53 protein-coding genes, 1 tRNA gene and 3 pseudogenes (2 of these 57 running past the window's edge) are annotated in these 55,038 nt (G+C 68.6%); 31 read left to right on the top strand and 26 right to left on the bottom strand.

Features of this window, described 5'->3' with window-relative positions; genetic code table 11:
* From BLS85_RS09470 to BLS85_RS09480, 4 genes and pseudogenes are all read left to right on the top strand, one after another.
* A pseudogene (locus BLS85_RS09470) lies at positions 1–1,735 on the top strand (UPF0149 family protein) (its annotated part extends 995 nt beyond the left edge of the window); the annotation flags it as partial.
* 174 nt (positions 1,736–1,909) lie between these two features.
* A pseudogene (locus BLS85_RS19715) lies at positions 1,910–1,990 on the top strand (SEC-C metal-binding domain-containing protein); the annotation flags it as partial.
* Between the two features lie 37 nt (positions 1,991–2,027).
* Complete coding sequence (gene cobW / locus BLS85_RS09475) at positions 2,028–3,101, top strand: cobalamin biosynthesis protein CobW (RefSeq protein WP_092785602.1); 1,074 nt, start codon at positions 2,028–2,030, stop codon at positions 3,099–3,101.
* A 714-nt stretch (positions 3,102–3,815) separates the two neighbouring features.
* Positions 3,816–5,864 carry a cache domain-containing protein gene (locus BLS85_RS09480; RefSeq protein ID WP_092785604.1) on the top strand — a complete coding sequence of 683 codons (2,049 nt, stop codon included), beginning with the start codon at positions 3,816–3,818 and terminating at the stop codon, positions 5,862–5,864.
* A gap of 19 nt (positions 5,865–5,883) precedes the next feature.
* Here the strand turns inward: BLS85_RS09480 and BLS85_RS09485 are convergent, their stop codons facing one another.
* Together BLS85_RS09485 and moaC are read right to left on the bottom strand one after the other, a co-directional pair.
* The gene (locus BLS85_RS09485; protein WP_092785606.1) at positions 5,884–8,289 is read right to left on the bottom strand and encodes a sensor domain-containing diguanylate cyclase; all 2,406 of its coding nucleotides are present in this window, start codon (positions 8,287–8,289) and stop codon (positions 5,884–5,886) included.
* A gap of 279 nt (positions 8,290–8,568) precedes the next feature.
* Complete coding sequence (moaC, locus tag BLS85_RS09490) at positions 8,569–9,042, bottom strand: cyclic pyranopterin monophosphate synthase MoaC (protein WP_092785608.1); 474 nt, start codon at positions 9,040–9,042, stop codon at positions 8,569–8,571.
* 197 nt (positions 9,043–9,239) lie between these two features.
* Between moaC and BLS85_RS09495 the strand changes: the two genes are divergently transcribed.
* The 4 genes from BLS85_RS09495 (at position 9,240) to BLS85_RS09510 (ending at position 13,790) form a co-directional block, all read left to right on the top strand.
* On the top strand, positions 9,240–10,418 hold the full coding sequence (locus tag BLS85_RS09495) for an ABC transporter substrate-binding protein (protein WP_092785610.1): 1,179 nt from the start codon (positions 9,240–9,242) through the stop codon (positions 10,416–10,418).
* Between the two features lie 29 nt (positions 10,419–10,447).
* Entirely contained in the window at positions 10,448–11,086 is a 639-nt protein-coding gene (gene cobO / locus BLS85_RS09500) for a cob(I)yrinic acid a,c-diamide adenosyltransferase (RefSeq protein WP_092785612.1), read from the top strand.
* Positions 11,087–11,232: 146 nt separating this feature from the next.
* Positions 11,233–12,291, top strand: a complete 1,059-nt coding sequence (locus BLS85_RS09505) for a lipid-binding SYLF domain-containing protein (protein ID WP_176793550.1) — start codon at positions 11,233–11,235, stop codon at positions 12,289–12,291.
* 53 nt (positions 12,292–12,344) lie between these two features.
* Entirely contained in the window at positions 12,345–13,790 is a 1,446-nt protein-coding gene (locus BLS85_RS09510; protein ID WP_092785888.1) for a cobyric acid synthase, read from the top strand.
* A 346-nt stretch (positions 13,791–14,136) separates the two neighbouring features.
* On the opposite strand, the gene BLS85_RS09515 is transcribed toward BLS85_RS09510, so the two are convergent.
* The 4 genes from BLS85_RS09515 to fsa all read right to left on the bottom strand — a co-directional run bounded on the left by BLS85_RS09515 (position 14,137) and on the right by fsa (position 16,804).
* Entirely contained in the window at positions 14,137–14,679 is a 543-nt protein-coding gene (locus tag BLS85_RS09515; protein WP_092785615.1) for a hypothetical protein, read from the bottom strand.
* 267 nt (positions 14,680–14,946) lie between these two features.
* Positions 14,947–15,168, bottom strand: coding sequence for a hypothetical protein (locus BLS85_RS09520; protein ID WP_092785617.1), 222 nt, complete (start codon positions 15,166–15,168; stop codon positions 14,947–14,949).
* A gap of 340 nt (positions 15,169–15,508) precedes the next feature.
* Positions 15,509–16,057, bottom strand: a complete 549-nt coding sequence (locus BLS85_RS09525; protein WP_092785619.1) for a GNAT family N-acetyltransferase — start codon at positions 16,055–16,057, stop codon at positions 15,509–15,511.
* Positions 16,058–16,141: 84 nt separating this feature from the next.
* Positions 16,142–16,804 (bottom strand): fructose-6-phosphate aldolase, encoded by a 663-nt coding sequence (gene fsa, locus BLS85_RS09530; protein ID WP_092785621.1) that lies wholly within the window; start codon positions 16,802–16,804, stop codon positions 16,142–16,144.
* Positions 16,805–16,891: 87 nt separating this feature from the next.
* On the opposite strand from fsa, the gene BLS85_RS09535 reads away from it, so the two are divergent.
* The 6 genes from BLS85_RS09535 to BLS85_RS09560 all read left to right on the top strand — a co-directional run bounded on the left by BLS85_RS09535 (position 16,892) and on the right by BLS85_RS09560 (position 21,717).
* On the top strand, positions 16,892–19,159 hold the full coding sequence (locus BLS85_RS09535; protein WP_092785623.1) for a primosomal protein N': 2,268 nt from the start codon (positions 16,892–16,894) through the stop codon (positions 19,157–19,159).
* 67 nt (positions 19,160–19,226) lie between these two features.
* Entirely contained in the window at positions 19,227–19,520 is a 294-nt protein-coding gene (locus BLS85_RS09540; protein ID WP_092785625.1) for a nucleotidyltransferase family protein, read from the top strand.
* Positions 19,517–19,720, top strand: a complete 204-nt coding sequence (locus BLS85_RS09545; protein ID WP_092785627.1) for a ribonuclease HepT family protein — start codon at positions 19,517–19,519, stop codon at positions 19,718–19,720. Before BLS85_RS09540 ends, BLS85_RS09545 begins: the two co-directional genes overlap by 4 nt.
* Before the next feature lie 161 nt (positions 19,721–19,881).
* Positions 19,882–20,511: a class I SAM-dependent methyltransferase gene (locus tag BLS85_RS09550; RefSeq protein ID WP_092785629.1), complete on the top strand. Its 630-nt coding sequence runs from the start codon at positions 19,882–19,884 to the stop codon at positions 20,509–20,511.
* Positions 20,512–20,656: 145 nt separating this feature from the next.
* On the top strand, positions 20,657–21,349 hold the full coding sequence (locus tag BLS85_RS09555; RefSeq protein WP_092785631.1) for a YggS family pyridoxal phosphate-dependent enzyme: 693 nt from the start codon (positions 20,657–20,659) through the stop codon (positions 21,347–21,349).
* Between the two features lie 23 nt (positions 21,350–21,372).
* On the top strand, positions 21,373–21,717 hold the full coding sequence (locus BLS85_RS09560; RefSeq protein WP_092785633.1) for a hypothetical protein: 345 nt from the start codon (positions 21,373–21,375) through the stop codon (positions 21,715–21,717).
* Here the strand turns inward: BLS85_RS09560 and BLS85_RS09565 are convergent.
* From BLS85_RS09565 to BLS85_RS09580, 4 genes and pseudogenes are all read right to left on the bottom strand, one after another.
* A complete protein-coding gene (locus tag BLS85_RS09565) occupies positions 21,711–22,289 on the bottom strand; it encodes a hypothetical protein (RefSeq protein WP_092785635.1) in 579 nt (192 codons plus the stop codon). The genes BLS85_RS09560 and BLS85_RS09565 overlap by 7 nt on opposite strands.
* A 74-nt stretch (positions 22,290–22,363) precedes the next feature.
* Positions 22,364–23,380, bottom strand: coding sequence for an adenosylcobinamide-phosphate synthase CbiB (cbiB, locus tag BLS85_RS09570; protein ID WP_092785637.1), 1,017 nt, complete (start codon positions 23,378–23,380; stop codon positions 22,364–22,366).
* Positions 23,381–23,664: 284 nt separating this feature from the next.
* Positions 23,665–23,928: pseudogene (locus BLS85_RS09575) on the bottom strand (esterase-like activity of phytase family protein); the annotation flags it as partial.
* 105 nt (positions 23,929–24,033) lie between these two features.
* Positions 24,034–25,032: a lipid A deacylase LpxR family protein gene (locus BLS85_RS09580; RefSeq protein ID WP_176793552.1), complete on the bottom strand. Its 999-nt coding sequence runs from the start codon at positions 25,030–25,032 to the stop codon at positions 24,034–24,036.
* A gap of 295 nt (positions 25,033–25,327) precedes the next feature.
* On the opposite strand from BLS85_RS09580, the gene BLS85_RS09585 reads away from it, so the two are divergent.
* The 4 genes from BLS85_RS09585 to modD all read left to right on the top strand — a co-directional run bounded on the left by BLS85_RS09585 (position 25,328) and on the right by modD (position 31,240).
* On the top strand, positions 25,328–25,570 hold the full coding sequence (locus BLS85_RS09585) for a hypothetical protein (protein ID WP_092785643.1): 243 nt from the start codon (positions 25,328–25,330) through the stop codon (positions 25,568–25,570).
* Between the two features lie 133 nt (positions 25,571–25,703).
* Positions 25,704–27,836 (top strand): methylmalonyl-CoA mutase family protein, encoded by a 2,133-nt coding sequence (locus BLS85_RS09590; RefSeq protein ID WP_092785645.1) that lies wholly within the window; start codon positions 25,704–25,706, stop codon positions 27,834–27,836.
* Entirely contained in the window at positions 27,833–30,028 is a 2,196-nt protein-coding gene (gene scpA / locus BLS85_RS09595) for a methylmalonyl-CoA mutase (RefSeq protein WP_092785647.1), read from the top strand. Before BLS85_RS09590 ends, scpA begins: the two co-directional genes overlap by 4 nt.
* A 369-nt stretch (positions 30,029–30,397) precedes the next feature.
* A complete protein-coding gene (gene modD, locus BLS85_RS09600) occupies positions 30,398–31,240 on the top strand; it encodes a ModD protein (RefSeq protein ID WP_092785649.1) in 843 nt (280 codons plus the stop codon).
* On the opposite strand, the gene thyX is transcribed toward modD, so the two are convergent.
* Complete coding sequence (gene thyX / locus BLS85_RS09605; RefSeq protein ID WP_092785651.1) at positions 31,227–32,180, bottom strand: FAD-dependent thymidylate synthase; 954 nt, start codon at positions 32,178–32,180, stop codon at positions 31,227–31,229. The genes modD and thyX overlap by 14 nt on opposite strands.
* A gap of 112 nt (positions 32,181–32,292) precedes the next feature.
* On the opposite strand from thyX, the gene BLS85_RS09610 reads away from it, so the two are divergent.
* The gene (locus BLS85_RS09610; RefSeq protein ID WP_176793554.1) at positions 32,293–33,246 is read left to right on the top strand and encodes an Rpn family recombination-promoting nuclease/putative transposase; all 954 of its coding nucleotides are present in this window, start codon (positions 32,293–32,295) and stop codon (positions 33,244–33,246) included.
* Between the two features lie 288 nt (positions 33,247–33,534).
* On the opposite strand, the gene BLS85_RS09615 is transcribed toward BLS85_RS09610, so the two are convergent.
* The 4 genes from BLS85_RS09615 to BLS85_RS09630 all read right to left on the bottom strand — a co-directional run bounded on the left by BLS85_RS09615 (position 33,535) and on the right by BLS85_RS09630 (position 35,178).
* Positions 33,535–33,610: transfer RNA gene (locus BLS85_RS09615), tRNA-Phe, on the bottom strand.
* A 157-nt stretch (positions 33,611–33,767) separates the two neighbouring features.
* A complete protein-coding gene (locus BLS85_RS09620) occupies positions 33,768–34,205 on the bottom strand; it encodes a PGPGW domain-containing protein (protein WP_092785655.1) in 438 nt (145 codons plus the stop codon).
* A 46-nt stretch (positions 34,206–34,251) separates the two neighbouring features.
* Positions 34,252–34,830 carry a YqaA family protein gene (locus BLS85_RS09625; RefSeq protein WP_092785657.1) on the bottom strand — a complete coding sequence of 193 codons (579 nt, stop codon included), beginning with the start codon at positions 34,828–34,830 and terminating at the stop codon, positions 34,252–34,254.
* A 60-nt stretch (positions 34,831–34,890) separates the two neighbouring features.
* Entirely contained in the window at positions 34,891–35,178 is a 288-nt protein-coding gene (locus tag BLS85_RS09630; protein WP_092785659.1) for a sulfurtransferase TusA family protein, read from the bottom strand.
* 218 nt (positions 35,179–35,396) lie between these two features.
* Between BLS85_RS09630 and BLS85_RS09635 the strand changes: the two genes are divergently transcribed.
* Both BLS85_RS09635 and BLS85_RS09640 read left to right on the top strand, forming a co-directional pair.
* Complete coding sequence (locus BLS85_RS09635; RefSeq protein ID WP_092785661.1) at positions 35,397–35,774, top strand: rhodanese-like domain-containing protein; 378 nt, start codon at positions 35,397–35,399, stop codon at positions 35,772–35,774.
* Between the two features lie 324 nt (positions 35,775–36,098).
* A complete protein-coding gene (locus BLS85_RS09640) occupies positions 36,099–36,620 on the top strand; it encodes a universal stress protein (protein WP_092785663.1) in 522 nt (173 codons plus the stop codon).
* A gap of 184 nt (positions 36,621–36,804) precedes the next feature.
* Here BLS85_RS09640 and BLS85_RS09645 read toward each other — a convergent pair whose 3' ends face one another.
* The 6 genes from BLS85_RS09645 to BLS85_RS09670 all read right to left on the bottom strand — a co-directional run bounded on the left by BLS85_RS09645 (position 36,805) and on the right by BLS85_RS09670 (position 42,035).
* Positions 36,805–38,106, bottom strand: a complete 1,302-nt coding sequence (locus tag BLS85_RS09645) for an FAD-dependent monooxygenase (RefSeq protein ID WP_092785665.1) — start codon at positions 38,104–38,106, stop codon at positions 36,805–36,807.
* Positions 38,107–38,196: 90 nt separating this feature from the next.
* Complete coding sequence (locus BLS85_RS09650) at positions 38,197–39,288, bottom strand: electron transfer flavoprotein subunit alpha/FixB family protein (protein ID WP_092785667.1); 1,092 nt, start codon at positions 39,286–39,288, stop codon at positions 38,197–38,199.
* A gap of 30 nt (positions 39,289–39,318) precedes the next feature.
* Positions 39,319–40,182 carry an electron transfer flavoprotein subunit beta/FixA family protein gene (locus BLS85_RS09655; RefSeq protein WP_092785669.1) on the bottom strand — a complete coding sequence of 288 codons (864 nt, stop codon included), beginning with the start codon at positions 40,180–40,182 and terminating at the stop codon, positions 39,319–39,321.
* Between the two features lie 5 nt (positions 40,183–40,187).
* Entirely contained in the window at positions 40,188–40,514 is a 327-nt protein-coding gene (gene nifW, locus BLS85_RS09660) for a nitrogenase-stabilizing/protective protein NifW (protein ID WP_092785671.1), read from the bottom strand.
* Positions 40,511–41,692: a homocitrate synthase gene (gene nifV / locus BLS85_RS09665; protein WP_092785673.1), complete on the bottom strand. Its 1,182-nt coding sequence runs from the start codon at positions 41,690–41,692 to the stop codon at positions 40,511–40,513. The genes nifW and nifV overlap by 4 nt, the downstream gene beginning before the upstream one ends.
* 28 nt (positions 41,693–41,720) lie before the next feature.
* On the bottom strand, positions 41,721–42,035 hold the full coding sequence (locus BLS85_RS09670) for a HesB/IscA family protein (RefSeq protein ID WP_092785675.1): 315 nt from the start codon (positions 42,033–42,035) through the stop codon (positions 41,721–41,723).
* A gap of 274 nt (positions 42,036–42,309) precedes the next feature.
* Here BLS85_RS09670 and nifB point away from each other — a divergent pair, with 274 nt between their 5' ends.
* From nifB to nifT, 4 genes are read left to right on the top strand one after another with little or no spacing between them, the layout of a single operon-like run.
* Positions 42,310–43,839, top strand: coding sequence for a nitrogenase cofactor biosynthesis protein NifB (nifB, locus tag BLS85_RS09675; RefSeq protein ID WP_245699164.1), 1,530 nt, complete (start codon positions 42,310–42,312; stop codon positions 43,837–43,839).
* A gap of 34 nt (positions 43,840–43,873) precedes the next feature.
* Positions 43,874–44,068, top strand: coding sequence for a 4Fe-4S dicluster domain-containing protein (locus BLS85_RS09680; protein WP_092785677.1), 195 nt, complete (start codon positions 43,874–43,876; stop codon positions 44,066–44,068).
* Positions 44,069–44,085: 17 nt separating this feature from the next.
* Positions 44,086–44,409, top strand: a complete 324-nt coding sequence (locus BLS85_RS09685; protein WP_092785680.1) for a nitrogen fixation protein NifZ — start codon at positions 44,086–44,088, stop codon at positions 44,407–44,409.
* Positions 44,406–44,618: a putative nitrogen fixation protein NifT gene (nifT, locus tag BLS85_RS09690; protein WP_092785682.1), complete on the top strand. Its 213-nt coding sequence runs from the start codon at positions 44,406–44,408 to the stop codon at positions 44,616–44,618. The genes BLS85_RS09685 and nifT overlap by 4 nt, the downstream gene beginning before the upstream one ends.
* 73 nt (positions 44,619–44,691) lie before the next feature.
* Here nifT and BLS85_RS09695 read toward each other — a convergent pair whose 3' ends face one another.
* Both BLS85_RS09695 and BLS85_RS09700 read right to left on the bottom strand, forming a co-directional pair.
* Positions 44,692–45,039: a BolA family protein gene (locus BLS85_RS09695; RefSeq protein WP_092785684.1), complete on the bottom strand. Its 348-nt coding sequence runs from the start codon at positions 45,037–45,039 to the stop codon at positions 44,692–44,694.
* A gap of 249 nt (positions 45,040–45,288) precedes the next feature.
* Positions 45,289–45,720 (bottom strand): thioredoxin fold domain-containing protein, encoded by a 432-nt coding sequence (locus BLS85_RS09700; RefSeq protein WP_245699165.1) that lies wholly within the window; start codon positions 45,718–45,720, stop codon positions 45,289–45,291.
* Positions 45,721–46,318: 598 nt separating this feature from the next.
* Between BLS85_RS09700 and soxY the strand changes: the two genes are divergently transcribed.
* The 5 genes from soxY to cysS all read left to right on the top strand — a co-directional run bounded on the left by soxY (position 46,319) and on the right by cysS (position 51,488).
* On the top strand, positions 46,319–46,807 hold the full coding sequence (gene soxY, locus BLS85_RS09705; RefSeq protein ID WP_092785686.1) for a thiosulfate oxidation carrier protein SoxY: 489 nt from the start codon (positions 46,319–46,321) through the stop codon (positions 46,805–46,807).
* A gap of 73 nt (positions 46,808–46,880) precedes the next feature.
* Complete coding sequence (soxZ, locus tag BLS85_RS09710) at positions 46,881–47,207, top strand: thiosulfate oxidation carrier complex protein SoxZ (RefSeq protein ID WP_092785688.1); 327 nt, start codon at positions 46,881–46,883, stop codon at positions 47,205–47,207.
* A gap of 209 nt (positions 47,208–47,416) precedes the next feature.
* Positions 47,417–49,105, top strand: coding sequence for a thiosulfohydrolase SoxB (soxB, locus tag BLS85_RS09715; RefSeq protein ID WP_092785690.1), 1,689 nt, complete (start codon positions 47,417–47,419; stop codon positions 49,103–49,105).
* A 151-nt stretch (positions 49,106–49,256) separates the two neighbouring features.
* Positions 49,257–50,009: a cytochrome c biogenesis CcdA family protein gene (locus tag BLS85_RS09720; protein ID WP_092785692.1), complete on the top strand. Its 753-nt coding sequence runs from the start codon at positions 49,257–49,259 to the stop codon at positions 50,007–50,009.
* 93 nt (positions 50,010–50,102) lie between these two features.
* Positions 50,103–51,488, top strand: coding sequence for a cysteine--tRNA ligase (gene cysS / locus BLS85_RS09725; RefSeq protein ID WP_092785693.1), 1,386 nt, complete (start codon positions 50,103–50,105; stop codon positions 51,486–51,488).
* A 130-nt stretch (positions 51,489–51,618) separates the two neighbouring features.
* Here the strand turns inward: cysS and BLS85_RS09730 are convergent, their stop codons facing one another.
* The 3 genes from BLS85_RS09730 to BLS85_RS09740 all read right to left on the bottom strand — a co-directional run bounded on the left by BLS85_RS09730 (position 51,619) and on the right by BLS85_RS09740 (position 53,970).
* Positions 51,619–52,668, bottom strand: coding sequence for a GGDEF domain-containing protein (locus BLS85_RS09730; RefSeq protein WP_092785695.1), 1,050 nt, complete (start codon positions 52,666–52,668; stop codon positions 51,619–51,621).
* A gap of 223 nt (positions 52,669–52,891) precedes the next feature.
* A complete protein-coding gene (locus tag BLS85_RS09735) occupies positions 52,892–53,419 on the bottom strand; it encodes a pentapeptide repeat-containing protein (protein WP_245699167.1) in 528 nt (175 codons plus the stop codon).
* A 62-nt stretch (positions 53,420–53,481) separates the two neighbouring features.
* Positions 53,482–53,970 (bottom strand): thioesterase family protein, encoded by a 489-nt coding sequence (locus BLS85_RS09740; RefSeq protein WP_092785697.1) that lies wholly within the window; start codon positions 53,968–53,970, stop codon positions 53,482–53,484.
* A gap of 209 nt (positions 53,971–54,179) precedes the next feature.
* Between BLS85_RS09740 and BLS85_RS09745 the strand changes: the two genes are divergently transcribed.
* On the top strand, positions 54,180–55,038 hold the 5' portion of the coding sequence (locus tag BLS85_RS09745; protein ID WP_092785699.1) for a tetratricopeptide repeat protein. It continues 32 nt past the right edge of the window; 859 of the gene's 891 nt are visible here — the first part of the coding sequence; its start codon is at positions 54,180–54,182; its stop codon lies beyond the right edge, outside the window.

Below are 55,038 nucleotides of genomic sequence, written 5' to 3' on the forward strand. Positions count from 1 at the left end.
CGTTCACAGCCTCGCGGTGGCCTACGTCCGCGCCGGCCTGACCGCGCCGGAGGCGCTGAGCGCCCTGGGGGTGGCGGGCGATCTTGGCGGCCTGACCGATCTGGCCGAGTTGGGCGATCCGGAGGACCTGGAGAAAGTCCTGGACCAGGACCTTGGCGACGCGCTGAGCGAGTTGGACGACCCCTATCAGCTCTATTGCGCGTTTCAGGAAATGCTGGCCGGCCTGCCCAACCCGGCCAAGGGACATATGGCGGGCCTGATCGCCCGGCGATCCGAGGCCATGATTCCCCGGCTGTGCCTGTACTGGCTGCTCGATCCGGTGGCCGAGATCCGGCTGGCGGCGGCCGAGGCCCTCGCCGAGCGCCTGTCCAACGCCCCGCTCGAGCGGTCGTTGATGGCCCTTCTGGTCACCGCGCGCCGCTGGATGCCGCCGGACGCGGCGCGGGACGCGCTCGACCGCGCGGTTGCGAATGCTCGCGCCGGGCTCACCACGGTCGATGCCGGCATGGGACCCGAGGAGGTCTCTGTCGTCGAGGGCATCGCCACGTCGATCCCCGATGGCTCCGGCGCCCAGCAGTTCGGCGCCCTGGTCCGGCGGGGAGAGCGGGTTGGGTTGGCGATGGTGTTGCTGAAGACCGGCCATGGGGTGAAGGACGCCTTCGTGCTCGAGGAGAGCCCGGAGGAGATCCGCGACATGTTCGAAAGGATGCAGGACGCGGCGGACAGGCGGACGAACCTGGACGCCCTGGGCGTCGCGGTGGGCGCCGCGCTGGGCGAGGGGGGGGGCTTGGGCCGCCCGCCCGCGCCGGGCCTGCTGGATGTGCTCGACCTGCTGCCCCTCGACAGTTTCGATCCGCTGCCGGCCACGCCCGAAGCCTGGGCGGAGCGGGTCGATCCGGACGGCGCGGTGGCCCAGGCCAGCGCGCAGAAGCGCGGCCGGTTGGTCAACGAAAGCGAAACCTGGCTGGACGAGTTCGCGATGATCGACAGTTGGTTCGAGACCGGCGGCGATCTGGAGACCGCCGTGATCGAGGCGACGTCGGAGACGGCGGCGCGGCGCGTGGTGTTCAACCATCTGGAGGAACGGCGTGCGTTCTGGGCCGAGCAGTGCTTCCGGGGTGCCCTTGTCCTGGCCAGCGATGAGCTTCCCCGCCATGCCCAGTCCTTCACGGCGGTCGGGCTGGCGCTCCTGGATGGCCGCCCGCTCAAGAAGATTCCCATCATGGACTGGATCGTCGAGGCGACGCTGGACGCCATCATTGATGACGGGCGATCCGACGGCTCGCCGGTCGACGACCCGGATCTCGGGCCGGGCGATTTTGATCTGGATGCGCTGGCGGCCCAGGCGCCCCCGCCCGACACGGACGCCATTGACCGCCTGGAGGATTTCCTGGAGCGCGAGGACACACCCGAGCACACCATGAACCTGTCAGGTCTTGATGGGTATCTGTTCTCGGTGGCCATTCCCGAGCCCGCCCCGCCCGTGCAGGAATGGCTGCCGATGATCTGGGATGGCCATCAGCCCCCGATGAGCGACCCGGAGGCGATGGGGGACGCGCTCAACACCATTCTCGGACGGTACACTCAGATCAGAACCGGCCTCGATACGCAGGATCGCGGTCTGGGCGCGATCATCTGGAGTGACGACGACGGACACCGGCATGTCACCGACTGGGTCCGGGGATTCGTCGAGGGCATGCAGATCTTCGAGGAGGAATGGGACCCGCTCGTCCGGCGCGCCCCCGAGCCGGTGGGACTGCTCGTGCTCGGTGTTGACGATCCGACCATGCCGCCACCGCCGGAGATCCCACCCCAGGAACTGGCCGCGATCAGGAAGGGGCTGCCCGACCAGGTGCTGTCCATCGCCCGCACCCTGTGGCACGCCGCCCATCATGACACGACGCCCGTCCGCGCGGGTCCCAAGGTCGGCCGCAACGATCCCTGCCCCTGCGGGTCCGGCAAGAAGTACAAGAAATGCTGCGGGCAGTGATCTGCGCGCAAACCCATCAGATGCAAAGGACTCCGTCATGTCCCTGGCCCGGGCCATTCCCACCACCATCATCACCGGCTTCCTGGGGGCCGGCAAGACCACGCTGATCCGCCACCTGATGGCCAACGCCGGCGGTCGTCGCATCGCCCTGGTTATCAACGAGTTCGGTGACGTGGGCATGGACCGCGAGATCCTGTCGGCCTGCGGCATCCAGGGCTGCGGCGATGACGACATCGTGGAACTGGCCAACGGCTGCCTGTGCTGCACGGTGGCCGACGAGTTCCTGCCCACCATGGAGGCGCTGATCCACCGCGCCGATCCGCCCGACCACATCGTGATCGAGACGTCGGGGCTGGCGCTGCCGAAGCCGCTGGTCCGGGCCTTCACTTGGCCGGAGGTGCGCTCCCGCGTGACCGTGGACGGTGTGGTGGCGGTGATTGACGGGCCGGCGGTGGCGGCCGGCCTGTTCGCCGAGGATCCGGCGGCGGTCCAGGCGTTGCGGGCGGCCGACGCCGCCGTCGACCACGAGAACCCGCTGGAGGAGGTCTACACCGACCAACTGCTGTGTGCCGACATGGTCCTGGTCAACAAGGCGGATCTGCTGGACGAGGCCACCTTGGCGGCAACGCTGGAAACCGCGAGGGCCGGCGCGCGCGACGGTGTGCCGGTGCTGGCCTGTCGCAACGGCACCGTCGATCCGGACGTTCTGCTCGGCCTAAACTTGGCGGTTGAGTCGGACCTGGAGGCGCGGCCGACTCATCACGACGGTCCCGAGGGCCACGACCACGACGACTTCGAAAGCTATGCCCTGCCCATGCCGCCCGTGGATTTGGGTCATGAGGGACCTCAGGCGGTGGCCGACGCGCTGGTTCCGGCGGTACGGGACGGCCGCGTGCTGCGCATCAAGGGCGCGCTCGACGTGCCGGGCAAGTCCATGCGGCTGTTGGTGCAGGGTGTGGGGCCGCGCGTCCAGGCGCACTACGACCGGCCCTGGCGGACCGGCGAGCCCCGGGCCGGAACACTGGTGGTCATCGGGTTGAAAGGGCTGGACGCCGAGGGCCTGAGCCGGTCCCTGGCCGCCGCTGTGGCCGGCGGAGGGGCCGGCCCTTGACACACAGCGCCGATCCATGTCGCCAAAGACGTGGCTCTGTTCATTCGAATGCCGAGCGCGGGGCGGCCGCAGTTCTCATTTTGGCTGGACGACCACGGACCGAACAGCGCCGCTCGGACTCCTCCCCCCGAAGGCTATCCGATTCACATATCTTCACTTATGCTCGTCATTGCGAGGAGTGAAGCCCAAATAGAATATCCGGCTTATCCCCCTGGGTCCGGTTGGCGCAGCCGGTGGTGGGTCCAGCTCGTACGTCCCCCACGTCAAGGGGATCCCGGAAACAGGGGGATAAGCCTTTAAAATATATGGGGCACTCCAGGGCGGATATCGCGCTTTTCGCCCTGGATGGCTTCACCCTCGTCTTGCGACGAGGGTTCGCCCTCAGGACTCCCCTCGTTTCTTGAATATGCAATTCAATCAACAGGGTATCGCGCAGGCCGATGTCGTGAAACCCATTGATTTTGCGGCCCTTTTCCGAAATGAGGGGGTCGCAATGGCGAGCCACAGTGTCGCGCGAGCGAAGAGCCGCCGCTTCGGCGGGAAGAAGAGTGAATATGATAGCCCCCGAAGGGGGGAGGAGAACAGGCCGGCACCGACCGCAACCGGTGTTCTCCCTCCATCCTGAGACTTGCTGCTGGGCGGCAGGTCCCTGTGCATTTGGGCGCGCGTTCGTTAAGATGCCGTACCACCTTGTTCCTTAGGTTGGGATGCTCGATGACCGCCTCGCCCCGACAGGTCCGTCCGACATCCGCTCGCCAGGAGTCAGGCGCCGACCCTGGAAAGAAGAAGCCCGGGCTTGTCCGCTCGGTGGCCATGCCGCTGTTTCTCGCCTCGTCACTGGCGCTTCTGGCGCTGTACGTTTATTGGGGCGTGGGCCTTTACCGCTCCATGAATGACGAGGTCCAGTATCGGGCCGAAACCCTGATGGAAGAGCGGCGCAGCTACATCCGCGCCCTGGTCGAGTCCGCCGTCCATGCCGCCGAACACCAAAGGCTGACCGTCGAGGCGCGGCTGCGCCGGGTCATCCGCGAGCGCGTCAAAGGGGCGTTGGCCATCGCCGACCACCTGTGGCGGGGGCGCCCCGCCGGTACCACGGACGCCGAGGTCGCCGCGACCCTGCGCGAAACGCTGCGGTCGATGCGCTTCGACGACGGGCGCGGCTATTTTTATGTGTTCGATGTCGAGACCGGCGAGGGCATTCTCCACGCCGCCATGCCCCAATTGGAAGGCAAAGACCTGCGCACCGTGCGCGACCCCAACGGGCGCCCCATCGTGCCCAGCATGATCGAGATGATCCGGGACCAGGGCGAAGGGTACTATGCCTATTCCTGGCACCACCCCAACAAGCCCGGAGACGCCCACCAAAAGGTCTCGTACGTCGGTTATTTCGAGCCCCTGGGCTGGGGCATCGCCAGCGGCGACTACATCGAGGATATGATCGCCGACACCAAGGCGGAGACACTCGCGCAACTGCGCGCCATCCATTTCGGGGACGATGGCTACATCTTCGCCGGCACCTGGGACGGGCTCAGCCTGCTCGGACCCCACGAGGGCGAGACCGTGTGGGATGTCACCGATCCAAATGGCGTCAATGTGGTCCAGGACCTGGTGTCCGCCTCCCGATCCGGCGGCGGCTTCGTCTCCTACCTGATTCCCTTCGCCGAAGACGAAACCGAGGCGGTTCACAAGCTCAGCTACGTGCTGCCGGTGCCGGAATGGGAATGGTACATCGGCGCCGGCGTGTCCATCGACGATATCGCCGCGTCAATCGACGCCATCCGCGCCGAAAGGCGGCGGAACGTGATCAAACACCTCACGCTGGGCAGCGGGCTCGTGCTGCTGCTGGCCACCGCCAGCTATGTCATCTCCGTCCGCGTGGCCCGCCTTGTTGGCCGGGACATGAAGAGCCTTCTGTCGTTTCTGGCGGATGACGGGCGCCATCCGGAGACCCTGGATCCGGAGGCCATGAATGGGGCCGAGGCTCACCGGCTCGCGGAGGCCGTGCGAGACATGGCGGCGCGACGCGACGCGGCGGAATCCGCACTGGAACGCCAGACCCGCAGCCTGGAGAAGTCGAACGCGGATCTGGAGCGGTTCGCCTACGTGGCTTCGCACGATCTTCGCGAACCCTTGCGCATCATTTCCAGCTATGTCGGCCTGCTGCGACGCCGCTATCACGGGCGCCTGGACGCCGATGCCGACACCTTCATCGACTACGCCAGTCAGGGTGCGCGGCGTATGCACGATATGATCGGCGATCTGCTGGAATACGCGCGGGTCAAGACCGTCGGGCTGCCCTTTGCCACCGTGCCGCTCGGCCCGGTCATCGACGAGGCCGTCTCCAACCTCGCCGAGCGCATTCGCGAAACGGGGGCCACCGTTGATTTGGTTCCCACGACGTGCGGCGTGCGCGGCAAGGAAACCCTTCTGGTGCGCCTGTTCCAGAACCTGCTGGAAAACGCGCTGAAGTACAGGCATCCCGAGCGCCGCCCGCATGTGCGCATTTCCGCTCGCGTCGAGGCCGGGCAGTGCATCGTGTCGGTGGCCGACAACGGCCTGGGCATCGATCCCGTGTTCCACGACCGCATTTTCGAGATCTTCCAGCGGCTGCATCCGGGCGATATGTACCCCGGAACCGGGGTCGGCCTGAGCATCTGCCAAAGCATCGTCGAGACCCACGACGGCCGCATCTGCCTGGACTCGGAACCGGGTCAGGGCACGACGTTCCATGTTGCCCTGCCGCTGGCGCCGCCGGACGGCTGACGGCGCGGCCGAACCCTGATCACGACGCGACGCGTACGGCGTTGCGGCCGGAGGCCTTGGCCGCGTACAGGGCTTGGTCGGCACGCGACACCCACTCCTCCACCGTCTCGCCCGGGCGGCGTTCGGCGGCGCCCAGGCTGATGGTGACGGCCCCGACCTCGGGCATTGGTGTTTCGGCGAGCGCCAGCCGCAGTGTCTCCGCCAGTTGTCCGGCACCGTCGCTGTCGGTGCCGGGCAGGATGACGAGGAACTCCTCGCCGCCCCAGCGCGCCAGCAGGTCGGTTTCGCGCACGCGCGCGTCCAGGCGCTCCACAACCTCGCGCAGCACCCGGTCCCCGACCGGATGGCCGAAGCGGTCGTTGACGGCCTTGAAGTGGTCCACGTCGGCCATGATGACCGAAACCGGCGTGTTCATGCGGTCGGCGCGGCGCGCCTCCTGCTCCAGGACCCGGTCGGCCTGCTGGCGGTTGTTGGCGCCGGTCAGCACATCATGGGTGGCCTTGTGCTCCAGTTCCGCCATCAGTTCTCGTTGGTGCGTGACGTCGACGATCATGGTCAGAAGGTAGTGAGTCGTGCCACTGTCGATCAGCTCCGCAGACAGTTCGCCGACGAACAGGCCGTCGTCTGACCGGATAAAGCGGTGTTCGATGGGTCTCCGCTTGGGAGACTCCATAAGAGCCTTGATCGTCGCGTCGCGGATGGCGTGGGTCGGAAACAGGCCGAGATCCACGGTGGTCTGGCCGATGACCGACGCGCGGTCCCGTCCAAAAACGCGCAGGAAGGCCGCATTGGCGTCGATCACGCGCCCGGTCTCGGGGTCGGTGATGGCCATCAGGGTGGCGTTGTTGGTGAAGGCCTTCTCGAACTTCTCCTTGGACAGCGCCAGTTCGGACAGGTCGCGGCTGGCGGTGAAGAACGCGGGCGCGTTGTTCCAGGTGCCCAACGCGATCCGGGTTTCGGTCGGAATCCGACACCCGTCGCGGGTGACAAGGGGCATGGTCAGCGTATCCACCATGCCGGCGAGCATGTCGTCCAGGTCCGAGTCCGCCTCTTTCCGGTGTTCGGCGGGATGCAGCACGACCATGGATTGGCCCAGCAGATCCTCGCGCGACCAGCCCAGGCGATCCAGCAGGGTGCCGTTTACCTCGACAATGCAGCCGTTCATGTCCACCACGGCCAGCAGGTCGCACGACAGTGAGAAATAGGCGTTCAGGTTGGCGAGACTGCGGCGCACGGCCTGATCCGACCGCTTTTGCAGAGAGATGTCGCGGCCCACCTCCACGACCCCGACAATCGCTCCGGCTTCGTCGATGCCCGGAGAGGCACGCAATGACCAGGTCCGTCCGTCCGGCGTGGTGTGCTCGGCCTCGGCCGGTTCGCCGGTCTCGAACACCTGCAGCACCGGGCAGTCGGGGCACGGCGCGTCGCGCTCCGCCCAGATGCGGAAGCAGTCGCGTCCGATCAGGTCGCCCGGAGGGGCGCCGACCGAGCGGGCGGCGGCGGCGTTGGTCCAGGTCACACGCAGATCGTCCTGTTCATAGTACGCGACCATGTCGGAGATACTGCCCAGGATCAGCGCCTTCTCGCGTTCGCTCTTTCGCAACGCTCGCTGCGCGTGTTCGCGCTCCGTAACGTCCACCAAGCCGACGATCAGTCCGTCGACGACGCCGGCGGCATCCAACACCGGCTGGACGCTGATATCCCAGTACGAGGTTCCTTCATCCTGGGTGTCGGCGGCCGGAAACGGTGTGGCGGTGGCGGCATAGGGCGCGCCGCTCGCCAACACGCGCCCGAACACGGCCAGGGCGTCCGGCCCCGGGGGCGCGGTGAACGGTTCCCGGCCTACGGCAGTGTTCACGGGGCTCCCGAAGCGTCGGGCGAAGGTGTCGTTGACGCGCAGGATCCGGAGGGACCGGTCCAGGTGGGCCACGGCGAACACGCTTTGTAGGAAAAACCGGTCCAGAAGGCTGCTGGTCTCGCGGAGGTTGCGTTCGGTCTCGACGCGGCCACCGATGTCGTGGATCACCGTAATGACGCCGACCCGATGGGCGCCGTCCATCACCGGATCCTTGCGAGCGCTGACCCAAACGAGCCCGTCGCGGGTGGTCAGCAACTGGTCGCGGACAACGGTACAGCCGGTGTCCAGAACGGTTCGGTCACCGTCCTCGAACGTCTCCGCCACCTCGGCCGTGAACAGATCGCCGTCGGTTCGGCCCAGGATGCGATCAACCGGACGGCCGATCATTCGCGCCATCGCCGCGTTGACGAAGCGCACCACCAGGGACTCGTCCTTGATGGCCACCATGTCGCCGGTGGCGTCGAGCGCGGCCGACAGTAGCGCGACCGAGCGCCAGAACGTCTTCTGGATCGGCTGGCCGGGAGCCCCCTCACCATCCCGGGGCCGACCGGTGTGGATCTCACCCATGGCCCGGTCTCCCTGAAACCCTTTCCGATCCGGCGCGACGCGCCGACAGGGGCGCCGCGCCGAAGTCTACACAATAATATAGCGCGACCGCGCGCCCATGTCATTCAAAATTGTAAAAGACGCGGTCATTTGTAAGAAATACAATCTTTTGATCCAAAGAAGGGGAGCAAAGAAGCGCTTTATTCAATTAAAATTCTCCGCGTTTATAATAGGGCCTGAAAATGCACTGCTTTTTCTGTTCGCACGTGGGGCGGGGCACGTTCTTTCGAAGGGGTCGTCTCACCTCTCCTGATAGGGCCCGGACTTCCCTCCTGTCTTTATCACAAGCCTGACATGCTCAATCCGCATGCCCTTGTCGACCGCCTTGCACATGTCGTAGACCGTCAGCGCCGCGACCGAGACGGCTGTCAGGGCCTCCATCTCGACCCCGGTGCGCCCGGTGATCCGGCAGGTGGCGGTGATCTCGACGGCGTGTTCGGCCTCGTTCAGGGCGAGGTCGACGGCGACCGACGTCAGCGCCAGCGGGTGGCACAGCGGGATCAGGTCGGCGGTGCGCTTGGCGGCCATGATGCCCGCCAGCCGCGCCACCGCCAGCACATCGCCCTTGCCGACCCGGTTGTCGCGGATCAGGGCGATGGTCTCGGGCGCCGCCGTCACACGGCCCGCCGCGACGGCCTCCCGCGCCGTCTCAGCCTTGGCGGAGACGTCCACCATGACGGCGTTGCCCTGTGCATCGAAGTGCGTGAAGCTCATGGTCTGCCTCTTTCCTGCCGCATGGGGAGGTATACCTTATAGCAGGGAATGGGCGCTGCCGACCCATGGGGTGACATCGCCCGCCCGGACCCCTGCGCCCTGAGCCCCGAGCCTTGGCGTGGACACGCGGGCGGCGGCGCGGCGCGTGGTCGCACCGAGCCCGCTGGCGGATTCATGAACCAAGGACCCCGACCCTCATGCGCAATGCCCGGTGCCGAACGGTCGCCTTCCTCTGCCTTGCCTGTCTGGCCGGTTTGTTCGTCCGTCCGGACGCGCTCGCCCAGGATGGCGGCGCGGATCCCGGCGTGGTGATCGGAGATACGACGACCATACAGCTCATCGGCGACCCCGCCACGTCCTACGGGCGGGGGCGGGACCTCGTTGCCGGCTACATCGACATGGCCGGCGGGGTGATGGGCAGCAAGCCGGTGCGCATCGTCGCCCAGGACTCCGGTGGCACGGCCGACGGCGCCACGCGGGCCATCGAGTCCCTGCGTGAACAGGGTGCCGTGCTTTTCATGGGCGGACTGGTGGCGGACGCCACCCTGGCGGCGGCCCGGGCAGCCGCGCCGGCGCCCTTTGTCGCCGTCGATGCCCGCCTGCCGGCGGCTCTGATCGCGGATCAGCCCAACCTGTTCCAGATCGGGCCGTCGGCGGAAGCCCTTGGGCGCGCCCTGGCGGCGGAGGCGGCGCGCACCGGCGCCACCCGCTGGGGTGTGGTGGCTCAGGACGACTATTTCGGCCGCGCCCTCGCCCATGCCTTCTGGCGCGCGCTGCGGGCCGCGCGGCCGGAGATCGAACTGGCCCTGGAATCGTACGTGCCCACGCTGTCGGGGTCGGTCGCGCCGGCCGTCGAGCAGGTCACGGCGGCGCGGCCGGAGGGTCTGCTGTTGGGGCTGCGGGACGTCGATCTGGTGGCCTTCGCGCGGGCGGCGCGGGGCGGCGCCCTGGACGGCGCGGTGGTCATGGCCCCCCACGTTGGTACGCCGGAGATGCTGGGCGCCCTGGGTGCCGAGATCGCTGAGGGGTGGGTGACCACCGGTGCTCCGTGCTGCGAGGTGGGCGGACAGCCGCACCGGGCCTTCGCCGAGGCCTACCGCGCCGCCCATCCCGATGGGGCGACGCCGACGGCCTCCGCGCTGTATGGCTATGTCGCCATGACTGCCCTGGCCACGGCCCTGGACGAGGCGTGGTCCGTCAAGCCGGATCGCCTCACCGTCGCGCTGGCGGGCCTGAGCCTGTCCACGCCCATCGGGCCGATGCGGTTCGACCCCGACACGCGCCAATCGACGCTGCCCTTCTGGGTGGGCCGGGTCAGCGGCGGGCGCTTCGTGGACGCCCGGCCCGTCGATCCGGCGGTGCTCCACGGCCAGTAATCCGCCCGCAAACAGGGAGCCCCTGCGTCATGACGACCACCACCCCAGAAACCATCGACGACACCGTCGACGACACCAACGACCGCCACAGCGCCAAGATGCGCAAGAAAAAGGCCGCACGGGATCGCCTGATGGCCGACAAGGCCGGCGAAAAGGGCCTGCTGATCGTTCACACCGGCCCCGGCAAGGGCAAAAGCTCGGCCGCCCTGGGCATGGTGCTGCGCTGCATCGGCCACGGCATGCCGGTGGGCATCGTTCAGTTCATCAAGGGGGCCATGGACACCGCAGAGCGGTCGGTCCTGGAAGGATTCCCGGATCTCGTGACCGTCCGCGCCCTGGGTGAGGGCTTCACCTGGGAAACCCAGGACCGGGCCCGCGACGTGGCGGCGGCCGAACGGGCCTGGGCGGTTGCCGCCGACATGATGGCCGACCCGAAAATTGCCATGGTGGTGCTTGATGAACTGAACGTCGTGCTGCGATATGGCTACCTGCCGGTGGCGTCGGTGCTGGAGGCCATCGCCGCGCGTCCCCCCCTGCAACACGTGGTGGTCACCGGCCGCAACGCCGACGACGCCCTGATCGAGGCCGCTGACCTGGTGACCGAGATGAAACTGATCAAGCATCCGTTCCGCGCCGGCGTGAAGGCGCAGAAGGGGGTTGAGTTCTGAAGCGAATCCCGAGCGATCCGGAACGAATCGCGACGATGATTTGCTGTGATACCAAATGGCCAGGGCACGATGGGGGACTCAAAATGAACGCAACGCTCCCGAGGCGCCCGAGCCGGTCCCATCCGCATCCAGAGGGAGAGAGCCCCGTGACCCGCCGCGTTGTCTCACACCGTCCGTTGGCCCAGGGCCTCGCGCTGACCGCCGCCCTGTGCCTTGCCGGCGCGAGCCCGGCCGTCGCCCAGGGAACGGGCGGCGCCGGAGCCGGCCAGCCGGTGCCACTGCTGCCGCCGTCGGTGGACAGCGGCACCCTGGATCCGACCCAGGGAGAGTTGGTGCGGCCGGGCACGCCGGGCTTCGATGCGCCCCCGTCGACCGCGGAGTCCATGTCGGGGCAGGCGTCCGATCTGGGACCACCGCGCGAGGTCGGGCCGCCCCCCGGCGCCTCGACCGTTCCGATGACCGGCGATCCGGCCCTGCCGCCACCAGAGGCGCCGCCGATGCCCGAGACCGGACCCGCCGTCATGACGTCCCAGGCCGGCTCCGGTGCCGTCTCCCACGGCAGCACCGCGCCCGCCGATGCCGAGGTGATGGCCCGGGCCCGGGGCGCGCTCGCCGACGCAACCACGGCGGTGTATGACCTGCGCTGGACCAGTGGCTTCACGGACGGACTGAACGACCTGCTGTCGCGGGCGCGGGCCGTCGTGGTGATCCCCAGCTTCTTCAAGGCCGGGTTCTTCGTCGGCGGGGCCTACGGCTCCGCCCTGCTCCTGGTTCGCGACGAGGCGGGCGCGTTCTCCGACCCGGCCTTCCTGACACTGACCGCCGGCAGCCTGGGCTTCCAGTTCGGGGCCCAGGACAACAGGGTGCTGCTGCTCATCATGACGGACGACGGACTGCGGGCCATCCTCGACGACGGGTTTAAGATGGAGGCCGGGGCCAGCGTGACCTTCGGCATCGGCGGCGGCGTGTCCACCGGCAGCACCACCGACGTCAACCATGACATCATCGCCTTTTCGCACAGCAAGGGCCTGTTCGGGGGCGGCGGGCTGGAAGGCTCGGTGTTCGAGCCGCGCCACGACTGGAACGCGGCGTTTTATACGACGCCGGGCATCACGCCCTCGCAGATCGTTCTGGAGCGCCGGGTCTCCAATCCGGAATCGCGGCCCCTGATCGAGTCCCTGACCGCCGCCGCGCCGCCCCAGTGAGGGAGGTTGATCGGCTCCATGCCGTGCGCGGCCGGCGGCCGGCGCGGGCGGTGATGCTCCAGGGCACGGGCTCCGACGTCGGCAAGTCCGTGCTGGCGGCGGGCCTGTGCCGCTGGCTGGTCCGCCAGGGGCTGAGCGTGCGTCCCTTCAAGCCGCAGAACATGTCCAACAACGCCGCCGTCACCCGGGAGGGCGGCGAGATCGGCCGCGCCCAGGCGCTCCAGGCGCGGGCCTGCGGCGTGGCGCCGTCGGTTCACATGAATCCGGTGCTGCTGAAGCCGCAGACCGACGTCGGCAGCCAGGTGGTGGTTCGGGGCGAGGTGTGGGGCAACGCGTCGGCGCGCGACTACACGGCCCTGAAACCGCGATTGATGGACGCGGTCCTGGACAGCTTCGCCCGCCTGCGCGCCGAGGCCGATGTTGTGGTCGTCGAGGGCGCCGGCAGCGCCAGCGAGGTCAACCTGCGCCCCGGCGACATCGCCAACATGGGCTTCGCCGTGGCCACCAACACGCCCGTGGTGCTGGTCGGCGACATCGACCGGGGCGGGGTGATCGCCTCCCTGGTCGGCACCTGGACGCTGTTGCCCGAGGCCGAGCGGGCCTTGCTGCGCGGCTATCTCATCAACAAGTTCCGGGGCGACCCCACCTTGTTCACCCCGGCCACGGACATCATCGCGGATCGAGCCGGCGGGCTGCCCTGTCTGGGCGTGGTGCCGTGGTTCGAGCGTGTTCGCGATCTGCCGGCGGAGGACGCCGTGGCGCTGGACGCGCCGCCGGCGGCACGGACGGACGCGCCGCTGAGGGTGGGTGTGTTGCGGCTGTCGCGCATCGCCAACTTCGACGACATCGACCCACTGACCGCCGAGCCCGACGTGTCGGTGGCGTTCATCCAGCCGGGGCAGGCGGTGCCGGGAGACCTGGATTTGTTGATCCTGCCCGGATCGAAGGCCACGCTGGCCGATCTGGCGTGTGTCCGTGCCCAGGGCTGGGATGGGGACGTGCTGGCTCATCACCGGCGCGGCGGGGCGGTGCTGGGCCTGTGCGCCGGCTATCAGATGCTGGGGCGGGCGGTGCGCGATCCCGACGGTATCGAGGGGCCGCCGGGGGAGGCCCCGGGCCTGGGCCTGCTCGACGTCGAGACCGTGATCGGCCCGAGCAAAACCCTGCGCGAGGGGCCATGGGGCTACGAGATGCACATGGGGGTGACCGACGGTCCCGACGCCGGGCGGCGCTGGCCCGGCGGCATGGCCGATCTGGAGGCGGTGGCCGCGCTGGGCGCCGCCAGCCCGGACGGCCGCGTCCTGGGGTGCTATCTGCACGGCCTGTTGCACCGGGACGCCACCCGCGCGGCGCTGCTGGCCGGACTGGCTCCGGGGCGGACGGCCGGTCCGGCCTTCGAGACCCGGGTCGAGGGCGCCCTGGAGGCGCTCGCCGATCATCTGGCCGCGCACGTCGACCTGCCGGTGCTGGTGCTGGGGGGCGACAGCGGGGGACCCTGACGTCGGACGGGTTCGCGCCGAAGGCTCAACCCGCCGTGTGCGGCGTTCCTCGCGGCGGGTTGCCCCGCTGCGCGGGGCGAATCCGCCCTACAGGGTTCAACTAGCGTGATCCGTCGGGCGGGTTCGCGCCCCAGGCGCAACCCGCCGCGTGCGGCGTTCCTCGTGGCGGATTGCCCCGCTTCGCGGGGCGAATCCGCCCTACAGGGTTCAACTGGCGTGATCCGTCGGACGGGTTCGCGCCGCCGGCACAACCCGCCGCGTGCGGCGCCGCCCGAACACCCAACCCCGAACGAAACAGGGCCGCACCCGAAGGCGCGGCCCCTGCAATCCGTTCGGTGTAGTCTGATCAGTCGGAAAGGTTGTCGCAGAACTCTTCCAGCCAAGCCTGTCCACGCTCGGCCTGGGCGATTTCCAGATCCAGCCAAGCCTGGAAGGGGCCGCCGACCTCGCCGTGGGCGCGGCGCAAGTCGAGCAGGCGGTTCAATTCGGTTTCGCGCGCGTCCAGCAGCAGGTCGGCCTGGGCGCGCTGATCCTCCGGCGGCAGCAGGTGCAGGAAGCGGAACTTCAGCGCGGTCACCAGTTTCGACAGATCGGACGACGCCCGCAGGTTGGCGGTCAACAGGCGGCGCAGTTCCTCGCGCCCGGCCTCGGTAATCTCCAGCCGCGCCGAATCGTCCAGCATGTCCCCGGCGGACGAGGACACCAGACCCTCCACCTGCAACAGTTCCATCGAACTGCCGAGAAGGTCCAGGGACGGGCCGGTGATGCGGGTGACGAAATCGCGCACCCGGCGGGCGACGTTGGCATACGAATCGGGAGAATCCGCAATGGTGCCCAGAGCGCACAGGCGCACGGATTCCCGCGGCGTTAGCGTCTTGTCAGCAAACATGGCGGCGCCTCCTGTTCATGGCCCGGGTCCCTAAATCGGTCCCGGCGGATTGATCGGCCTGTCCGCGCCGTCGCGGACACCGTCGCAGTGTACCGTATGCATCGTCTTACGACCGGCCAACCGACCCGGATCACCGATGATGCCAAAATAGGCTGGCACACCGACGATGCCCAAAATATAGCACCAATCACATAAGAACGCCATAGCGCAGGATCAAGGGCACGCGGTTCGGTGGGCGCGTGTCGTGCTGGCAACAGCGGTGGGGCCTCAGTCCTTCGCGGCGTCGTTCATCTGGTCGACGGATCGTCCGACATCGCGAACGCCGTTTTCGGTGCTCTCGATGGTGCTGGAGGTGCTGTCCGACTTGTACTTAAGGTCCGACAGCGTGTCGTCGAGCGAATCGGCGATGGCATTGGAGCCGGTCAGGTTGGTGACGGACCGCACCAGATTCTGGGCGCCGCCGAGCATTTCGGACATTTTGCGGAACATCGGGTGTCCTCCGGGGTGCGGGGGCAAACGGCCCGACGGGAAGCCGGACCCTGAGGTTTTCGGCAGGGACGGGCAGCGTACGTTGATCAGGCGACCCGGCGCAAGGCCGGTCGTTCCGCCCCCAGGGCAATCGGGTGAACGAGGATTCCCATCGCCGAGACGCAACACCAGGGCCAGAGGTCCGCGCAAAACCCGTCATCGTGAGGCGACGTCCTTGGACGCCGGCGAGGCAATGCAGGGCTTTTCATGATGTGTTCGCCCTGGGGTGCCCCCTTCTGGGGTGGGGAGTCCCCCCCCGCCCCACCAGAAGCGCGACCAACCCAGGCGGGCGGTGTTCGTCTCACGCCTGCGTCGGGCCGGCGCCCTTCTGTCTCTCGAAGCGTTGCTCCACGACGCCGCCGTTCCACTGATCGACCGACATCGTGGCCACCAGCCTGAAGCCCAGGCTTTCGTAAAGATGCCGGGCGGCGTGCAAGCCCTCGAACGTGGTCAGGTAGGTCAGCGCGTAACCGCGCGCGTCGCACGCCTCAAGGGCGTGTTCCAGCAGCGACCGGCCAAGCCCGCAGCCCCGCCCCGCGCCGCCGACGATGAACCAACGCAGATGGGCGGCCTCGTCGTCGCTGCCCGGCCCCGCGCGCGGCGCCTGAATCGTGATCGAGCCCAACAGGGCGCCCTCGCGATCACGGACGCTCAGGAGAAGGTCGCGATTCGGATCAAGGCGATCCAGGAACGCGGCCATGTCTCCGGCCACCTTGGCCTCGAAAGACCGGCCGAAGCTCCAGTGGCGGGCGTAGTATTCCATGTGGAGCGCCACCACCTCCGCCAAGATGCCGGGGCGGTATCCCTCGACGAGCGTCGCGCCCGTCGCGATGTCCTTGGGTCCACGCATGACACCGGTCCCCTTGCGGTTCGCCCCGGGCGATGCTGGCCGGGCTCGTTCCGCGTCCCGGACATCACGCCCCCGGGGCCGACGTCACTCTTCCGGGATCGTCTGCCCGGTCTTCTCCCAATCCGACAGGAACGCGGCCAGACCCTTGTCGGTCAGCGGGTGGGCGTACAACTGGCGCAACACCTTGGGCGGCAGCGTGACCACGTCGGCGCCCAGGCGGCCGGCCTCGACCACATGCATGGGGTGGCGCACGGAGGCGACCAGCACTTCCGTCTTGAACGCCGGATAGTTGCTGTAGATCGCCACGATGTCGCTGATCAGGTCCATGCCCTCGTGGCCGATGTCATCCAGTCGGCCGACGAACGGCGAAACGAATGCCGCGCCCGCCTTGGCCGCGAGAATGGCCTGGGCGGCGGAGAAGCACAGGGTGACGTTGACCATGGTGCCCTCGTCCGACAGCGTCTTGCAGGCGCGCAGGCCGTCCGGAGTCAGCGGCAGCTTGATGGTCACGTTGGGGGCGATCTTGCGCAGCGCGCGGCCCTGGCGCAGCATGCCGTCGGTTTCGGTCGCCACCACCTCGGCGCTCACCGGGCCGGGCACGATCTCGCAGATCTCCTTGACGATCTCGATGAAGTCGCGGCCGGTCTTGGCGGCGAGGCTGGGATTGGTGGTCACGCCGTCCACGAGGCCGGTGGCGGCGAGGTCCTGGATCTCGGCCACATCGGCCGTATCGACGAAGAACTTCATGGCGTGGGGAGGTCCCTTGACTGCTATCCGGGGCGCGGCCCGGCGAACGGCGGGTGATGGGCCGGCGCGCGGGCGGGAGTGTAGCGGATGACCCCACGGCCCGCCACAGCCTGCGGCGATGCACCCGGCGCAACCCTGTTCGGCGCGGCGCGCAGGGTGGCGGTGCTGCTGCCGGTGCCGGTGGACGCCCCCTATGACTACGCCGTGCCGCCGGAGATGGAGCCGGTGGCGCCGGGCGACCTCGTCCGCGTGCCGCTGGGCAAGCGGATCGAAACCGGCGTGGTGTGGGGCGAGGGTGCCGCCGACGTCCCCGAAACCAAACTGCGCCCGATCCTGGAACGCCTGGACGTGCCGCCGATGCCGGCGCCCTTGCGCGACCTGATCGATTGGTGCGCGGCCTATACGCTGGCGCCGCTTGGGCAAGTCTTGCGCATGGCGCTGTCGGTGCCGGAGGCGCTGGACCCGCCCAAGCCGCGCACCGGCTATACCGCGCGGGTCGCCGACCTGTCGGAGACCACGCTGCGCGCCACAGACGCCCGCCGAAAGGTGTTGGAGGCGGCGCGGGCGTGGCCGTCGTCCGAACCGCCGCCTGCCGCCGCCGACCTTGCCCGCCGCGCCGGGGTGGGGGCGACGGTGGTGCGCGGTTTGGCGGAGGGCGGCGCGCTGGCCCCGGTCCCGGTGGTCGAGGAGCCCGAGATCACGGCGCCCGACCCGCACCGCGCCGGCCCCGCCCTGTCGCCCGACCAGGCCCGCGCGGCCGATGTCTTGCGCGCGGCGGCGCGCGGCGGCTTTTCCGTCACCCTGCTGGAGGGCGTGACCGGCTCCGGCAAGACCGAGGTCTATTTCGAGGCCGTCGCCGAGACCCTGGCCCGGGGCCGGCAGGTCCTCGTGCTGCTGCCGGAGATCGCCCTGACCGCCCGCTGGCCGGAGCGCTTTCGCGACCGCTTCGGCGCCCCGCCCGCGCCGTGGCATTCCGACATGCCGCGCGCGCAGCGGCGCGACATCTGGCGGGCGGTGGCCTTCGGGCGGGTGAGCGTGGTGGTGGGTGCGCGCTCCGCCCTGTTCCTGCCGTTTCCCGACCTGGGCCTGATCATCATCGACGAAGAGCACGACGGCGCCTTCAAGCAGGAGGACGGCGTGCCCTACAACGCCCGGGACATGGCCGTGGTGCGGGGCCGCGCCGGCGCGCATGCGGTGGTTATGGCCTCCGCCACGCCGTCGCTGGAAACCGTGCTGAACGCGCGCGCCGGGCGTTATGCGTTTGTGCCCCTGCCCCGGCGCCACGGCGGCGCGGCGCTGCCGGCCATCGAGACCCTGGACCTGCGCGCCCACCCGCCCGAGAAGTGGCAGCGCCAAGGAATGCTGGCGCCGTCGTTTCTGGCGCCGCCCCTGCTGGACGCCATGGACGCCACTATCCGTCGGGGCGAGCAGGTGCTGCTGTTCCTGAACCGGCGGGGATACGCCCCGTTGACGCTGTGCCGGGCCTGCGGCCACCGAATGCAGTGCCCCAACTGCTCGGCCTGGCTGGTGGAGCACCGGCACCGGCGCCTGCTTCAGTGCCATCATTGCGACTACCGGATGCCGCTGCCCGAGACCTGCCCGGCGTGCGGAACGGCGGACGCGCTGGCCCCGTGCGGCCCCGGGGTCGAGCGGGTGGCGGAGGAGGTGGCGAGCCGCTTCCCCACCGCGCGGCTGGTGGTGGCGGCCTCGGACACCCTGCTGGGGCCGACGGCGGCGGCCGAACTGATGGAGCGCATCGAACAGGGCGCGGTGGACATCGTCATCGGTACCCAGGTGATGGCCAAGGGCCACCATTTCCCGCTGTTGACCCTGGTGGGGGTGGTGGACGCCGACCTGGGGCTGTCGGGGGGCGATCTGCGCGCGGCGGAGCGGACGTTTCAACTGCTGCACCAAGTCTCCGGCCGCGCCGGGCGGGCCGAGCGGCCGGGCCGCGTGCTGGTGCAGACGGCCGACCCGGAACATCCGGTGATGCGCGCCCTGGTCTCGGGCGACGCCGAGACCTTCCTGGCGGTGGAGGCGGAAACGCGGCAGGCGGTGATGATGCCGCCGTTCGGCCGGCTGGTGGCGCTGGTCGTCTCCGGGCTGGACGAGCGCGCGGTGATCGAGGCCGGCAAGGCCCTGGCCCGGAGCGCGCCCCGGGCCGCCGACGTCGAGGTGCTCGGCCCCGCTCCGGCGCCGCTGGCCGTGCTGCGCCGTCAGCACCGCCACCGCCTGCTGCTGAAGGCGGCGCGGTCGGTCCGCGTCCAGCCCCTGGTGCGCGACTGGCTGGCGGCGGTCAAACTGCCCCCGGGCGTGCGGGTGAAGGTGGACGTCGATCCGTATGGGTTTATGTGAGGGGGTGCGGTGTCGCTGCCGCAGGCGTAGGATGAGATCGGGAACGGTCTTGTCAGGGGAGCCGTCCATGAAGCCATCAGCCGCCTTTCGTCAGCATCGCGATGCCATCCTCAGCTTGTCCGCGCGGCACGGGCTCCGGAACGTCCGCGTGTTCGGATCGGCGGCGCGGGGCGAGGACCACGACGGCAGCGACCTTGATCTGCTCGTCGATCCGACGCCCGACGTGACCACATACTTCGATATCGTGGATTTCAAGGCCGAGGCGGAACGCCTTCTGGGCGTGCCGGTGGATGTCCGCACCCCCGGGGACCTGCACACCACCTTCAGGGAGAAGGCGGTCTCGGAGGCCGTCCTTCTATGACCGTGGGGAAGGGGCGGTTCGCGGCGGCGGAGTTGTTGCGGTTCATGCTGGACGCGGCCGAGGCGATCGAGGTGTACGTGGCGGATGTCAAGAAACAGGACTTTCTCGACGATACCGTAAATGGACGCATGATACGGGAGGCCGTCGTATACAATCTCGGCGTCCTTGGTGAAGTCGCCAATGATATCTGCCGGACATGACACGCTCCCTTCGCGCACTGGTGGATAAGGTTGAGGGGGCCGAGGGAACCTGAACGCGAAAGAAACCGGGATCGGTTTTGGGGCGGCCGGCCGAAGGACAATCCCCGAGCACCCCGGCCACATGAACGTCGATCTGCATGGGTTGCTGTCAGGGGAATGCCATGAACCGGCCGGAAGACCTGGCGGCGCTCGCCGCGCGCACGGCGGAGATCTACCAGCGCAACGCGGCCCGGTTCGATGCCGAGCGGGCGCGCGTGCTGTTCGAGCGGGACTGGCTGGAGCGGTTCGCGGCGCTGCTTCCGGCCGGCGGATCCGTCCTGGATGTCGGGTGCGGTGCCGGGGAGCCCCTGGCGGCCTTTATCATCGAGCGGGGCCATGCGGTGACCGGTGTGGATATCGCGCCGGCGATGATCGACCGGGCGCGCGCCCGGTTTCCGGCGGCCGTCTGGACCGTGGGCGACATGCGAACCCTGGATATGGGGCGGACGTTCGACGGAATCCTGGGCTGGCACAGCTTTTTTCACCTGAGGCCGGACGAGCAGCGCGCCACCCTGCCCCGGTTCGCCGCCCACCTGAACCCGGGGGGCGTTCTGATGATCACCGTCGGGCCGGCCGAAACGGAGGTGGTGGGCCGCGTCGGCGACGACCCGATCTATCACGCCAGTCTGGCGCCGGACGAGTACAGGCGCATCCTGGCGGCGCTCGGTCTTCGGATCGTCCGCTTCGTGCCCGAGGACCCGTCGTGCGACCAAGCGTCCGTGCTTCTGGCCCGGAAGCGGGACGGACCCTGAGGCCGCGTCGCGACGAGGACCCGCGCGACATGCGGATCGGCTCTGGGCGGATCGGCTCTGGGCGGATCGGCTCTGGACAGAAGGGGGCGGGACTGCGGTATAGGGTCATCCCTTCCGTCGGCCGGTATCAAACGGTGTTCGCATCATGACGACAGCCCGCCCCGACATCGTCGGCACTCTCGCCGCCGTTCAGAACTCCATCGCCGCCGCCGCGCGCGAGGCCGGCCGCGACCCGGCGGAGGTCACCCTGGTGGCCGTGGCCAAGACCCACGGCGCCGACCGCGCCGAGGCCGCGCTGGCCGCCGGGCACCGGGTGTTCGGCGAGAACCGCGTGCAGGAGGCCCAGGGCAAGTGGCCCGCCCTGCGGGAGCGCTACCCCGATCTGGAGTTGCACCTCATCGGCCCGTTGCAGTCGAACAAGGCCGCCGATGCCGTCGCCCTGTTCGACGTCATCGAGACCGTGGACCGCCCCAAGCTGGCCGCCGCGTTGGCGAAGGAGATGGACCGCCAGAACCGCCGGCCGTCCTGCCTGATCCAGGTCAACACCGGCGAGGAGCCGCAGAAGGCCGGCGTGCCGCCCGCCGAGGCCGATGCCTTCATCGCCCACTGCCGCGACGCGGTCGGGCTACCCGTCACGGGCGTGATGTGCATTCCGCCGTTCGAGGACGAACCGTCGCCGCACTTCGCCCTGCTGCGCGAAATCGCCCGGCGCAACGACCTGCCCATGGTCTCCATGGGCATGAGTGGAGACTACCCCATCGCCGTCCAGCAGGGCGCCACCCACGTCCGCGTCGGCAGCGCCATCTTCGGCGAGCGGCCCACTCCGCCGAAATCCTGATCCCCGCGACCGGAGCGCGCCCCATGCCGCCCAAGGCCAACCCCCTGAAGCTGAACAAGCTGCAACTGAAGACCCTGACGCTGTTGCAGGAGCTGGCGCGCGACCCGGCGGTGGCCAGCACCGACCCGGAGACGGGCACCGTGCACATCGGGGTCCTGCCACGTCCGCACGGCGACCATTTCCACGTTGGCCCCTATGTCGTGATGGCATCGGATGCCACGGGGATGGACAACACGGGCGTGTGGTTGGCGCTGATGCGCAAGCGGTTGGCTGAACTGCGGCCCGAGGGTGGCGCCTTCCTCATGCCGGAGGGGCTGGCCTACGACACCGGGATGCGAAAGGCGATCCTGCACGGCTCGGATCACTGATTCGCGTCGGCCGGGGCCTGTTGGCCGAAACACGCCCGCAGGGCCGCGTCCGTGGCGGCCGCGCTGTCGCGACCACGGGCGACGAGGGTCCGGAACCAGTCATCGCCGGACAGGGTGGTCCGCATGTGCGCGCGCAACGCCGGCCAGTCCGGATGGCCGTCCGACCGCCGGGTCAGCGCCTCGGCGCGGATCGACACGGTGGTGTAGCGGGCGTCGGCATCGCGCAACGCGGCCTCGTCCTCCCGCTCCCAGGCGAACGACCGCCACGGCGTGCCGTCGGCAGACAGCGGACGCAGCCGATCGGGGTCCGCCGCCGCAAGCCAGTCCAGACGGATCGTCCGGGCCTTGGCCAGCGTCACCTGACGGTCGCGGTTGAGCGACGCCAGCGCGCCCAAATCCGGTCGTTGGACGGCGATGAGATCCCGCAGGGCATCCTGGAACGCCACCTTGGCGGCGAGGTCATCGGCCAGGGGCGCGCGCAGGCAGTCGGCCAGGGGGTCGTCGGCCCGGGCGGCGTTCCCCGCCAACCCCAGCGATAGGCCGACAGCGAGGGCCAGACAGAAGCGGACCATGGCGGTGTCTCCCGATCAGTTTGGACACGCACGGAACAGATCCCGTCTCCGACGGGCGCGCCGGCCGGCGGTCTCTACCCCACCCCGACCAGCGCGATCTTGATCACCAGAACCAGCGCCACCAGCGCGCCGTTGAGAAAACAGGCCCGCACGTACAGGCGCAGGGCGCGGCGGATGTCCTTCGGCGTCACCCGGGCGCGGCCGTCGCCCACCCAGGGCTCGTTGGTGGCCTGCCCGTGGTACTGGCGCGGCCCCGACAGCGCTAGCCCCAGCGCCCCGGCGGTGGCCGCTTCCGGCCAGCCGGCGTTGGGCGAGCGGTGGCGGCGGGCGTCGCGGCGCAGGATGCGCACCGATTCGCGCCAGTCGGCGCGCGGCAGCGTGGCGGCGGCGGCCACGATCAGCAGCCCCGACAGGCGCGCCGGCAGCCAGTTCCAGGCGTCGTCCAGCCGCGCCGAGGCCCAGCCGAAGTCCCCGTGCCGCTCGGTGCGGTGCCCGATCATGGAATCGAGGGTGTTGATCATCTTGTAGGCCAGCAGGCCCGGCAGGCCGAAGACGACATACCAGAACACCGGCGCCACCACGCCGTCGGAGAAGTTCTCGGCCAGCGATTCGATCGCGGCGCGGCCGATGCCGCCGGCGTCCAGGCGCTCCGGGTCGCGGCCCACGAGGTGACGGATGGCCTTGCGCGCGGCCTCGACGCCGCCCGTCTCCAGCGCCCGGCCGACGTCGCGGACATGGTCGTACAGGCTCTTCTGCGCCAACAGGACCGCCACCAGGACCAGTTCGACCACCCAGCCGGCCAGGGCGGCGGTGGACAGCCATTGCACCAGAAACCCAAGGGCGGCGGCGGCGGCGGTCAGGCCCAGCGCCGCCACGACGCCGCGCAGGCGCCGGTCCAGGGCGGAGCGCTGGGGCCGGTTCAGGCGCCCGTCGGCCTCGCCGATCCAGTGGCCCATGACCACGACAGGATGCGGCAGCACGCGGAACACCGGGCCGAACTCGCCCAGATAGGCGTCGAGTACCAGCGCGCCGAGCAGCAGCACCAGCGGGTCGAACACATCGGTCGTGGCATAGTCGAACAGCAGGAACATGGTGGCCGCACCATGCCACCAGCGGCGCGGCGGGGGAAGGGTTTGGCGGACGGGCCGCAAGGCACTCGCATGTGAACGGCGGTGCCTGCCTGCGGCCCGCACCCTTTTTTCGGGTTGGTCGCCATTGCCTTCTGATCTGACCTGGAGGCCGGCGGATCGTCATTGCGAGCCCGCGTCTTTTTGATGCGGGCGAAGCAATCCAGGGCCGAAGACTGCATTCTTTGCCCTGGATTGCTTCGTCGCTGCGCTCCTCGCAATGACGAGTCTTCCGAAAGACCTCTGTCTTACTTCAGGTCGCCGGCCATGCCCGGGTACAGCACCTGGGTTTCGCCGGTGGCGTCGTCCACCCCGTCGTTGTCGGTGGCGGAGATCAGGGTGCCGTCGGCGGTGATGGCCAGGCTCTCGATCTTGTCCGGGGTCCAGCCGTTGCGGGCCGCCATCAGCGGCAGCAGGTCCAGGGCCACGGTCTTTTCAACCACCGGCAGGGATTCGCCGTGGGCCACCGGGGTGACGCCGTCCAGCGAGATCACCGTCACCTGCTTGATGGCCGCGTCCGGGCCCCCCTTAGGGCCGCGTCGCGGTTCGGGAGCGGGGCAGTCATGGAGGCCCGGTGCCCGGCCATGACGTTGGGATGGCGGAGACCGGCGCCGGCCCTAGAAACCGATCGCGATGCTTACGGCGCCGTGGTTGGTCAGGCCGTTCTGGGTGTCGAAGGTCTTGGTTCCCAAGACGTGGGTGTATCCGACACGGACATTGTTGAAGAAGAACTGGACGCCCGCGCGGACCTCGCCGACGAGGGGGTTCTTGTCCACGCGCGGGCTGCCGTCGCCAAAGGTGTTGCCGTCCAGGAAAATGTCCCGGGCCACGGCGCGGCCCTCAATCCCCGCGAACACGTACCAGCCGTCGTCCGCGCCGGGATCGAACACGGCCGTGCCGGGCCGGCTCGGCCCGATCAGCGGCGGTCCCGCGTCCACCCGCAGCGACTGACCAAGCCGCACCATGGCGCCCGCATTGGCGTGGATGTAGGCGTTGCCGAACGCGGCGCCCACATGGGGCGTCAGGTCCATCTCCAGGCCCAGGGGTTCGGCCCGGGCCGCGCCCGGCCAACTGCGCTTGTAGCCGAGATTCACCACGGGTTCGTTGTCGAGCTGGTTGTCCCAGCCGCGCGGCCGCGCCACGTGCATGATGTCGTGAACGATGGTCTGCGTGATGCCCGCCTGCGCGGCCGGTCCCACCATGCCCACCGTCAGCGACATCTGGTCCAGGTGGTGTTCGGCCTCGCTGAACAGTTCCATGGAGCCGAACAGAAACCCTGCCCAGGGGTGTTCGTCCGGCTGCGGCTCCCGGATCGTGATGTCGCTCGGCGTGAACATGGTCTGGCCCAGGCTGAACAGCACGCGCTCCCGTCCGTAGGCCGACATCAGCGGCAGAAACGCCGCCAGATCGTCCGCCCATGGGGTGTCCCGCATCGCCGGGCTGTAGCCGATGACGACGCCATTGGTGTAGTTGCGGTCGGTGTTCGCGAAGGAATCATTCTCAAGCTGGAACGTGACGATGGCGCCGTCGTCGCCCGCATCGGCGAACGCGGGCGCGGCCAAGCCCAGGCCCAGACCGATCAGGCTCAGAACACGAAGAGTCGAAAACCACGGCACGAGTCGAGGGTCTCCAGATGGGGCTCGGTTTTCATGGGTCTTGCGCGGTCTGTGGCGGCAACGCGCTCCCATCCGGCACCATAGCCGGCATTGCCCGGCATGGCGAGCCCCCGTCAACGGACGCGGGCGCGGCAATCCAGAGGCGGAGGTCACCACACCGTTAACCTGGACTGCTGTGTCGGCCAGTTCCTGGCAATGCCCTCGGAAAGAGAGAGTTGCGACACGGGCAGGCCATTGGCAGAACGCCGTTTCGCCCCCATAATGGGAGTAAGGTGAGACGGAGGCATGACCAGTCATGACCGATGATCCCGAGAACCTCGTATTGGTCTATCTGCGCCGCATGGACACCAAGCTGGATTCCATTGTCTCGGATTTGGCTGATGTCAAATTGCGGCTGAACGAAATGAACCACGGCTTCGCGGCGTGGCAGAGGATCGTGGTCGGGCACGGCGAAGCCAATGCGCGCGCTGACACGCGCATGGACCGCTTCGAGGATCGGTTGACGCGCATCGAACGCCGCCTCGATCTCGTCGAGTAGCGCCGCCCCTCTTGCAATTCCGATGCAGTCACGCAACGTTTGCCGACGCGGTGTGACATGCCGCGCCGCGTTGAAAGCGTGCGCGGACCTTTGCTAAGGTGTCGTGCTTCCCCACAGGATAGGGTCTCCGATTATGACGGATGCTCCGCAGCGGTTCGCCGAGGACTTTCCCGCCGCTTCCCACACCGACTGGATGGCGATGGTCGAAAAGGCGCTCGACGGCGCGCCGTTTGACAAGAAATTGGTGGCCCGGACGCTGGAGGGCTTTTCCATCCAGCCCCTGTATTCGCGCGAGCACTGGCCGGCCGAGGGCGATCCGTCGGGCATGCCCGGCGCCATGCCGTTCACGCGCGGGGCGCGTCCCCTGGGGATGTCGCAGAGCGGATGGGACATCCGCCAGCTTCACGCCAACCCGGATATCGCGGCCACCAAGGCGGCTATCGCCGATGATCTGGAAAACAGCGTGACCTCGCTGTTGATCCGCCTGGACGCCGCCGGTCGCGCCGGACTCGACGCCGACGCGCCGGAGGCCGCCGACCTGTTCGGGCAGGGCGGACTGTCGCTGTCAACCGTGGCCGAGTGGGACGCACTGCTGAGCGATGTCGACCTGACGAAGGTGCCCGTCGCGGTGCAGGCCGGCCCGCAGGCGCCCGTGGTCGCCGCCATGCTGACCGCGCTGTGGTGCCAGCGGGGTGTGACCGAGTTCGACGCCAAGGGCGCGTTCAACATCGATCCGCTGGGTGCGCTGGCGGAATTCGGACGGTTGCCGACGAGCCTTGAAACGGCGCTCGGCCACATGGCCTCCCTCGCCGACAAGACCGCGCGCACCTTCCCGGGCGGCGCCGTCACGGCGGTGGCGGTCGATTCGGCCGTCTACTACAACGCCGGTGCCAGCGAGGCCCAGGATCTGGCGTGCGCGATGGCCACGGGCGTGGCCTATCTGCGCGCCATGGAGGCCGCCGGCATGCCCATGGACGAGGCCTGCGGCCAGATCGCCTTTTCGTTCTCGCTGGGCACCGACCAATATCTGAACATCGCCAAGCTGCGCGCCGCCCGGCTGATGTGGGCGCGCATCGCCGAGGCCTGCGGCGCCGGCGAACCGGCCCGCGCTGCGCGCGTTCACGCCGTGACGGCGTCGCGAGTGCTGACCCGCCGCGACCCCTGGGTCAACATGCTGCGCTCCACCATGGTCTGCTTCTCGGCGGCCATCGGCGGCGCCAACAGCATCACGATTCTGCCGCACGACGCCGCGTTGGGCCAGCCGAGCCCGCTGTCCCGCCGCATCGCCCGCAATACCCAGTTGATCCTTCAGGAAGAAAGCCAGCTCAACCGGGTGATCGATCCCGCCGGTGGCTCCTGGGCGCTGGAATCCCTGACCGAGGAGTTGGCCGGCAGCGCCTGGGCGCTGTTCCAGGACATCGAGAAGGGCGGCGGCATGGCGGCGGCCCTGTCCTCCGGTCGCATCGCCGAGCAGATCGGCACGGTGCGCGAGACCCGGCGCAAGGACATCGCGAAGCGCAAGGCCCCCATCACCGGCATTTCGGAATTCCCCAACCTCGCCGAGCCCGCCCCCGAACTGGCCGACCCGGATTTGGAGGCGCTGCGGGAGGCGGCCGGCGCGTCATTGGCCAGCGTCCGCGACGATGCCACCTGCGACATCTTCTCCGTCGAGGGGGCGGTCGAGGAACTGGACGTGCTGCCCACCGAGATCGCCACGGCGGCCATCAAGGGGGCCACCCTGGGCGAGTTGGTCCGCGCCTCCACCCGGAACGGCGCCGACGCGCTGGAGATCACCCCGTTGCCGTCGCACCGGCTGGCCGAGGACTTCGAGGCCCTGCGCGACGGCTCCGACGAGGTGTTGGAGGGTACCGGCGCGCGGCCGCTGATTTTCCTCGCCAACCTGGGGCCCATCGCCCACCACACCGCCCGCGCCACCTTCGCCCGCAACTTCTTCGAGGCCGGCGGCGTCGAGGCCCTGACCAACACGGGCTTTGCCGACGCCGAGGACTGCGCTGCCGCGTTCACGGACAGCGGCGCCCGGGTGGCGGTGATCTGCTCGTCCGACAAGATCTACGCCGATCAGGCCGAACCCGCCGCCCGCGCGCTCAAGGCCGCCGGGTGCGCGAAGCTCTATCTGGCCGGACGGCCGGGCGACAAACAGGCGGACTTTGAGGCCGCCGGCATCGATGCCTTCATCTTCGTGGGGTGCGACGTGCTCGGCACGTTGCAGGGCCTGCACGCCGCTTTGGGAGTGACCAGCCGATGAGTGCCATCCCCGACTTCTCCGGCGTTGCCTTCGACCCGCGCGGTACGGGCGACGCGACGGCGTGGCGCGCGGCCGCCGACGCCGAGGCCGGCCAGCACCTCGATCACCTGCTCTGGGAGACCCCGGAGAAGATCCCGGTCAAGCCGCTGTATACGGCGGCCGACCTGGAGGGCCTGGACTTCCTCGACACCGTGCCGGGCAAGCCGCCGTACCTGCGCGGCCCGTACCCGACCATGTACGTCGAGCGGCCCTGGACCATCCGTCAGTATGCCGGGTTCTCCACCGCCAAGGACTCCAATGCCTTCTACCGCCGCAATCTGGCGGCGGGTCAGAAGGGCCTGTCGGTGGCCTTCGACCTCGCCACCCACCGGGGCTATGACAGCGATCACCCGCGCGTGGCCGGTGATGTCGGCATGGCCGGCGTGGCGATCGATTCCATCCTCGACATGCGCCAGCTGTTCGACGGCATCCCGCTGGACAAGATGAGCGTGTCCATGACCATGAACGGCGCCGTGCTGCCGGTGCTGGCGCTGTACATCGTGGCGGCCGAGGAACAGGGGGTGAAGCCGGAGCAACTGGCGGGGACCATCCAGAACGACATCCTCAAGGAGTTCATGGTCCGCAACACCTACATCTATCCGCCGATGCCGTCGATGCGGATCATTTCGGACATCTTTGCCTTCACCTCCCAGAAGATGCCCAAGTACAACTCCATCTCCATTTCCGGCTATCACATGCAGGAGGCCGGCGCGACCGCTGACCTGGAGATGGCCTATACCCTGGCCGACGGTGTGCAGTACGCCCGCGCCGGCATGGACGCGGGGCTGACCATCGATGCCTTCGCGCCGCGCCTGTCGTTCTTCTGGGCCATTGGCATGAACTTCGCCATGGAGGTGGCGAAGATGCGCGCCGCGCGCCTGCTGTGGGCCAAGCTGATCCACCAGTTCGAGCCCAAGAGCACCAAGTCGCTGTCGCTGCGCACGCACTGCCAGACGTCCGGCTGGTCGCTGACCGCGCAGGACGTGTTCAACAACGTCGCCCGCACCTGCGTCGAGGCCATGGCCGCCACCCAGGGCCACACCCAGTCGCTGCACACCAACGCGCTGGACGAGGCGCTGGCGCTGCCGACCGACTTCTCCGCCCGCATCGCGCGGCAGACCCAGTTGTTCATCCAGGAAGAGGCCGGCACCAACCGCGTCATCGACCCCTGGGGCGGCAGCTATTACATCGAACGCCTGACCCATGACCTCGCCGCCCGCGCCTGGGCGCACATCCAGGAGGTGGAGGCCGAGGGCGGCATGGCCAAGGCCATCGAGGCCGGCATTCCCAAGATGCGCATCGAGGAAGCCTCCGCCCGCACCCAGGCCCGCATCGACAGCGGCCTTCAGACCGTGGTCGGCGTCAACAAGTACCGGGCGACCGGCAAGGACAACATTGAGGTCCTGAAGGTCGAGAACGCCGCCGTGCGCCGCGAGCAGATCGAAAAGCTGGAGCGCCTGCGCGCCGAGCGCGACGCCGAGGCGCTGCGCCCGCACCTGGAGGCGTTGACCAAGGCCGCCGAGACGGGCGAGGGCAACCTGCTGGAACTGGCCGTCAACGCCGCCCGCGCCAAGGCCAGCGTGGGCGAGATCTCCGACGCGCTGGAAAAGGTCTGGGGCCGCCACAAGGCCGATATCCGCGCCATTTCCGGCGTGTACGGCAGGGAGGTCAGCGCCGTGTCCGACGTGCCCGCCCGCGTGCAGAAGATGGTCGAGGCGTTCGAGGCCAACGACGGCCGCCGGCCGCGCATTCTTATCGCCAAGATGGGCCAGGACGGCCACGACCGGGGCCAGAAGGTGATCGCCACCGCGTTCGCCGACCTGGGCTTCGACGTCGATATCGGCCCCTTGTTCCAGACCCCGGAGGAGGCCGCCCGTCAGGCGGTGGAGAACGACGTGCATATCGTCGGCGCCTCGTCGCTGGCCGCCGGGCACCTGACCCTGGTGCCGCAGTTGCGCAAGGCGCTGGACGCCGAGGGCCGCGACGACATCATGATCGTCGTCGGCGGGGTGATCCCGCCGGGGGACTTCGACGCCCTGACAGCCGCCGGGGCCAAGGCCATCTTCCCGCCCGGCACCTCGATCCCCGAAGCGGCCATCGACCTGATGGCCAAACTCAACGAGGCGCTGGGGTACGCGACCAAGGCGGCGTAGAGGCGGGGGCGCTCTTCCTCTGACCCGATGATCCGGGCGGGGGCGGCGATAGGCGCAAACGGTGGCGTTTCCGTGCCTCAACCCCACCCCAGCCCTCCCCTTCCAAGGGAGGGAGTCCGAGCGGCACGCCGCCTCATGGGCGGCGCATTGGACGAAAGCGCCGCCCGCCGACACCGCCGCCCCCGACCCCGCCGCTGATCCGCGTTCCGTTTGATCCCGGTCGGCGATAGGATCGGCCCGTCCGGCGGATGGTCGCCGGGACGATCCAATCACGATGACGGCCTGTCCTTGACGCCGCGGCGGCCCCCCCGGGGGCGCATCGGTCACAACCGGATCAGGCGGCATCGGCAAGACGCGGGACAACACCTCATGCAAACCCTGGATGACGCCGCCCTGTGGGCGCTGCTGCGCGAGGATGCGCCGTACGGCGACTTGACCACCCGGGCACTGGACCTCGGCGAGCGGGCGGCCCGCATGGCCTTCGCCGCGCGCGGGCCGATGACCGTGTGCGGGGTGGAGGAGGCGGCGCGGCTGCTGCATCTGGTCGGCGCCACCGCCCGGCCCGATTGCGCCAGCGGCGCGAGACTGGAGGCCGGCGCCCCCATCCTCTCGGCGGAGGGACAGGCGGAGGCGCTGCTGCTGGCCTGGAAGGTGGCGCAGATGCTGGTCGAGTGGCCCTCCGGCGTGGCCACGGCCGCCCGCGCCATGGTCGAGGCGGCGCGCGCCGCCCGTCCGGACGCCATCGTCGCCTGCACCCGCAAGGCCATCCCCGGCACCCGCGCGCTGTCGGCCAAGGCCGTGCTGGCCGGGGGCGCGGTCCTGCACCGCACCGGCCTGTCCGACACCGTGCTGCTGTTCCCGGAACACCGCGCCGTCGGTGGCGGGCCGGAGGCGCTGGGCGGTCAGGTCGCCACCCTGAAACACGCCTGTCCGGAACGCGCCGTGGTGGTCGAGGTCAAGACGGTCGAGGAGGCCCTGGCCGCCGCCCGCCACGGCGCCGACGTGCTGCAACTGGAGAAGTTCCCGGCGGAAGACGTGGCCGCCGTGACGGCGCGCCTGCCGGCGGGCGCGTCCGTGTGCATCGCCGCCGCCGGGGGGCTCCATCCGGGCAATGCCGGCGACTACGCCCGCGCCGGCGCCCGCGTGCTGGTCACCTCGGCACCCTACTACGCCAAACCGGCCGACGTGGCGGTGACCATCACTCCGGCATAGGCAGGTCCAGCGCCGCCCACAACTCGCGCCACTCGCGGGGCGACAGGCCGCTGTCGGCCTGGGTGACCGCCTCGCCGGCCAGCGCCCGACGCACCACCGACAGCGCCGGGCGCGACAGATGCAGGCCGCCCATGCGGTAGTCCCGGAACGCCTCGTGGATCACCGGCACCCAGCGGGCCATCAGGTCCAGCATGACCTCGGCATAGACGCGGATCTCGAACTGGGCATGGCTGTCTGCGCGTAGCGACAGGAAGTGCATGAGGTTGTGTAGGTCGGTCTTCCAGTACCACTGCGTATAGGTGTTCAGCGTCAGGTTCATGCGGGCCAGCTCGCGCGCCAGCCCCAGCCGGGCGTCGTCGTCCGTGCCCAGCATGTGCTCATAGTTGGCGTGGCAGCGCACGGCATCGCCGCGCAGGATGTCCAGAACCTCCGCCGCCTCGGCCCCCTCCAGCACCGTGCCGCGCCCCTGCCGGTTGTCGCTGGACTGCGCCGCCAGATGCTCCGGCGCCGGAATGTAGAACTCCCGGTCCATCACCGAATAGCGCGCCGAGTACTCGTTGACGTTGGCGGTGCGGTGGCGAATCCACTGCCGCGCCACGAAGATCGGCAGTTTGACGTGAAACTTGATCTCGCACATCTCGAACGGCGTGGTGTGGCGGTGCCGCATGAGATAGCGGATCAGGCCCCGGTCCTCGCGCACCTGCTTGGTGCCGCGCCCGTAGGACACGCGCGCCGCTTGCACCACGGCGCCGTCGTCGCCCATGTAGTCCACGACGCGGACGAAGCCGTGGTCGAGCACCGGGAAGGGGCGGTGGAGGATGTCCTCCATCGCGGCCACCGTGGCGCGGCGGGTCTCCCCGGTCTGGGCGCGCAACGCCTCGATCTCGGCCTGCATGGTGGGGTCGAGGCGGCTGGGGTCGGGCTGGACGGCGTCGGACATGGGCGGCGACTCGGGCTGGAGGGGGCGGAGGCGGCACCTTAGCGGGTCACGGGACCCGATGCCATGCCGGGTTCATCGTGACCGGGCCGGGGGCCCGTGCTATGCCGACATCATGGCCGATCACGATTCCCTCTACCATCGCCTGTTCTCGCATCCGCTCATGGTCGAGCATCTGGTGCGCGACGCCGTGCCCGACGCCCTCGCCGTCGGTGTCGATTTCGAGGGCATGGAACGGGTGGTGGCGAAGTTCCACGACCGGACAGGCCAGCGCCGCGACGGAGACGTCATCTGGCGCCTGCCCACACGGGAGGGGTTGGACGTCTACCTGTACCTGCTGCTTGAGTTCCAGTCTCGGAACGACTGGTGGATGGCGGTGCGTACGCAGGTCTATGAAGGGCTTCTGTGGCAGCACCTGATCGCGGAACGGAGCCTAAAGGCCGGCGATTCGCTGCCTCCGGTGCTATTGGTGGTGCTGCACAACGGGACCGACCGATGGACGGCCCCCACCGACACGTCAGATTTGATCGGGTTGCCGGCCGACTCGCCACTGTGGCCTTGGCAGCCACGACTCCGCTATCATGTCATCGACATGGGGCGGTTGCCCGGTGACGCGTTGGCGCGGCGGGACACCCTGACGGCCCTGTTGTTCCGCCTGGAGCAACAGCCCGATCCGGCGGAGCTCGCCGCCCTGGTCGACGAGGTGGTGGGGTGGTTCCGCCGTCATCCGGCGGCCCGGGACCTGATGCGCCTGTTCACCGAACTGGTCCGTCAGGCCGTCGCTGGGGTCGAACCCCGCGTGACGGTGCCCGACGACCTACTGGAGGCAAGGACGATGCTGGCGACGCTGGGTCAGGACTGGAAACGGCAGTGGTTGGCCGAGGGCCGGGCGGAAGGGAAAGCCGAAGGGAAGGCCGACTCTCTGATTCGCTTCGCCGAACGACGGTTCGGCCCGTTGTCCGCCGACACCCGGGCGCGGATCCGCGCGGCCGACGAAGCCGCGCTGGATGCCTGGATTGATGGCCTTGTCGACGCCGCCGATCTGGACGCCGTTTTCGGGCGTCATTGAACGAAAGGCCGATTGGCCGGCCGAACACCAGTCGCTCCGCCGACCACGTGCGCCGGGCCGACGAAGCCGCAGCGCGACTAGGGCGCGTTGCGTTTCATTTGAGTCAGCCAACGCGCCCGAGTCATTTGATATTGAAGCAATTCGTCGTCGCGATCCGTTCCGGATCGCTCGGGATTTGCTCTAGAAGAAGCGCCCCGTGCGCGGGAACAGAAGCAGCACAGTGGATAAAATACGGGCGGACAGGCTGCAAATCGCCGCCGCTCCGCTAACGCTAAGTCATTGGAAAAGTGGTGCCCAGGGACAGATTCGAACTGCCGACACGGGGATTTTCAGTCCCCTGCTCTACCAACTGAGCTACCTGGGCATCGTTTCGGCGCGACCGCGCTCCATCACCCGATGGGGCCGATGTGCCGTGGGGACGCTTTGTTACGGGAATTCGGCGGTCCTGTCAAACAGGGTTTCACGAACAAAGTTCCGGGCATTGGGCCGATGGGCCCCCCCGCGCGGCTCTCGCCATGGACTCAGGGCTGGGCGCTGTCCCGGGCCGGCTCTCCTCGGGCGCCGGGCGCGGAGGCGGTTTCGCCCTGATCGGCCTCAAGGCGGCGCAGTGTCTCCTCCGGCGCGGTGGAGCGGATGACCCCCCGGGCGGAGTGCGGCAGATGCGCCGCCACCCGGCAGATCGTCCGGTCGAGCGCTGGCCACCGCTCGCGCGATCGGCGGATGGCGTTGCGGGCGATGACGGAATCGCGGGCGAGCAGGAACACGCCCAGGGCGGTCAGGATGAACCCAACGGGTATGGGCATCGGCCAGGTGATGAGCCCGACGATCACCAGCACCACGCCGGCCGTGATGCTGACGAGGCGCAGGATGGGGTGGCGCGGCCGCGCGTGATCTGCGGCGGCGCCAGGGGCCGGGCGGTCCGGTGCCGGCGATGTATCCGGGTCGGATGGTGTCGTCATTGACTGTGATATGGCGCGGGCCGCGCCCTCCAAAAGGGGTGGGGGCTCACAGCAGCTTGAGAGCCAGGAACCCGCTAAGCAGCAGCGCGAACCCCAGCGTTACCAGGAGTCCCAGACGGCGCTCGATGAACGCCCGCATGGGCTCGCCCCAGGCCCACAGCAGGGCGGCCACCAGGAAGAAGCGGACGCCCCGCGACAGCACAGAGGCAATGCCGAAGACCCAGGGGTCCAGTTGGGTCACGCCGCTGGCGATGGTGATCACCTTGTAGGGAATCGGCGTCGCCCCGCCGGCGGCCACGATCCACGCGCCCCACGCGTTGTACAACTCCTGGAATGCCGTGAACCGATCAAGATAGCCATAGAGATCGAGGATCGGGCGGCCCAGCGCCTCGAACAGGAACAGCCCGATCGCGTATCCCGCGAACCCGCCGGCCACGCTTGACAGCGTGCACACACCGGCGATCAGCCAGGCCTGCCGGGGCCGCGCCAGAACCATGGGAATCAGCAGGATGTCCGGGGGAATGGGAAACACCGAGCTTTCGATGAACGAAATCGCCGCCAGCGCCCACAGGGCATGAGGCGTTGCCGCCAACCGCATGGTCCAGTCGTAGGTCTTGCGCAGCACCGGCGTTGTCCTCCCGCCTCTCAGCAATCGCGCGGTTCTAGCAGGCGCCACCGACCCCGGCTAGTCCGGACGTCGGCGCAGCCAATGGCGGTACAGGCCGCCGGCCTCCCCTCGCTGCGCCAGCAGATCGGCGGTTCCCTGTGCGCAGAAGCGGCGCACGTCCTCCAGGCTGGCAGGATCGTTGGCCCACAGGTCCAGCACCTGACCGGGATCCATCGAGCGCAACGCCTTGTGGGCCCGCAGAACCGGCAGCGGACAGCGCAGATCCCGGGCGTCGAGAACAACGTCCGCGGCGGGGTCTGCGTGGTCGGGCGGGCTGTCTGAGAGCGGCGCGGGCCGGTCGGTCATGACGGAGGCAATCCCATGTGTGCGGTAGGAGGAGGGGTTCGGTCCCCTTAAGAAGGATACGCCATCCTTCTTAAGGTTGAAAACGAATGGACTCCTCTCATATCTCATATGCAACAGTTCACCAAGGGACCCATGATGGTTCCGGTCGGCATGGTTGTCCGCGTCTCCCGGCCGCGTTTCCGGGGGCATCGTCGTTTTCTCCGGACCCTGAGGTGCCGATGTTCCTTTCGCCTCCTGACCGCGAGACGCTGGCGGTCTTGCGCGAGCGCGTCCACCTGATCGACGCGCCCACCGCCTTGAACTGGTACAGGGCCGGCCAGGCGCTGATGATCGACGTGCGCGAGCCCTTCGAGTACGGGCAGGCGCACATCCCCGAGGCCAAGTTGGTTCCTCTGTCGTCCTTCGAGCCGGACCACATTCCGACGCCGCCGGAGGCCGGCCGGCTTGTTCTGCACTGCGCGGTCGGCGTTCGCTGTGGGTACGCCGCCATGGCCTTGGTGCGGGTCGGCCATCCCGGCCCGCTCTACCGAGTCGAAGGCGGTTTCAAGGCGTGGCAAGCCCACGGCGGGCCTGTCGAGAGGGGATCCTGGTGCTGAGTCGCGGCATTGCCCGACCCGTCGTAACCCGATGATATTTGACAGTTTTAAGCTTCTGTGACGGCGCCATGACGGACATATGACGGCACCGCACAATACGCTTCGATTGCCCGGCGCCTGCACAGCGTGGACAATATCCCGCCATCCGGGCGCGAAACGATCTCTGTCGGCGCGGTCGGGGGCACCATGCCGCAACAGGTTCCGGCTTCCGGGATCCTGGAAAACCAAACACGGGCATGGTTCGGCACCTCCGGGAAGAGCCCCCGCGCGAGACGCCCCAACCGGCGTTCGGGGGACTCCGGAGAGCGGGAGGGAGGATTGGCCATGCTCTTCAGCAGCGCCGTGCCTCGTGAGGAGGTTCATGCCTCCGCGCGCGTGAGTCCCGACCACCGGACCTTCCTGGTCGTGGTCGATCAAACCCGGGAAATGCAGGCCGCCCTGCGCTTCGCGTGCCGTCGGGCGGTGGCCACGGGTGGCCATGTCGCCCTGCTCCACGTCAGCCAGCCGGCCGAATTTGAACACTGGATGTTCGTCGGTAAGCGCATGCGTGACGAGGCCCGCGAGAGCGCCGAGGAGGTGCTGCAGCGCAAGGCCTCTCTGGTGGGGCGCATGACCGGCCGCATGCCGGCCCTGTTCGTTCGTGAGGGCGATGCGACCGACGAGCTGCTCGACCTGTTGGAGGAGGAGCCGAATATCTCCGTCGTGGTCCTGGCCACCGGCAGCGGCAACGACGGCCCCGGCCCCCTGGTGACGGCCCTGATCGGAAAGCACGCCCATCGCCTGCGCGTGCCCCTGACACTGGTCCCCGGGCACCTGTCGACGGACGAGATCGACGATCTGGCCTGACGCGGCAGAAACAAGGCCGTCGGGCTCACTCGACCGAGCCAAGCGGCGGACTGCCCTCCAGTGAGGGGCGGCTTCGCCCTTTCGGGCGCCGCAGACGGTGCCCGGCGGCATACCAAGCAAAACGGGCGGGAGCCATGCTCCCGCCCGATTCTCAAACCCGATCAGGTGCCCGATCAGGTCATGGCTATCGCCACGCCCGGCCCAGCTTCACCAGGTCGACCACCAGTCCGCGCAGCTTCCGGGTGCTGCGGAACGAGGCCATGACGGCCCGCTCCTTGTCGAGCTTGGGCACGCCGTCCACGCGCAGCATGGTTTCCGCCGCGTGGGTGATGAGGCGGGGGTAGTCGGTGAAGAAGTGCTTGTTGGTCTCCAGGATCTGGGGCAGGCGACGGTACTTCTTCAGGTCGCGCAGAACGAAGCTGTCCTCCAGCGCCTTGCGGTAGGCCTTCAGGGTGGCCGCCGTCATCGGCTTGCCGGCCTTCTTGGCGGCGATGATGGTTTCGGCGGCCAGACGGCCGGAGGTCATGGCGAGGTTGGAGCCCTCGCGGTGCATGGCGTTCAGGAACTGCGCGGCGTCGCCGGCCATCACCCAGCCGTCGCCGTGCACCTGCGGCACCGCGTGATACCCGCCCTCGGGCAGCATGTGGGCGGCGTATTCCTTGGATTCGCCGCCGGCGATCAGGGGCGCGATGGCCGGGTGCTGCTTGAACCGTTCCAGCAGGAAGTACGGCCGAACCTGACTCTTGGCGAAGTCGCTGATCAGGCAGCCGATGCCCACCGACAGGCTGTCGCCGTTGGTGTAGAGGAACCCGGTGCCGGTCATGCCGGCGGTGATGGTGCCGGCGGCCTCGATCACCACGCCCTCGTTGCCCTTCAGGTTGAAGCGGGCGTCGATGGTCTCGCGCGGCATGAAGATGGTTTCCTTGACGCCGAGCGCCACCTCCTGCGGCTTCAGTTCCGGGCGCAGTCCGGCGCGGCTGCTGACCAGGGCGTTCACGCCGTCGGCCAGCACCACGACATCGGCGGTCACCTCGCCGTCGTCGCGGTCCACCTTGACGCCGATCACCTTGCCGGACGTGTCGCGCAGCAGGTCCGTCACCGTGGTTTCGCAGATGATCAGCGCGCCGGCTTCCTTCACCTTGGAACTGAACCACTTGTCGAACTGGGCGCGGATGATGGTGTAGCGGTTCGGCCGCTCCTCGTTGAACTGGTCCGAACGGAAGTGCGAGCCGACGTAGGCGTGGTCGTCCAGCATCCACATGCGCTGTTCAATGATGTGGCGTTCCAGCGGTGCGCTGTCGCGGAAGTCGGGGATCACCCGTTCCACCGCGTCGGCGTACAGAATGGCGCCCTGGACGTTCTTGGCGCCGGGGTACTCGCCGCGCTCGATCTGCAACACGGACAGTCCGGCGCGGGCCATCACCAAGGCGGCGCTGTTGCCGGCCGGCCCGGCTCCGACCACGATGGCGTCGAAATGCTCGGTCATGCTTTCAGGTCTCCGTGAGGCCGGCGGCTCGGTGGAGAACCGCCGGGGTATCGCGGGCCGGGATCAGGCCCCTTGGGTGTTGTCGGTCTTTCAGCCGGCCAGCCGGTCGACGGAAAGGCGCTTGCGGAAGGCCTCCGTCAACGCGGGCAGGATCTCCAGCGCGTCGCCGATGATGCCGTGATGGGCAAAGTCGAAAATCGGCGCGTTGGGGTCGCTGTTGATGGCCAGGATCTGATCGGCGCCCTCGGACCCGACGCGGTGCTGAATGGCACCCGAGATACCGGCGGCGATGTACAGGCGCGGCCGGATGGTCTTGCCGGTCTGGCCGATCTGCCGGTCGGCGGTCATCCATCCTTTCTGCACCAGCGGACGCGAGCAGCCGTATTCGGCCCCCAGCACCTGGGCGAGGTCGATCACCAGCTGGATGTTTTCCGGGCGCTGCAGGCCCATGCCGCCGGCGACGACGATGTCGGCGTAGGCCAACTGGGCCTGATTGGTGTCGGAGTCCGGAATGAAGTCCAGCACCTTGGTGACGATCTCGTCCTCGACCATGCCCAGGCTCTCGCGCACCACCTCGCCGCTGCGGCTGCGGTCCGGGTCGCCCATGGCCATGACGCGCGGACGCACCGTGCTCATCTGCGGCCGGGCGGCGCGGGTCATGATGGTGCACAGCAGCGAACCGCCGAAGGTCGGGCGCGTCGCCGCCAGCGACTTGTCGGCGTCGATGGCCAATTCGGTGCAGTCGGCGGTCAGGCCGGTCTGCAACGTGGTGGCCACGGCACCGGCGAGGTCACGCCCCAGCGTGGTGGCGCCGAGCATCAGGATCTCGGGCTTGTGCTTGTTGACCAGATCGGTCATCGCCTTGGTGTAGGGCTCGTTGCGGTATTCGGCCAGCAACGGGTCCTCAACGGCATAGACGCGGTTGGCGCTGTAGTGGAACGCCTCGGCGATGGCTTGGTCCGTGCCCTCGGCCTTGGGGCCGAGCACGACGCCGCACAGATCGACGCCCAGGGCGTCGGCCAGCTTGCGGCCCTCGGTCAGCAGTTCCCAGGACACGGGATGGACGCGGCCGTGTTCCAGTTCCACGAACACCCAGACGTTCTTGTACGCCTTCAGGTGCTCGGGCAGCTCGGTGGTCTTCGCGCGACCCTTGGCCGGGGGAGCAGCGGGGGGTTGGGCCATGATTTCGGTCTCCTTCTGGCTCGGGCCGGCTTACGCGCTGGTCGATTGTGGGGCCATGACTTTCAGCAATCCCGCGTCCTCGGCCAGCATCGTTTCGATGGCGGCGGTGGCGAGGCTGGCGGGCGAGCCGTCATCGGCCTTGATCATCTTTGCCTTCTCGGCGCGGGGCTGCGGCGCGAACACCTTGCTCACCTTGGTGGGCGAGCCCTTCATGCCGCACTTGCCCAGATCCTCGACCCCGGCGGCCTCCGCGTTCCAGGTGATGATCTCGGCCCGCTCGGAGCGCAGCACGTCGGGCAGCGAGCCCCGACGCATCTCGTTGCTGGCCTCCAGCATGGTGATGAGGCACGGCAGCTTGGTCTTCAGCACCTGTACGCCGCCCTCGGCGCGGCGATGGACGCAGATTTCCCGGGCCTCCAGGTCGATGGAGGGAATGGCCGAGACGTACGTCAGCTGGTTGAGACCCATGCGTCGGGCGATGCCGGGGCCGACCTGGGCGGTGTCGCCGTCGATGGTCTGCTTGCCGGTGAACACCAGATCAACCGGGTGCTGGGAATCCAGCTTCTGGATCGCCGACGTCAACGCGTAGGAGGTGGCCAGCGTATCGGCGCCCGCGAAGAAGCGGTCGGACAGCAGAATGGCCTCGTCGGCGCCATGGCCCAGGGCCTTGCGGAGCGCCGAGACGGCCATGGGCGGCCCCATGGTTAGCACCGTGACCTTGCCCCCCAGTTGATCGCGCAGCCGCAGCGCGGCCTCCAGCGCGAACAGGTCATAGGGATTGATGATCGTCGGCACGCCCTGGCGCATGATGGTGTTGGTCACCGGATGCACGCTGATCTGGGCACTGTCGGGCACCTGCTTGATGCAGACGACCATGTTCGGGCCTTGGCTCATCGGGCTCACTCTCCCCTGGGTGTTGATTGGGACGGGGACAGCGCCTCCAGGGGAATGAAGGCGCGGCCGGCTCCGTCGGTGTGTTGCCGGAACACCGCGAACACCTTTTCGCGGCGGGCGTCCGAGTGGACGAAGTCCTCGTGTGCGCGCGCGAGACAATCGCGTAGGGTATCACGATCTGGTTCCGAATGCGCGGCGGCATACTCGCCGAAGCGCTTCATGATGTGCAGCCGGTTGACGGCCACCACGGCCGGGTCGAACGGCACGTCGAGGGCCTCGAAGAACTCCTCGGCGGCGGACAGGCCGGCCAGTTGCTCCAGCGCGCCCGTCACTGCACCGTCTCCGGCTCAAGGGTCACGGCGTGCCATGCGCGCAGGTCCTCGGCCTCGGGGGCCTGCTTGCCGCGCAGGTAGTGCGCGCGCAACAGCGGCACCATGCGCGCGGCCTGCCCCGGGGCCATCGTCAGACCCAGCGTCTCGCAGGCGTGGGCCAGCCCGGCGGCGCCGGTGTGCTTGCCGACGACCAGGCGGTGGGCGCGGCCCAGGCGGCCCGGCTCCAGGCCGGTATAAGTGCCCGGATCGCGCAGCAGGCCCTGGACGTGGATGCCGCTTTCGTGGGTGAACACGCCGTCGCCGACCACGCTCTTGCCCACCGGCACGGGGCGGCCGGCGGCGGCGGCCACCAGGGCGGCCAGCGCGGGCAGGTGCACCGCGTCAACCCCGGTGTCGCGGCCGTACAGGGCGTCCAGGGCAACCGCCACCTCTTCCAGCGCGGCGTTGCCAGCGCGTTCACCGAGCCCGACGACTGTGGTGCTGACATGGGTGGCCCCGCCCCTGACGGCGGCCAGGGAGTTGGCGCAGGCCATCCCCAGGTCATCGTGGGCGTGGATTTCAAGGTCCATGTCGGTCAAGGCTCGCATCCGTGTAAAGGCGTCCCGGGTTGAAAACGGGTCCAGCATGCCCAACGTGTCGGCATAGCGGAAACGCTGTGCGCCGGCCCGCTCTGCGGTCTCGATCACGCGTGCAACGAAATCAGGATCGGCGCGGGAGGCATCCTCGCCGCCCACGCTGACTCGCAATCCATGGTCCCGTGCCCGACGGACCACCCGATCCAGTTCGCGCAGCACCCAGTCACGCGAACGGCCCAGCTTGCCCTTGATCTGGCGATCAGAGACCGGGGCCGACACATGCACCATTGCGGCGCAACATGCAAGCGCCGCATCAAGGTCGGTGTCGGAAAGCCGACACCAGACGAAGGCGGTCGCGCGCAGCGGCAGGGCCAGAATGGCGCGGATGTCCTCCTGCTCTTCAGGACCCATGGCGGGAATCCCGACTTCCAGTTCCGGGACACCGGCCCGATCCAGGGCGGTGGCGATGGCCAGTTTCTCGTTACGACTGAAGGCCACGCCGGCGGTCTGTTCGCCGTCGCGCAACGTGGTGTCGGTCAGGATCACCGGCGACTCCGAGGCTTCGGCGCGGGCGGCCTCGGCGGCGGATCGGAAACAGGTCATGGACGCGTCCTTCCTTGGTCCGATCCGGTCAGGCCGACTTGGCGCAACTGCACCGGCCGGCGGCGTTGGGGTTGTCGAACACGAACCCGGCGCCGCGTTCGTCCTCGACGAAGTCGACCGTGGTGCCGGTCAACAGGGGCGCGCTCTCCGGATCGACGAAGATGGACAGGTCGTCGAAGGTGGTGACGGCGTCGCCGTCCTCCGCCCCGGCGGCCAGCCCCAGCCGGTATTGCAGCCCGGCGCAGCCGCCGGCGGCGACGACAATCCTCAATCCGCGCGCCGCTTCGGAGCGGCTGACGGCACCGCGGATGACGGTCTGAGCCGTCTCGGTCAGGGACAGCATGGCGAAGGCCTCCCGAGCAGGAACACACAACAGCGATGGACGGCACCGCAGCAATTTGCGTGCCACTCGGGCGACGCGCGGAAATCCGCGCCGAATCACGAATGCGACTCACCGACAGAACGCGGCGACGTGTCGGTGTTGCGACAATGCGACCACGGCCGTGTCGGGGGATGGACAGGACGACGAAATTCTAATGCTTTGAAATAGAACGATTCTGCGGTTGGCATCGGGATTGCTGGTGGGGGAGTTGTCCCGCATCGTCAGGGAGACCGACATGACCACGATGCCGCGCCTACCCCTTGCCGGCCTGGAGGCCGTCACCACCACCCGCGATCTGCGCGCCGCGTTGGCGCGGCCGATGCCGACCGTCGGCCAACCGATCCGCGTGCCGCACAACAAGCGCCGCGAGGCGACCGGCGGCGCGCGCCGCGAGGGGGCCGGCCTGTCTCCGGCGATCTGGGAAAAGGTCAAGGAGCATCCCTGCTACTCCGAGCAGGCCCACCACCACTTCGCGCGCATGCATGTGGCGGTGGCCCCCGGCTGCAACATCCAGTGCAACTACTGCAATCGGAAGTTCGACTGCGCCAACGAGAGCCGGCCGGGCGTGGTCTCCGAGCGCCTGACCCCGGAACAGGCGGTGGAGAAGGTGCGCGCCGTCGCCGCGCGGCTGCCCCAACTGTCCGTCGTCGGGATCGCCGGCCCGGGCGATTCGCTGCACAACGCGCCGCGCACCCTGAAAACGCTTGAGCTGCTGCGGGCCGAAGTGCCGGACCTGACGCTGTGCCTGTCGACCAACGGACTGGCGCTGCCCGATCATGTGGACGCGCTCAAGGCTCTCGACGTGCATCACGTCACCATCACCCTGAACGCCCTCGACCCGGAGATCGGCGCCGAGATCTACCCCTGGATCGCCCACGACCACCGCCGCTGGCGCGGGGTGGAGGCCGCCCGCATCCTGCTGGAGCGCCAGATGGAGGGCCTGGAACGCGCGGTCGCGGCCGGCATCCTGGTCAAGATCAACTCGGTCATGATCCCGGGGATCAACGACGGCCACCTGGAAGAGGTGAACCGGGTGGTGCGCGAAAAGGGGGCATTCCTGCACAACGTGATGCCGCTGATCTCGGACCCGGCGCACGGGACCCACTTCGGCCTGACCGGCCAGCGCGGCCCGACTCCGGTTGAGGTTCAGACGCTGCGGGACTCGCTGGGCAACGATGCCCGCCTGATGCGCCATTGCCGCCAGTGTCGCGCCGATGCCGTCGGCATGCTGGGCGAGGACGGCTGCGGCGACGGCGGCGGCGCGGACGCCACCTCGCCGACGGTGGATGCCGAGGCCCGCGCCGCCTATCGCGCGCTGGTCGCGGACAGTCGCGCCGAGCAGGCCGCCGAAGCAGCGCGCGCCGACGCCGTGGCCGAGGCCGTTGCGCCGGCCGGGGACCGCCGCATGGTGGCCGTGTGCTCGCGCGGCGGCGGACGCGTCAATTTGCACTTCGGCAAGGCGACCGAGTTCCATGTCTACGAGGTCGGCGCCGAGGGCGTGCGCTTCGCCGGCATCCGCCGCGCCGACAACTACTGTCTGGGCGGTTCCGGCGACGCCGAGCGGATGACGACGATTCTGTCCGTGCTGGAGGGCATCGACGCCGTCCTGTGCGTCAAGATCGGCACCGGGCCGCGCCGCCGGCTGGAGGCGGCCGGCATCGCCGCGCACGAAATCCCCGGCCACGACCTGATCGAACCGGCGGTGGCGGACTGGTACGCCGCCACCGCGCAGCCTGACACGGCGCCGGCCGCGCGCCGCGCCTGAGCACCCAAATCCATAGACGAAGGAGACCCGTTCCATGGCCTACAAGATCCTGGGATCCCAGTGCACCGTCTGCGGCGCCTGCGAGTTCGAATGTCCGACCGGCGCCATTTCCATGAAGGGCGACACCTACAAGATCGACCCGGCGACCTGCACCGAGTGCGAGGGCCACTTCGACGCGCCCCAGTGCGAAGCCGTGTGTCCGATGCCCGGCACCTGCGTTCCGGCCTGAGCACGGCGAGGCACCCCATGGCCGAGACCACGGAACAGCCTTCGGGCGGGGACGACGGGCTGGTCGAGATCGATCAGCCCCCGGTCTTCGAGCCCGGAACCAAGGTGCGCGCCCGCGCTCGGGTGCGCGACGACGGCACCACCGCCGGCGCCCGCATCGGCGACGTGCTGGTGGAGGTCGGCGATGTCGGCTATGTGCGCAGCGTCGGGGCCTTCCTGCAACGCCACTGGATCTACGACGTCGATTTCGTCCGCACCCTGCGCGTGGTCGGCATGCGCGCCCACGAACTGGAAAGCGCCGAGGGTGATCCGCCCCCAGCCCAAGAGGACACCGCGACATGAAGATCACCATCCGCAAGGTGGCGAGTGGTTACGAAGCCTACGTGCCCAAGAAGGATCTGGAGGAACGCGTCACGGCCACCGAAAAGCCGGACCTGTGGGGCGGTTGGATCGAGCTGGCCAACGGCTGGCGCTTCGAGATGCCCGAGATGCCGGCCGACACGCCCCTGCCCCTGACCCTGGACGCGCGGCGGATCAGCACCGGGGATTGATCCCGAGTCCGTTTGATTGGGATCCGAATGGAGGCCGGCTGGCCGTCGGGCAGCCGCCCGTTTCCGGGTCGCGCTACGCGGGGGGGCGCGCGGGCGCCGCTTCGGCGGGCGTGCGCGCCCGGATGGACAGCGCGTGCACCCGCTCGCGCAGTTCCTCCGTCAGGAGATCGTTGACCATGCGGTGGCGTTCCACCCGCGACTTTCCGGCAAAGGCCTCTGACACCACCTCGACCGTGAAGTGGGTTTCGCCCCGCCCGTCCAGCGGCGCGTGACCCTGCGCCGCGCCGCGTTCGGCCAGCGCCGCCATGCGCGCGCCGTGTCCGGCGTGGCGGCGGGAGTCGTCCGACACCGTCAGGGCCACGGGGCGCAGGGCGTCGGCAATCTTGAGTTCGATGCGGTCGCGGATGCTGGCGGAGGGCATGCCGTCACTCTCCCTTGGCGGTGTCGCACGCCATATGGCGGCCCCGCCGGATCGGATCAAGGGAATCCGCCGCACAGGCACCAGACGATCCTGTTGGGATGAGAGCAATTCCGGACCGATCCGGGCTGGTTCGCGACCATGATTCGCGTGGACTGCAAAGGGCTTGGGCGCGTTGGGTGACCCTGGTGCCATCCGGATGATCCGTTGGCAGTGGAGGGCGGCCGGCCGAAGGGTACCGATCCCGGGCTCTCAGGACCCGTCGTCCGTCCCACCCTCCGTGTCGTTCAGGGCAGTCATCAGCGTGGCCAACTGGAACCAGAACAGGTCCGCGCCGGCATAGCCGGTGATCCGGTCCAGTTCCTTTCCGTCCTCCACCAGAACGAAGGTCGGCGTGAAGGTCACCCCTCGGATGTCCTTCAGGTCCTCCGGCCAGTCCCCGTGCAGGTTGACCCGCCGCAACGGGACGCGGGTCGCCTCATCGGTCTTGGCGTAGGCCGGCCCGACCTCCGCGTGCCACTGCTGGCACCAGGTGCAGGAGGGCGATTCGAACATCACCAGTTCGGCGGCGCGCGCCGCGCTTCCGCCGACGAGGCCCATCAGGCCGGCGAGAAGGGCGCCGGCGAGGGTGCGGGCGACGCGGGCACGGCGGCCCCGCCGGGCGGTGTCCTGGGAGCGCTGCATGGGAAAACCTCCTTCGGTCGGGGCCGCACGCGGCCGGGGGGAGCGACGGGATCCGAGTCTTCTTGCCGAAGCGAACCGAACGGCCACGTGGATCTTGCGTTGGCGATCCTGATCGGTCATGCTTGCATTATAAAATGCTAATGAGCAAGGATCCAGGCGGAACACATCGCCCGGGGCTACGGCGCCGGGACAGCCTGGGCAACCAGACATCCGCCGACCGGGATCAACAGCCGGCCCAGACCGGTGCGCGGTGGCGGCAAGAACCAAGGGCGTCCGGCCCGCCTGTTCCGGCGGGTTGAAACGGGCGACCGGATTGGGAGGACCGGTGTCCGGGCCGTCCATCGACCTGTGTGTCGGCGGCGGTGGTGGACCCGGTGTGCGTTTTGCGCGCAAAACCTCTCTCGAACAGCATCTGTGCCGAGGGCGTCTGGATCGACCGGGCGACGCCGACGCACCCGAGCCAACGCGCGGTCGCCCGCGCCAAGAAGCGGCGCGACACGGGGGGATGACTCGGTTAGAACGGTTACAGGTCAGCGCCTGGACGAACGTCCGAGCAGGGACTCGCCCAGGCCGTGATATCGCAAGGGAGACTGACAGCATGCTTGACACGCAAGAGACCGGCGGGACCAGCCGCCGCAGGGTTCTGTTCAGCCTGGGCGGCGCGGCCGCCGTGGCCACCGGCCTGACGGTGGTGCCCGGCCTGGGTCCCCGGCTGGCGCACGCCACCGAGGCCGAGGTGACCGACGTCATCACGGAGATGCTCGGCGAGATGCCGGCCGAGGGCGCCATTTCCATCGACCTGCCCGAGATCGCGGAAAACGGCAACACCGTGCCGTTGAGCGTCGAGATCGACGCGCCGATGACCGCCGACAGCTATGTCCAGGACATCATGGTGCTGGCCGACGGCAACCCGTCGCCGCGCGTGGCCCAGTTCCACTTCACGCCGATGAACGGCAAGGCCAGCGCCTCCACCCGCATGCGTCTGGTGCAGACCCAGAACGTGGTGGTCGTCGCCCGCATGAGCGACGGGCAGGCGATGATGGCCAGCAAACAGGTCAAGGTGACCATCGGCGGCTGCGGCGGCTGACCCGCCCGAGCCCCAGAAACGCAATCGGCCGCCGGATGACGGCGGCCCGGACCATTCAGAGGAGACGCAGGCAATGGCGAGAATTCGGCCGCGTGTGCGCGTCCCGGGCGAGGCCGCCGCGGGAGATGTCGTGGAAATCAAGACCCTGATCAACCATCCGATGGAATCGGGCCACCGCAAGGACGAGGATGGCAATCCGATTCCCCGGCAAATCATCAACCGCTTCGAGGCCCTGTTCAACGGACAGGAGTTCTTCAGCGTCGATCTGTATCCGTCGGTCTCGTCCAACCCCTACATCTCGTTCTTCGCGAAGGTCGACGAGGCCGGGGAATTCACCTTCCGCTGGCACGACGACGACGGCTCGGTCTACGAGGAAACCAAGGGCATCGCGTTGTCCTGATGCCCAGCGCCATACGGGCCGTCCGGGGGCGTGTGCCGCCCGACGGCCCCATGGCCGCGCCGCCGCAGGGCGGGCACGCTCCGATGCCGGCTCCGCCGGGCGGCACGGGCGAACAGAGATCCCGGCGGCAATCGATTCGATACGAATGCGACTCGATCCTTGACCCGGCGCGTTGAACCACGGGCGGATCAGGATGAAAGGGATGGGGAATGTTCACACGGCGTGACTTGATGCGGACGGCGGCCGCCACGGCGATCCTGCTGGGGAGCCCGGCCGGGCTGCGCCGCGCGGCGGCGGCCCAGGCACTGACCCAGGACGATCTGCTGCGGTTCGATCCGCTGGGACAAGTGACGCTGCTGCATGTCACCGACGTGCACGCGCAGTTGATGCCGATCTATTTCCGCGAACCGTCCATCAACCTGGGCGTCGGCGCGGTCGAGGGCAAGCCGCCGCACGTTACCGGGACCGACTTCCTGACGATGTTCGACATCCCCAGGGACTCACCGGAATGCCACGCCCTGACCAACGTGGATTTCGTCGATCTGGCGCGGACCTACGGCAAGGTCGGCGGGTTGGACCGGCTGGCCACCCTGGTCAATGCCATCCGTGCCGAGCGGCCGGACAACACGCTGTTCCTGGATGGCGGCGATACGTGGCAGGGCTCCTACACATCGCTTCAGACCAACGGCGCGGACATGGTCCGGGCCTTCAACGCGCTGAAGACCGACGCCATGACGGCGCATTGGGAGTTCACCTACGGTCAGGATCGGGTGCAGGAGATCATCGACGGCGAACTGAACTTCCCATTCCTATGCGGCAACGTCATTGACGCCATGTGGGAAGAGGCGGTCTTCGAGTCGACGCAGATGTTCGAGCGCGGCGGCGTTCAGGTCGCGGTGATCGGGCAGGCCTTCCCCTACACGCCCATCGCCAATCCGCGCTACCTGATGCCGGACTGGTCCTTCGGCATCCGCCCCGAGTTGGTGCAGGAGCACGTCGATAATGCCCGCGCCAATGGCGCCGAGGTGGTGGTGCTACTGTCCCACAACGGCTTTGACGTGGACCGCAAGCTGGCCTCGCTGGTGGACGGGATCGACGTCATCCTGACCGGTCACACCCACGATGCCCTGCCGCGCGAGGTCAAGGTCGGCAAGACGCTGCTGATCGCGTCGGGCTCGCACGGCAAGTTCCTGTCGCGCCTGGACCTGGAGGTGAAGGGCGGGGCCGTGACGGATTACCGCTACCGCCTGATCCCGGTGTTCTCCGACGTCATCACGCCGGACCCGGACATGGCCCAGGTGATCGCCGACATCCGCGCCCCCTACGAGGCCGAATGCACCCGCGTCTTGGGTCAGACCGACGACCTTCTCTATCGGCGTGGCAACTTCAACGGCAGCTTCGACGATCTGATCTGTCAGGCCCTGCTGGAGGAACGCGACGCCGAGATCGCGCTGTCGCCCGGCTTCCGCTGGGGGGCAACCCTGCTGCCGGGGCAGGACATCACCGTGGACGACGTCCACTCCATGACCTCCATCACCTACCCCAACGCCTACCGGATGGCGATGGACGGGGCGACCCTGAAGACGGTGCTGGAGGACGTGGCCGACAACATCTTCAACGAGGACCCGTTCTATCAGCAGGGCGGCGACATGGTGCGCGTCGGCGGCATGGGCTATGCCATCGACATCCGCAAGCCCATGGGCGACCGCATTTCGGACATGACCCTGCTGTCCACCGGCGAGCCCATCGATCCGGCCCGGAACTATGTGGTGGCCGGCTGGGCGTCGGTGAACGAAGGCACCGAGGGGCCGCCGATCTACGACGTCGTGTCCCGCTACATCGAAAAGCACGGCACGGTCTCGGTGCCCGAGAACACCACCATCAAGATCAAGGCGTAGAGCGAGACGTCGTTGCGAGGAGCGCAGCGACGAAGCAATCCAGGGCAGGTTCCGGTGTCTTCCGCTCTGGATTGCTTCGCCCGCATCAAGGGATGCGGGCTCGCAATGACGAGCCTCGATTTTTTTAGGCGACCGCGCGGACACAACCACCATGGACGGCTTCACCATCACCTACATCGGGGCTCTGACGGCGGGCATCCTGAGCTTCCTGTCGCCGTGCATCCTGCCCATCGTGCCGCCTTATCTGTGCTTCATCGGTGGGGTGAGCCTCGATCAGTTCGACGAGGACGGCGACGCCGATTCCCGCCGCGCGGCGCGGGCGCGGGTGCTGCGCGCGGCCATCGCCTTCGTGCTCGGCTTCGGCACCGTGTTCATGGCGCTGGGCGCCGGGTCCGCCCTGATTGGCGATCTGATCGCCGGCAACCTGCACATTCTCGCCCCCATCGCCGGAGCGATCATCGTTGTTCTGGGGCTGCATTTCCTGGGCGTGTTCCGCCTTGCCCTGTTGTACCGCGAGGCCCGGTTCCAGGTGCGGAGCCGACCCCTGGGGATGATCGGCGCCTATGTGGTGGGGTTGGCCTTCGCCTTCGGTTGGACCCCGTGCGTCGGCCCCATCCTGGCCACCATCCTGGCGCTGGCCAGCCAGTCCGACAGCGCGTGGTACGGGGCCTCCCTGCTGGGGGTGTACACCCTGGGCATCGGCGTGCCGTTCATCTTGGCGGCCTATGCCCTGGGCGCCTTCCTGCGGTTCAAGACCCGGCTGCGCGGGTATATGGGATGGATCGAAAAGGGCATCGGCGCGCTGCTGGTCCTCACCGGCGTCCTCATCATGACGCGCACCATGTCGCTGGTCGCGGACTGGCTGATCGGCGCAGTCCCGGCGCTGGCGACTCTGGCGAAGTAAAACCGGCCGAGGACGGCGCCGCTGTTGCGGCGGGCCGGTCCGGCGGGGTATGACCGGGACGCGTTTCCCCTCCCGTCCCAAGAGCTTGCCGCCATGTCGACGTTGCACATCCACGACACGCTGTCCCGGGGCAAGGCCCCGTTCGAGCCGCTCGACCCGTCGCATGTGCGCCTGTACGTCTGCGGGCCGACGGTCTACGACCGCGCGCACATCGGCAATGCCCGGCCGGTGCTTGTCTTCGATGTCCTGTTCCGGCTGCTGCAACGGCTCTATCCGCGCGTGACCTACGTACGCAACATCACCGACGTGGACGACAAGATCAACGCGCGGGCGAAGGAAAGCGGGCGCTCCATCGGCGAGATCACGGCCGAGACCACGCGTCTGTTCCACGAGGACATGGCGGCCCTGAACGCCCTGCCGCCCAGCCTGGAGCCGCGCGCCACCGAGCATATCGGCGAGATGATCGCCCTGATCGGGGACTTGATCGACAAGGGCCATGCCTACGAGGCCGAGGGTCACGTGCTGTTCGCGGTGGGCAGCATGGACGACTACGGCCGGCTGTCGGGCCGCTCGCGCGACGAGATGATCGCCGGCGCCCGCGTCGAGGTGGCCCCCTACAAGCGCGATCCCGCCGACTTCGTGCTGTGGAAGCCCTCGACCGAGGACCTGCCCGGCTGGGACAGCCCGTGGGGCCGCGGCCGGCCGGGCTGGCACATCGAGTGCTCGGCCATGAGTGCCAAGCACCTGGGCAAGAGTTTCGACATCCACGGCGGCGGGCAGGACCTGATCTTCCCCCACCATGAGAACGAGATCGCCCAGAGCACTTGCGCCCACGGCCCGGGCACCTTCGCCCGCTATTGGATGCACAACGGCTATCTGATGGTCGAGGGCGAGAAGATGTCCAAGTCCTTGGGCAACTTCTTCACCGTGCGCGAGCTGCTGGACCAGGCGCCGGGCGAGGCCATCCGGTTGTGCATGCTGTCCACCCACTACCATCAGCCCCTGGACTGGACCGCCGACGGCCTGAAGGCCGCCAAGGCGGCGCTGGACCGGCTTTATACCGCGCTGCGCGGCGCTGAGGACGTGACGGCCGACGGCGACCCGGCGCCGTCCGATGCCCTGCTGGACGCGCTGTGCGACGACCTCAACACGCCGCGCGCCATCGCGTTGATGCATGAAACGGCCGGCGCGCTCAATAAGGCCACCGATCCGGCGGAGCGGACGCGGTTGAAGGGCGACCTGCTCGGCGGCGGGGCGCTGCTGGGGGTGCTGACGCAGGACCCGGCGGCGTGGTTCCAGGGTGCGTCCGCGAGCGGCGACGGCCCGACGGCCGATGACATCGAGGCCCTGATCGCGGAGCGCAAGGCGGCCCGCAAGGCCAAGGACTTCGCCCGCGCCGACGCCATCCGCGATGGCCTCGCCGCCCAAGGGATCCTCCTGGAGGACGGCCCGCAGGGCACGACGTGGAAGCGAGGCTAATCCGGGGGAGCGAAGCGCGGACAGGCGCCCAGGCAAACCCCGAGCGATCTGGAACGAATCGGAACGACGGCCTATTCCAACACCACCGCGTCAAGGCGCGGTGGGCGGGCCAGAACTGACGCACCGCGCCCTAGAGAATGCCGGATTTCTCCAGCTCGGACTGCGTCACGACCCGATTGCGCCCCATGCGTTTCGCCAGATACAGGGCCTGATCGGCGCGCTGGACCATGTCTCCCACCGACTCGCCGATGGCGTATTCCGAAATGCCGATGGACAGGGTGATCCGTCCCAGTTCCGTCCCGGAACGACGGTTGGTGATGCGTTTGCTGGCCACGGTGGTGCGGATGCGCTCGGCCACGTCGGCCGCCTCGCGTCGCGAGGCGGCGGGCAGAATGGCGGCGAACTCCTCACCGCCGTAGCGGGCCACGGTATCCTCCGGGCGCACGCAGGACTGAATGGTGCGGGCCACCAGCTTCAGTACCTGGTCGCCCATCTGGTGCCCGTGCGTGTCGTTGAACTGCTTGAACAGGTCGATGTCCAGCATAAGAAGCGACAGGTGGCTTCCGGTATCGGCGGCGTGGCGTGTCGCCTCACCCATGACGTTGTCGAACACCTTGCGGTTGGCCACGCCGGTCAGCCCGTCGGTGCTGGCCTCGGTTCGAACCTGCTCCAGATCCTCGCGAAGTCGGGCGATCTGCTGGGACGACTGCGTCAGCTCGGTTCCGAGCTTTCGGTTGACGCGCAGCATTTTTTGCGTCTCAGCGACAACCGACGCCACGATTTCGTGTAGCGTTTCTCCGTTCGCGCCCCCGACCTGATCGGACAGGTCGGCCAGCGTGGCGCCGTAGCTCTCGGTGCCGCGGTTGGCGATCTGGAACATCTTCAGCAGTTGTTCGAGGGTATTTTCGATCCGCATGCCGGCGGCGGCCAGAGTCTTTGATTCGTTGGCCTGGGTCACGTACTTGTCGTGGAGCGCCTGAATGATCGGCGGCCCGAAGTCCGATCCCAGCTTGATCAGTCGTTCGATTTCACGGCTCAGGTCGGGCAGGCGGTTCGAATGATGAATATACCAGACCGCGAAGTTATTGGGATTCGGGGTGATCCCGAACTGTTTCATGGATTGGATCGCGTTCCGGGCGGCGGCCTGGGCCTGAACCTTTGATTCCGCATACTCGATCATGGCGAGACACTGTCCTTGACGGGCCGACGGGTCACCGCATGGGCTGACCCTAAAGGAATACAACACTCCAGGCCCAAGCGCCAAGGAAACAGCGTCCGTCAGCTAAGAGATTGTCCCCGGTGCGCAGTCTAGGTGCGCGGATCCGCCAGTCCAGGCGCGCTTCTTTTGATCGCAGGGGAGGAAACCCGGATGGCGGGCGCGACCTTCCAAGATGTGTCTCTTATCAATTGCATTGGCCGACAGATTCGTCGGCACACACCCGCTTTCCGTTCACCCAGGTGGCGCCCGACAAATCGGCATGCAGCAGGTCCGCCATGTCCAGGTCGGCCCCGGTCAGATCGGCGCCCCGCAGGATGGCGCGGAAGAACCGGGCGCGGCGCAGATCGGCGTTGCGCAGCATGGCGCCCGACAGGTCGGCCTTGGTGAAGTCAGCTTCGCTCATCTCGGCGTCGGAGAGATCCGCGCCGCGCAGGTCGGCGCTGACGAACCGGGTGCGGAAGGCATTCGTCCCGGTCAGATTGGCGCCTTTCAGGTTGGCGCGCTGGAACGAGGTATCCCGCAACACGCCGCCGCTCAGGTCCGCCCCTTCCAGATTGCGGCCGTCGTGGTAGCAGCGGCGCCATTCCACCCCAGGCTCGGCGACATCGGTACAGGCGGCATGGGCTGGCGATCCCGGCCGCACGGCGAGGGCCAGGACCAACAGCGTCAACACGGTGGTGATGGGGCGGGCGGCGGAGCGAATCATCATCATGACCGAGCTAAGGTAAGACGTTCCCTCTCTCGGGAAAAGGGTCTCGATGTGGCATGTGTGAATCAACCCACGCGCGGTGCGCCCACATGCCGCCCCACTTCCGGCGGGCGCGGCAGGCCGGCGTGCGCCGCCACCATCGCCCGCAGCCGCTCCCGTCCGTCGGCCGGCCACGGCCCGACCCGCCGGGTGGCCAGATCGACGTGCAACAGCAGCACCTCGTTGCTGGCGGCCTGAAAACCGGCCTCGGCGTGCAGCAGGCGATGGAACAGGCGCAGCTTCTTCTCGCCCGCCTCCAGGGCCAGGGTCTCAACCAGGAGCGGATCCCCCTCCGACAGCTCGCGATCGTACGTCACATGCGCCTCGACGGCGAAGATCGTTCCCCCCGCGCGCCTGCGGTACGACTGCCCCAGGTCGAGCCAGTCCATGACCGCGTCCGTCGCGTGATCGCAGACCAGCGTGTAATAGGCCACGTTCATGTGGCCGTTGTAGTCCAGCCACTCGGGTCGCACCGTCTCGCGGTGCAGGCGCAAGGGTCCGTCGGCATCCGGCATCGGGCTCGGCCCTCCAAAGGCGTCGGGCGCCATTCGCCCGTTGATGGGGTCGGGGCACGGTTTTGATTGCCGCGCCCCCAGGACGGTTCTACAGTGGCCGTCATGGATCCGTCACCACCAACCGCGCGTGGGACGGCACATCGTCGAAAGGCTGTCGTCGGGTCTGTCTTCTTAACGCGCGGTTCCCCGGTCTGGAGGGAGGCCTCGTGATGCCCAAGACCCAAGCCGATCAGGCCATGCTCGACGCGGATCGCCACGTGACGCGGGCCGAGTTCCAGCAGGCCCTCGAAGCCTTCGGGCGGGCACGCTACTTCTTCCAGAAAGTCGGTGACCGCGATGGCGAGGCGATGGCGATGATGCGCCGGGGCGAGGTCGAACTCGGCCAGGGGCGCCTTGCCGCCGCCCGTTCGGACTTGCTGGAATCCCTGGGGTTGTTCACGGACGAGGCCGATGACAGTGACCGCGCGGCCGCGGAGGTCCTGCTTTCGGAAACCCTGCACCTGGAGGGCGAGTCCAAGCTTGCGCGGGCGCACGCCGAGGCTGCGCTGGCCCGGGCCGCCCACGGCGGAAACCTGTACGGCGAGGCCCGCGCGCGCATGCAGATCGGTCGGCTGGCCCTGGACGCAGGCCGCGCGGATCGGGCGCTGGAGGACTACGGTCACGCGCGCAGACTGTACGAGGAGGCCGGGCGCGGTCTGCACGAGGCCACGGCTCTGTCCGCCATGGCCGAGGTCCTGCGCGAGCTTGGCCGGGCCGATGAGGCTCATGCCGCCCTGGAACAGGCCGCCGACCTGTATGCCATGAACGGCGATCACCTGGACGAGGGCACGACCCGGATGGATATCGGCCGCCTGCTCGCCGACATGGGCGCCCTGGAGGAGGCTCGGGAGGCGTTCGCGGCGTCCGCGCGCCTCAACGGCGAGGCCGGGCATCTGGCCGGCGAGGCGGAAGCGTTGCTGGAGGCGGGGCGTCTTGAAGCCCGGGCGGCGCCCAAGCATGCCATGAAGCTGCTGCGGCACGCCGCCGAGTTGTTCGGCCATGCCGGTCTTGACGGTCGCCGCGATCAAG

The organism is Rhodospira trueperi (genome assembly GCF_900101965.1).
Taxonomy (GTDB): Bacteria; Pseudomonadota; Alphaproteobacteria; order Rhodospirillales; family Rhodospirillaceae; genus Rhodospira; species Rhodospira trueperi.

Excerpts from the sequence above, each read along its gene's own strand:
- cobW (WP_092785602.1), top strand. The coding sequence starts at position 2,028 with ATGTCCCTGGCCCGGGCCATTCCCACCACCATCATCACCGGCTTCCTG.
- BLS85_RS09480 (WP_092785604.1), top strand. The coding sequence starts at position 3,816 with ATGACCGCCTCGCCCCGACAGGTCCGTCCGACATCCGCTCGCCAGGAG.
- BLS85_RS09485 (WP_092785606.1), bottom strand. The coding sequence starts at position 8,289 with ATGGGTGAGATCCACACCGGTCGGCCCCGGGATGGTGAGGGGGCTCCC.
- moaC (WP_092785608.1), bottom strand. The coding sequence starts at position 9,042 with ATGAGCTTCACGCACTTCGATGCACAGGGCAACGCCGTCATGGTGGAC.
- BLS85_RS09495 (WP_092785610.1), top strand. The coding sequence starts at position 9,240 with ATGCGCAATGCCCGGTGCCGAACGGTCGCCTTCCTCTGCCTTGCCTGT.
- cobO (WP_092785612.1), top strand. The coding sequence starts at position 10,448 with ATGACGACCACCACCCCAGAAACCATCGACGACACCGTCGACGACACC.
- BLS85_RS09510 (WP_092785888.1), top strand. The coding sequence starts at position 12,345 with ATGCTCCAGGGCACGGGCTCCGACGTCGGCAAGTCCGTGCTGGCGGCG.
- BLS85_RS09515 (WP_092785615.1), bottom strand. The coding sequence starts at position 14,679 with ATGTTTGCTGACAAGACGCTAACGCCGCGGGAATCCGTGCGCCTGTGC.
- BLS85_RS09520 (WP_092785617.1), bottom strand. The coding sequence starts at position 15,168 with ATGTTCCGCAAAATGTCCGAAATGCTCGGCGGCGCCCAGAATCTGGTG.
- BLS85_RS09525 (WP_092785619.1), bottom strand. The coding sequence starts at position 16,057 with ATGCGTGGACCCAAGGACATCGCGACGGGCGCGACGCTCGTCGAGGGA.
- fsa (WP_092785621.1), bottom strand. The coding sequence starts at position 16,804 with ATGAAGTTCTTCGTCGATACGGCCGATGTGGCCGAGATCCAGGACCTC.
- BLS85_RS09535 (WP_092785623.1), top strand. The coding sequence starts at position 16,892 with ATGACCCCACGGCCCGCCACAGCCTGCGGCGATGCACCCGGCGCAACC.
- BLS85_RS09540 (WP_092785625.1), top strand. The coding sequence starts at position 19,227 with ATGAAGCCATCAGCCGCCTTTCGTCAGCATCGCGATGCCATCCTCAGC.
- BLS85_RS09545 (WP_092785627.1), top strand. The coding sequence starts at position 19,517 with ATGACCGTGGGGAAGGGGCGGTTCGCGGCGGCGGAGTTGTTGCGGTTC.
- BLS85_RS09550 (WP_092785629.1), top strand. The coding sequence starts at position 19,882 with ATGAACCGGCCGGAAGACCTGGCGGCGCTCGCCGCGCGCACGGCGGAG.
- BLS85_RS09555 (WP_092785631.1), top strand. The coding sequence starts at position 20,657 with ATGACGACAGCCCGCCCCGACATCGTCGGCACTCTCGCCGCCGTTCAG.
- BLS85_RS09560 (WP_092785633.1), top strand. The coding sequence starts at position 21,373 with ATGCCGCCCAAGGCCAACCCCCTGAAGCTGAACAAGCTGCAACTGAAG.
- BLS85_RS09565 (WP_092785635.1), bottom strand. The coding sequence starts at position 22,289 with ATGGTCCGCTTCTGTCTGGCCCTCGCTGTCGGCCTATCGCTGGGGTTG.
- cbiB (WP_092785637.1), bottom strand. The coding sequence starts at position 23,380 with ATGTTCCTGCTGTTCGACTATGCCACGACCGATGTGTTCGACCCGCTG.
- BLS85_RS09585 (WP_092785643.1), top strand. The coding sequence starts at position 25,328 with ATGACCGATGATCCCGAGAACCTCGTATTGGTCTATCTGCGCCGCATG.
- BLS85_RS09590 (WP_092785645.1), top strand. The coding sequence starts at position 25,704 with ATGACGGATGCTCCGCAGCGGTTCGCCGAGGACTTTCCCGCCGCTTCC.
- scpA (WP_092785647.1), top strand. The coding sequence starts at position 27,833 with ATGAGTGCCATCCCCGACTTCTCCGGCGTTGCCTTCGACCCGCGCGGT.
- modD (WP_092785649.1), top strand. The coding sequence starts at position 30,398 with ATGCAAACCCTGGATGACGCCGCCCTGTGGGCGCTGCTGCGCGAGGAT.
- thyX (WP_092785651.1), bottom strand. The coding sequence starts at position 32,180 with ATGTCCGACGCCGTCCAGCCCGACCCCAGCCGCCTCGACCCCACCATG.
- BLS85_RS09610 (WP_176793554.1), top strand. The coding sequence starts at position 32,293 with ATGGCCGATCACGATTCCCTCTACCATCGCCTGTTCTCGCATCCGCTC.
- BLS85_RS09620 (WP_092785655.1), bottom strand. The coding sequence starts at position 34,205 with ATGACGACACCATCCGACCCGGATACATCGCCGGCACCGGACCGCCCG.
- BLS85_RS09630 (WP_092785659.1), bottom strand. The coding sequence starts at position 35,178 with ATGACCGACCGGCCCGCGCCGCTCTCAGACAGCCCGCCCGACCACGCA.
- BLS85_RS09635 (WP_092785661.1), top strand. The coding sequence starts at position 35,397 with ATGTTCCTTTCGCCTCCTGACCGCGAGACGCTGGCGGTCTTGCGCGAG.
- BLS85_RS09640 (WP_092785663.1), top strand. The coding sequence starts at position 36,099 with ATGCTCTTCAGCAGCGCCGTGCCTCGTGAGGAGGTTCATGCCTCCGCG.
- BLS85_RS09645 (WP_092785665.1), bottom strand. The coding sequence starts at position 38,106 with ATGACCGAGCATTTCGACGCCATCGTGGTCGGAGCCGGGCCGGCCGGC.
- BLS85_RS09650 (WP_092785667.1), bottom strand. The coding sequence starts at position 39,288 with ATGGCCCAACCCCCCGCTGCTCCCCCGGCCAAGGGTCGCGCGAAGACC.
- BLS85_RS09655 (WP_092785669.1), bottom strand. The coding sequence starts at position 40,182 with ATGAGCCAAGGCCCGAACATGGTCGTCTGCATCAAGCAGGTGCCCGAC.
- nifV (WP_092785673.1), bottom strand. The coding sequence starts at position 41,692 with ATGACCTGTTTCCGATCCGCCGCCGAGGCCGCCCGCGCCGAAGCCTCG.
- BLS85_RS09670 (WP_092785675.1), bottom strand. The coding sequence starts at position 42,035 with ATGCTGTCCCTGACCGAGACGGCTCAGACCGTCATCCGCGGTGCCGTC.
- nifB (WP_245699164.1), top strand. The coding sequence starts at position 42,310 with ATGACCACGATGCCGCGCCTACCCCTTGCCGGCCTGGAGGCCGTCACC.
- BLS85_RS09680 (WP_092785677.1), top strand. The coding sequence starts at position 43,874 with ATGGCCTACAAGATCCTGGGATCCCAGTGCACCGTCTGCGGCGCCTGC.
- BLS85_RS09685 (WP_092785680.1), top strand. The coding sequence starts at position 44,086 with ATGGCCGAGACCACGGAACAGCCTTCGGGCGGGGACGACGGGCTGGTC.
- nifT (WP_092785682.1), top strand. The coding sequence starts at position 44,406 with ATGAAGATCACCATCCGCAAGGTGGCGAGTGGTTACGAAGCCTACGTG.
- BLS85_RS09695 (WP_092785684.1), bottom strand. The coding sequence starts at position 45,039 with ATGCCCTCCGCCAGCATCCGCGACCGCATCGAACTCAAGATTGCCGAC.
- BLS85_RS09700 (WP_245699165.1), bottom strand. The coding sequence starts at position 45,720 with ATGCAGCGCTCCCAGGACACCGCCCGGCGGGGCCGCCGTGCCCGCGTC.
- soxY (WP_092785686.1), top strand. The coding sequence starts at position 46,319 with ATGCTTGACACGCAAGAGACCGGCGGGACCAGCCGCCGCAGGGTTCTG.
- soxZ (WP_092785688.1), top strand. The coding sequence starts at position 46,881 with ATGGCGAGAATTCGGCCGCGTGTGCGCGTCCCGGGCGAGGCCGCCGCG.
- soxB (WP_092785690.1), top strand. The coding sequence starts at position 47,417 with ATGTTCACACGGCGTGACTTGATGCGGACGGCGGCCGCCACGGCGATC.
- BLS85_RS09720 (WP_092785692.1), top strand. The coding sequence starts at position 49,257 with ATGGACGGCTTCACCATCACCTACATCGGGGCTCTGACGGCGGGCATC.
- cysS (WP_092785693.1), top strand. The coding sequence starts at position 50,103 with ATGTCGACGTTGCACATCCACGACACGCTGTCCCGGGGCAAGGCCCCG.
- BLS85_RS09730 (WP_092785695.1), bottom strand. The coding sequence starts at position 52,668 with ATGATCGAGTATGCGGAATCAAAGGTTCAGGCCCAGGCCGCCGCCCGG.
- BLS85_RS09735 (WP_245699167.1), bottom strand. The coding sequence starts at position 53,419 with ATGATGATGATTCGCTCCGCCGCCCGCCCCATCACCACCGTGTTGACG.
- BLS85_RS09740 (WP_092785697.1), bottom strand. The coding sequence starts at position 53,970 with ATGCCGGATGCCGACGGACCCTTGCGCCTGCACCGCGAGACGGTGCGA.